Origin of the sequence: Streptomyces sp. NPDC051243 (assembly GCF_044455405.1) — a bacterium.
Lineage (GTDB): Bacteria > Actinomycetota > Actinomycetes > Streptomycetales > Streptomycetaceae > Streptomyces.
The window spans coordinates 1-55590 of record NZ_JBITES010000021.1 but is presented as its reverse complement, the minus strand read 5'-3'; the positions used below and the strand labels follow the sequence as shown (position 1 = coordinate 55590).

The following is a 55590-nucleotide window of genomic DNA, read 5'->3' as shown; positions in this document are numbered from 1 at the left end:
TCACGCCGCCGGAGACCTGGGACGGCACGATCGCGGCGCAGAAGGTGCTGTCGACGGTGGTGCGGCTGCAGCGGGAGCGGGGGCAGAAGTTCGGTGCCGTGCAGATCGTCGACATCCTGCTCGGCAAGCGCACGGGCAAGGTGATTCAGTTCGACCACGACCAGCTGTCCGTCTTCGGTATCGGCGAGGAGCTGACCGAGGGCGAATGGCGCGGCGTCATCCGGCAGTTGCTGGCGCAGGGCCTGCTCGCGGTCGAGGGGGAGTACGGCACGCTCGTGCTGACGGAGACCAGTGGTGCCGTGCTGCGGCGGGAGCGGGAGGTGCCGCTGCGCAAGGAGCCGAAGAAGCCGGTGACCGCGCGGTCGGCTGCGGGATCGGGTTCGGGTTCGGGTTCCGCAGGATCCGGGCGGGGGGAGCGCAAGGCGAAGGCCGCGGTGGCCGAGTTGCCGGAGGAACTGGTGCCCGCCTTCGAGGCGTTGCGTGCCTGGCGTGCCGAGCAGGCTCGGGAGCAGGGGGTTCCGGCATATGTGATCTTCCATGACGCGACGTTGCGGGAGATCGTCACGGTGTGGCCGGCTTCCGTGCGCGAACTCGGGGGCGTCAGCGGGGTGGGGGAGAAGAAGCTGGCGACATATGGCGAGGGGGTGCTCGAGGTGTTGCGGTCGGTACGGGGGGAGCCCGGTGCGGGGGCGGCGGCCGAGGTGGACACCGGGGCGGATCTTGGGGCGGACGACTGGCCTGAGACGGACGCCGAGCCGGAGGACTGGGCCTAGGCCGTGTCCGCAAAGTCCCGCCTGCCCCGGCGGGACTTTGCGGACACGACCTAGCGGTCGGGATGGGGGACCGAGGGTTGGAGTGGGCCCGGCGTCGAGTCCACATGACCGGCTGCGCCGGTGCTCCTGCCCCGGAATCGGCGTCAGCCCAGTGCCGTGAGGCCTGGCGCGAACGTGATCAGGAGGGGGAGCAGCGGTACCAGCGCCGCCAGTGTCGTGGTGAGGGCGCGGTGGCGGCGGCCCAGGCGGGGTGGGGGCTGGAGGAGGCGGTTGACGCGTTCGCCCAGGAGGCGATTGCTGGAGGAGCAGGAGAGAACGCCCCGGTGCTGGTTGAGCTCGATCAGGGCCAGTGCCGTCGTGAGGTGACCGCAGCGACGGGACGCGGTGTCGTCGGCGGCCAGTTCGACCAGGCGGTGTGTCTGGTCGCAGAAGTGGGCGAACAACGGGATGCGGGGGAAGCCGGTGGCAAGCGCGGTGGACAGGTGCAGCAGCCAGTCGTGGCGGGCTTGGGCGTGGCCACGCTCGTGGGTGAGTACGGCGTCGAGCTGGTGGTCGGTCAGACGGTGCAGGGCGCCCGTGGTGACGATCAGCTGGGGCGGGCTGCCGGGCATCCACCAGGCGTCCGGGTACTCGTCCTCCAGCACCAGCAGCGGGCCGCGCGCCGAGCCCAGTCCGGCGGGCAGGTCGGGTGCGCGTTCGCGCAGGTGGGCCCTGGCCTGGCCACGTCGTCGGCGCGCCTCGACGAGCTCGCGGGCCAGCATCGCGGTCGTCCAGGCGGCACCGCAGGCCAGCAGCACGCTGAGCGCGGCCGCCCAGGCGGGCGCGGACGAGAGGTCGTACGCCTCGGTCACCGACGGCGGCGCCGGCGCGAAGAGCTGGGCGCGCACCGTACCGAAGACTGCGGCGGTGCCCAGGGCCAGGGCCGTCAGGCAGCACAGCAGGACGGTGGCGACCAGGCACTGCCACACCCAGAGCGCGACCACGGGTTCTCGCTCGGGCCAGGTGGCCCGCGTCAGTGCCCGCGGGACGGGTACGGCGGCCGTCAGGGCGACGACGCTCAACAGGAGCAGGCAGACGGTCATGCCAAGGGCTCCGGATCCTGGTCAGGGAAGGTGCGGGGGCGGCTGTGCGGGGTGGTGGGCCGTGCGGACAGGGTGCGGCTTGCTTCCCACCGCCAGCCAGTATGACGGTGACCATCGCCTGAGTCAGGGGGAAAGACCCGTCGAATCCTTTGGGCGGGGCCGATCACCTGTCCGCCCCGCCCTCGCGCAACCGCCGCGAATCACCCGTCGGTGCCCGCTGGTTGAGCCGGATCTCCGGTGTCAGCCCGGCCAGGATCCGCGGTGTCAGCCTGCGCCGGGTCTGTGCAGTCAGCCTGCGCCGGGTCTGTGCAGTCGGCCGGCGTCTGCTCTGTGCAGTCAGCCTGCGCCGGCTCTGTGCAAGTCGGCCGGCGTCGGCTCCGTGCAGTCAGCCTGCGTCGGATCTGCGGGTCAGCCGCCCACAACCCGCCCCGTCACCTCCCCCAGCCCCACTCGAACCCCACCCGGCCCGGGAGCCCAGGCGGACAATGTCACGATGTCGCCGTCCTCGAGGAACGTCCGCTTGCCGTCGGGGAGTTCAAGGAGGTCCCGGCCGTTCCAGGTCAGCTCGAGCAGTGACCCGCGCTCGCGTTCCGTCGGGCCGCTCACCGTGCCGGAGCCGTACAGGTCGCCGGTGCGCAGGGAGGCGCCGTTCACGGTCATGTGGGCGAGTTGCTGGGCGGCCGTCCAGTACATGGTGGAGAAGGGAGGCTCGGAGACGACATGGCCGTTGATGGCCACCGAGATTCGCAGGTCGTAGCCGCCGGGTTCCGCTGAGGGAGCGGAGTCGTCCAGGTACGGCAGCAGGGGGTGCGTCCGCTCCGGCGGCGCCACCCGGGCCTCCTCCAGCGCGTCCAGCGGGGTGATCCAGGCCGACACCGACGTGGCGAAGGACTTGCCGAGGAACGGGCCGAGGGGGACGTACTCCCAGGCCTGGACGTCACGTGCCGACCAGTCGTTGAGCAGGCACAGGCCGAAGACATGTTCGCGGAAGTCGCCCAGTTCCACCGGCCTGCCCATCTGCGACGGGACGCCGACCACGAAGCCGACCTCGGCCTCGATGTCCAGGCGGACCGACGGGCCGAAGACCGGCGCCGGTTCGGTGGGGGCCTTGCGCTGGCCGGAGGGCCGTACGACATCGGTGCCGGAGACGACCACCGTGCCCGAGCGGCCGTGGTAACCGATCGGAAGGTGCTTCCAGTTGGGGGTGAGGGAGTCCGCGGCGTCGGGGCGGAAGATCTGGCCGACGTTCCGGGCGTGGTTCTCGGAGGCGTAGAAGTCGACGTAGTCGGCGACCTCGAAGGGGAGGTGCAGGGTCACTGACGACAGCGGATGGAGGAGGTCCTGGATGGCTTCTTGGTGCGCCGGCACCGTCACCCACGCCGTCAGGGCGCGCCGTACGTCCGACCAGGTGGTGCGGCCGGCGGCGAGCAGCGGGTTCAGGGAGTCCTGGGCGAGCAGCGGGGCGTACGGCGAGCCGAGCGCGTAGGCCGCCTTGCCCGCGTCGAGGACGTGGTCGCCGAGCCGGACGCCGACCCTGCGCGCGGAGTCCGAGCCGGGGAGGGAGAAGACGCCGTACGGAAGGTTGTGCGTGCCGAAGGGGTCGCCCTCGGGGAGATCGAAGGGGGGCATGGGGTGCTGCCTCACTCTCATCCGCTCCGTGTGCCATTGCCATGTGGTCGGGCCACACGTTACGTGTGAGTCGGCTGTCCTGGGCTTCTGGCACCCTCCAAAAAAATCTTCTGTCTGCCGGTCACAACTGCTTCCTCCGCCTCGTCAGTGCAGTGAAGACGGAAGTACTGACACAGGAGGCACGAATCATGCAGGCACGGATGACCAACCCGGCGTACGTCCTTCCCGGCGCGATGAAGGGCATCGGAACCCTCCTCCAGGCGATCGGCGAGAGCGGCCTGCCGCAGGAGCTCGTGGAGATCGTGGGGCTGCGCGCCAGCCAGATCAACGGCTGCAGCGCCTGTGTGCACGGTCACACGGTCAATCTGCGCAAGGCCGGGGCGAGTGACGAGCGGATCGATGCCGTTGCCGCCTGGCGGGAGGCGCCCTACTTCACCGACGCCGAACGGGCCGCGCTGCAGTTGACGGAGTCGGTCACTCGCCTCGCCGACCGATCCCACGAGTCGGTGCCGGACACGCTGTGGGATGAGGTGGCCGACCACTTCGCCGAGAAGGAACTGTCGGCTCTCATCCTGCTCATCGGCGTGATGAACCTGTTCAACCGCGTCAACACCACCATCAAGGAGCCCGCGGGCACCACATGGGGGTGAAATCGCAACAGGCGGCAGGCAGTTGCGGCGCGCGAACCGAACCCGAACCGGAGCAGGTGTCAACACATGTGAACACAGCAGCCGTCCGGTTCACGTCGAGTCGATGGGGCGTCCTGTCCGTATTCTCTGATCATGGCCGCACCTATCGCATATTCACTCATCGCCACTGACCTGGACGGGACGTTGCTCCGAGGCGACGACACCCTGTCGGACCGGTCCATCGACGCGCTCGCGCTGGTGGCGGCGGCCGGTGCGCAGCACCTCGTCGTGACGGGACGGCCGGCGCCCAGAGTGCGACCGCTCCTCGACGACCTGGGCAGTACGGGGCTCGCGGTGTGCGGACAGGGGGCGCAGTTGTATGACGCCGGCGCGGACCGGCTGCTGTGGTCGGTCACGCTGGACCGGGAGTTGGCGGAGACCGCGTTGGGCAAGATCGAGGCCGAGGTGGGGCAGGTGTACGCGGCCGTCGACCAGGACGGCGTCGACGGCCTCACGCTCATCGAGCCCGGCTATCTGATGCCCCACCCCACGCTGCCGGCCGTACGTGTGCAGTATCGCGACGACCTGTGGTGCGAGCCGATCAGCAAGGTGCTGCTGCGTCATCCGAGCCTCTCGGACGACGAGTTGGCGGCGACGGCGCGTTCGGTGGTCGGCTCGCTCGCCACCGTCACCATGTCGGGGCCCGGGACCGTCGAACTCCAGCCATGCGGCATCACCAAGGCGACCGGTCTCGCGCTCGCCGCCGAGCACCTCGGCCTCGGGGCGCACGAGACCATCGCCTTCGGGGACATGCCCAACGACATCCCGATGTTCGACTGGGCCGCCCGCGGGGTCGCGATGGCCAACGCGCACCCCGAACTCAAGGAGGTCGCGGACGAGATCACGTTGTCGAACGAGGACGACGGCATCGCCGTCGTCCTCGAGAGACTGTTCGCGGGTATCTTGGCCGACTTCGTCCAGTAGGGAGCGTTCGTCGGTCAAAGATGCCTTTTGTCTAGTAAGGCCCGTTTACGTTGTCGATCGAGCCGTAGCGCGCGGCCGCGTAGTTGCACGCGGCCACGATGTTCGCGACCGGGTCGAAGGGGTCGTACACCGTGCCCGGCACGTGGTAGGCGGCGAAGGTCGGGTCGATGACCTGCAGGAGGCCCTTGGACGGGGTGCCCGCGGCGGCGTTGGAGTCCCAGTTGTTGATGGCGGACGGGTTGCCGGACGACTCACGCATGATGTTGCGGTGAATGCCCTCGTAGGATCCGGGAATTCCGTTTTGGGACATGATGTCCAGGGCGTTGCGGATCCAGCCGTCGAGGTTGTTCGGGTACGACTTCACGGAGGACTGGGTGGCCTGGGCGACGGAGGACTTCTTGGCGGGCGCGGACGCCTTGTCGGCGGTCGTGCTCGCCTTCTTCGTCGCGCGGACCTTCAGGTCGAGGCCCGGGTGGATCAGCCGGGGGTTGTCGCCGACGGCCTTGCGGTTGTCCTTGTAGAGCTGCTTCCAGCCGCCCTGAACGTCGTACCGGTCCGCGATGTCGTAGAGCGTGTCGCCCTTCTTCGTGGTGTACGTGACGGACCCGACCTTCGCCGGGGCGGAGGCCTGGGCCGTCTCCGCGGCGTTCGCGGTGGACACTCCCAGGAGCGGGAGGGCGAGCGCGGCGGTGCCGGTTCCGGCGGCGACGGCGTGGCGGGTGAGCGGGTTGGTGCGGGGGCGGCGGTGCTTGCCTCGGGCCATGGCGCTGTTCCTCTCCGACGCCTGCGAGGTGAGCTGTCGGGTTCGGGCGGGGAGGTGCCCGGCCGTGCCGCCGTGTGGCGGCGCGACTTCACCCCTAGCCGCGGCCGGTGCGCCATCAAGGCGACCGGTGCGGCGACTTACCTGGGTCCCCCGCTCCTGCCGTGCGTGTGTGAGTGCGTCGGTGGATGACTCGGGCGGCGGCAGGATTCGGCGTCCGCCCGACGAGCGGGAACGTATGCGAGAGCACATGCCCGGAACAAGTGCCATGGTCGCCCGTCGTGCGGTTGACCATGGTCTGGCGTGAATGGGGTGCTTGATCCTTTGCGGTTGCCAATCTTCAACTTGCGCTTGCTGCAAGGAAGGACGCGGTGTGCCGGGTCGGGCGGGCGGTCGTCCGTGCGTGACTCAACTCACTGGCATCCACAAGAGCGGCAAATCGGGCAATGGGTCCAACTCGCGTTTAACCGGCTGTCCGTGGAGTCCGTTTCTCCCATGTCCGGTGGAAAAGTACCTCTTCGCCCTCCAGGCCGATCACCTCGGTGGAGGTGATGAAGTCCGTCCGGTCGCAGCTGATCTGCGAGCGAGTGCGCACCGTGGCGTTCCACGCCGACTCCGGGCGGTGGGTGGATCGACCAGTACGAGCGGGTGCGGGCCGACAGGGGATCCGACTCGTTGATCGTGTACGTCTCCAGCGCCTCCTCGGTGAACTCCAGACCGTCGGGGTACACGCGCGTGCCGCCGTACCGAGGGTCTACCTCCAGGCGCCACTCGCCCTTGGCCACGTCCCGTAGGACGAGCCGCTCGGGGCGCGGTTCGTCCAGCGTGACGGGGGCGTTCACGCCGAGCGGCGGCGCCTGCTCCGGGTTCCTCGAAGGTGATCGCTGCCTCGTGCAACGCACGTGCACGTACTGGAAGTTCCAGGGAACTCCCGGCCGGTTCGAGGGTGAAGCCCGCCGCCGAGTCCGGCCGGGGCCAGATCCACGGCCAGTACGCGGAGGAGACGGCGAGGCGGATGCGGTGGCCGGGCGGGAAGGCATGGCCGATGCCGCTCAGCTCGAAGTCACGTCCCCGGCGGCGCCCGGCTCCTACGGCACCGCATGGTCGCGGCCGTGGCGCGCCGACAGGTTCGGCATGCCCCGGGTGACCAGGGTCGAGGAGCCGTCCGGCGCCACGTCGCAGAGCCGGGCGACGACCTGCCCGCGCGGCACCTCCGACGTCAGCCGCAGCCGCACCTTCGGCCGCCCCGACACCCAGGTCTCCTCGCCCGCTTCGAACTCGAAGTGGCGTACACCGTAGCCGGGCGGTGCGAGTCGCTGACGCACACGCGCGGCAGGGGCTCGGACATCACGCCCGTGTCCTTGCCCTTGAGCCAGTGGTCCCACCAGCGCAGCGTCTCCTGGAGGAAGCCGATCGCCGGGCCCGGGGGCAGGCCGCGGTCGGGGTACTGATGCGACCAGGGGCCGATCAGGCCGCGCACGCGGTCGGCGGGCAGGTGCTCCACGAGTCGCGGCACCGTGTCGCGGTACGGGTCGTGCCAGCCGCCCACCGCCAGGACGGCGGCGTCGATCGCGCCGTAGTCCTCACAGACGCTGCCGTGCCGCCAGTAGCCGTCGCGGGTCTGGTGGCCAGTCAGGTGTGGATGAACGGCTCGACGGACTCCAGGCGCGCCAGCCACATGTCGCGCCCCTCGCCGGCGTACCGCGGATCGGGCGGCCGGGAGACGAAGGCGAGCATCGTCGCCGCCCAGGCGTGCATGTCTACCGCGAGGACGGAACCTCCCAGGTAGTGCACGTCGTTGTCATAGTGATCGTACGTGGAGCGGACCGTGACGATCGCCTTGAGCGGCTCGGGCGCGAGGGCCGCGATCTGGAGGGAGTGGAAGCCGCCCCAGGAGATGCCGAACATGCCGACCCTGCCGCCGCACCAGGGTTGCGCCGCCGGCCAGTTGACGAGCTCGACCCCGTCGGCCAGTTCCGTCGCCGAGTACTCGTCCGTGGGCATGCCCTCGCTGTTGCCGTGCCCGCGGATGTCCACGCGCACGGAGGCGTAGCCATGGCCGGCGTACCAGGGGTGGCGCTGGTGGTCGCGGGGCGCGGGTCCAGTCGGTCAGGCGGTACGGCGGGTATTCCAGGAGCGCCGGTACGGGCTCGTCGGTCAGCGGGCGTCACACGCGACGCGCGTACAGCAGGGTTCCGTCCGGGGCGGGATCCGGAGGTCGTCATGGGTCGTCTTGAAGGGGAAGGACGTACGGATGTGCATGAGCGGGTCCCCCGTCGTGTCGGCGCACCGGGTGCATCGTGCGGCGCAGCCAAGGTGCCGCGGCCGTCACGGCCAGCCCCGCGGCCACCGCGATCGCGCCGTTGACGCCGAAGTGGGCGGGCTTGGAGACGTCGTCGTAGAGCCTCACCGTCTGGGCCTGGATGCCGTTGGCGAGGGCGAGGAACCACAGGGACATGGTCTGGCCGGCGAAGGCGGCCGGGGCGAGCTTCGTCGTGGCCGACATGCCCGAGGTCTCCCGAAGGATGTCGCCGAGGCCGAGCAGCAGGTACGAACCCACGATCCACCAGACGGACATGAGGTGGCCGTCGGAGGAGTGGCCTGCGGTCGGCAGCACCATCAGCAGGAACGACAGGCCGCCGAGCGCCGCGCCGATCGCGATCTTGTTGGACGCGTGCGGCCGGCGGTGCCGCATACGGACCCCCAGCGCGGCGACGACGGGGGCGAGGGCGACCGCCAAGGCGCCGAGGGCGGAGGCGTACCAGCTCGCGGGCAAGTCGAAGCCGAGGATCGTCGTCTCGGCGTTCGTCGAGGCCAGCACCATCATCGTGGAGTACGCCTGGAAGAGGACGAGGTTGAAGGCCGTGGAGGCGAGGATGAGGACGACGTACGGGCGCAGCCGGCCGCGCTCCTCCGGAGTCGCCCGTGGGCTCGCGGACATCACCGCGAAGTAGGCGACCGGGGCGATCACCGAGACGAGGGTGAGCAGGTCGACGAAGCGGCCCATGGTGAGCCGGCCGGCGGTGGCGAGGAGGACGGCGAGCGCGGTGGCGGTGGCCGGACCCGAGGCGATCAGACGGATCGCCCGGCGCATGGCGTCAGGGGCGAGCGCGAACTCGGCGGCGTGCTTCCGGCCGGCCAGGTGCCGGCGGCCGACGACGTACTGGACCAGGCCGAAGGGCATGCCGATCGCGGCCGCCGAGGAGCCCCAGTGCCAGCTCCTCTGGTCGCCGAGCCGGCCGGTGATCAGCGGGCCGGCGAAGGCGCCGATGATGATCGCCACGTAGGAGAGCGCGAAGCCGGCGTTCCGGCGTTCGTCGTCCGTGCGGTAGAGCTTGCCGACCATGGTGGCGACGTTGGGCTGGGGCAGTCCCGTGCCCGCGCTGATCGGGCCGAGGCCCAGCCAGGTCGTGCCGGCGGCCGGTACCGCCATGGCGTAGTGGCCGCCGGCGATCAGGACGCCGCCCAGCGGGACCACTCGGTGCGAGCCGAGCACGCGGTCGGCGAGTCAGCCGCCGGCGATGGAGACCAGGTAGACGAGGGTGCCGTAGGAGGCGGAGACGGAGGCGGCGGAGACGGAGGCGGCCGAGACGGAGGCGGCCGTTTCCGCGGACATGGCCATTCCGCCGGACGAGACCGCGTCGGCGAAGTGCAGCACGAGGATGGCCTGCATACCGAGCAACGAGAGGCGTTCCCAGACCTCGAGGCCGGACAGCGTGAGCAGGCCTCTGGCCTGGCCGAAGAAGGCGCGTTCGTCGCGGGGCGGGGGCCCGCTGCCGGGCTCGAAGTCGACCTCGGCTCGGGACACGGGCCGCTGCTTCCCTATAGGTCGATAGATATCCGGCCTTATCAGGTGATCAAAAACATACCGGTCGTGATCCGATACCGCCCATGGTGGACGGGTGGGCGGCATCGGTGATCGAAACGTGACCGGATACGCTGACTTGAGTGATGGCAGCGACCTATCGACAAACCGTGTAACCGCCAGAAGACACCAGCAGACAGGAGACCCCTCGTGACCGTCGTCGGGCCGTTCGGGCTGAGCGTGCGGGACCAGGCTCTGGAAGCCGATGTCCAGGCCGGATTGGCGGCTGTCGAGGAGGGATTGCTCGAAGCCACCAAGAGTGAGGTCCCCTTCATCACCGAGGCCGCCCAGCATCTGGTGCGAGCGGGTGGAAAGCGATTTCGGCCGCTGCTTGTGATGCTCGCTGCCCAGTTCGGGGACCCGTATGCGCCGGGCGTCGTGCCGTCGGCGGTGGTGGTGGAGCTGACCCATCTGGCGACGCTGTACCACGACGACGTGATGGACGAGGCGGCCGTGCGGCGGGGCGTCGAGAGCGCGAACACCCGCTGGGGGAACTCGGTCGCCGTACTGACCGGGGACTTCCTGTTCGCCCGGGCCTCGCACATCCTCGCCGACCTCGGGCCCGAGGCGGTGCGGGTGCAGGCCGAGGCGTTCGAGCGGCTGGTCACCGGGCAGATCCTGGAGACGGCGGGCCCGCAGGACGGGCGGGACCCCGTTGAGCACTACCTCGATGTGCTCGGCGGGAAGACCGGGTCGCTGGTGGCGGTGTCGTGCCGGTTCGGGGCGATGATGTCGGGCGCCGACGAGACGGTGGTCGATGTGCTGACCCAGTACGGGGAGCGGTTGGGTGTCGCCTTCCAGCTGGCGGACGACGTACTGGACATCGCGAGCGACTCGCACGAGTCCGGGAAGACGCCGGGAACGGATCTCCGGGAGGGGATTCCCACGCTGCCCGTGCTGCGGTTGCGGGAGCGGGCCGAGCGGCTGGGGCTGGCGGAGGATGTCGCGCTGTGCGAGCTGCTGGACTCCGATCTGAGCGATGACGCGCGGCATGCAGAGGCGTTGACCGCGCTGCGGGCGCATCCGGCGTTGGAGCAGGCTCGGCGGGACACGGTGCGGTACGCGGAGGATGCGCGGGCTGCGTTGGCGCCGTTGCCGGACATTGATGCCAAGGCTGCGCTGATGGAGCTGTGCGACGCCGTGGTGCATCGGGCTGGGTGAGGGGTTTCGCCCCCGCGGCTTCGCCCCCGCCGCCCCTACCCGTCCCATCCTCCAGGGGCTCCGGGCTCCGTCTCTTCGACCCCGGGTGCTCCTGGGGGCTGCCGTCCCCAGCCCCGCTTCGGCCCCTGGATGGCGTTGCCCCGCAAAAAATGGACTCGCCCTCAAACGCCGGACGGGCGACCGAGAGTATGTGACGCACGACACAATGTTGGACTGAGTCCAAACTAAGATCGCCTCCGTATCAATGCCCAGAAGCTGACGCAGGGGGCGTCAGCTGCAATACGGGGAGACAACAACATCATGGGCATGAACGCGACGTTCTCGAAGCGCCGTAAGAGCCTGATCGTCACCGCTGTCGCGGTGGCCGCCGTCGGCGGTGTGGCCGCCGCGGTGATTCCCGCCTTCGCCGCCGGAGGTGACCGTGCTGACCACGCGGGCCACGCCGGAGGCGACGCGCGGGGGATCGTGAGTCAGAGCGGGATCGCCGGTGGCGGTACCGGGGGAACCGTCCTCGCCGCCAGTCTTCGCGGGGCCAACGAGGTGCCCGTCCCGGGCGGACCCGCCGTCGGGGACAAGGACGGCGCCGCCCTGCAGTTCGTGAGGGTCAAGGGCGACAAGGTGTCCGTCGCCGTCACCTGGCGCGGCACCGGCAAGCCGGCCGCCCTCCACATCCACCAGGGCGCCAAGGGCACCAACGGCGGCATCAAGGTCGACTTCGGCGGTCTGCTCGGCAAGGGCAAGGGCAAGGGCAAGAGCATGGGGCACAGCGTCACGGGCACCGTGACCGTGAAGGACGCGGCCCTCCTCAACGCCCTCAAGTCCGACCCGAGTTCGTTCTACGCCAACCTGCACACGGCCGAGTTCCCGGGCGGCGCCGTGCGGGGTCAGCTCCACAAGGTCACCGTCGCCGAGTTCGACTTCCGCGACGCGCTCGACAACTTCCAGGCATCCGTCATCAAGGGCAAGCAGATCTACGAGTGCAAGCCCGCCGACGGCGCCGGGTACGCCTTCGCCCAGCGGGATGTCAGCGCCGTACTGGGCGGTCGTATCGCGCACTCCTTCGTCGCGCCCAACTCCGGTACGCCGCAGTGGATCGCGCGGGACGGCAGTGCGGTGACCGGGTCCGTCATCTCCAGGACCCCGAACGGCGACAAGAACATCCCCGAGCTCGACCTGAAGGCCACTCAGTCCGGCAAGCACCACGGCCTGCTCGCCGACACCGCCGAGATCCTGCGGCTGAACACCGTCGGCGGCGTGGCACCGGCCGGCTCCTGCACGCCCGGCGCCATCGTCGGCGTGCCGTACCAGGCCGACTACGTGTTCATCAACGGCTGACAGCTCGGCGGCGAACGGCGGCGTCTTCCCGGCCGACCCCTACGGGTCGGGGGAGGCGCCGCCTCCATGTGTCATACCCCAGGTGTACGCCGAGTTGGCTCCGAAGGTTGACGAATCTCCTTGGCGGATTTGGTCAGATGGAAACCACGGAAATCACCACTCCTCACCGATTCGGGTGAGAATGGCGGCTCAGGGGTGGACGAGTGCGGGGTCGAGAGACTCGCGGGCGAGGAAACGAGACGGACAGCCGCCGCCGACGACGGAGGTAAGGCACACATGGCACCGTACGCATCCGACGACAGTACGACCGCCGGGGAGGGCGACGACCTGCGCGCGGCGCGACGGCGCAAGGCCGCGCGGTACGTCGTCCCGGTCACGGTCGTGGGAGTCGCGGCGGCGACCATCGGGCTGGTCCCGGCGATCGCCGACTCCGGCGACCCCGACCTGCCGGAGATCACCGCGCAGCAACTCATAGAGAAGATCGCCCAGTCGGACGTACAGCAGTTGTCCGGCACCTTCAAGATCACCACCGATCTGGGTCTGCCCGACCTCGGTGGCCTGGAGTCGAGCCTGACCTCCGGCGCCATGGGGTCGGGGTCGGGTGAGGGATCCTCCGCCGACCCCACGGCCAAGCTCACCGAGCTCGCGTCCGGCACCCACACGCTGCGGGTCGCCGCCGACGGCCCGGACCGGCAGAAGCTCTCCCTGCTGGAGGACGCCGCCGAGTACAGCCTCATCCACAACGGCAAGGACGTCTGGGGCTACGACAGCAAGTCGAACGAGGTGTTCCACGGCACCGCCGAGGAGGCCGAGGGCGAGAAGGGCGAGGGCAGGACCGAAGAGGTACCGGCCACTCCCAAGGACCTCACCGAGGAAGCCCTCAAGGCGGTCGACGACACCACGTCCGTCACCGTCGACGGCACCGCGCAGGTCGCGGGCCGGGACGCGTACCGGCTGCTCATCAAGCCGAAGCAGTCCGGGACCACGGTCGGTGCGATCACCGTCGCCGTGGACGCCGAGACCGGTATGCCGCTGAAGTTCACGCTGACCCCGTCGAGCGGCGGCGCGGCCGTGATCGACGCGGGCTTCACCCAGGTCAGCTTCGCCAAGCCGGCCGCCTCCACCTTCGACTTCACCCCGCCCAAGGGTGCGAAGGTCACCGAGGAGGGTGAGCTGGACGGCGCGGCCCCGGAGCACGGCGGCGCGAAGTCCGAGGACCAGCTCCGCAAGGAGTTCGAGAAGGAGTTCGAGAAGGGGGTCGGCGGTTCGAAGGGCGAGGGCGCGCCGGGCAAGGCGCCCGAGGGCGGCCCCGAGGTCATCGGCGAGGGCTGGAACTCCGTGGCCGTCTTCGACACCGGCGGCGAGGGCGTTCCCTCCGGCGCCGAGGTCGGCGGCGACATGGGCGGCTTCCTGGACTCGCTGGGCGACAAGGTCACCGGCAAGTTCGGCTCGGGCACGGTCTTCAAGACCCGCCTGATCAACGCCCTGATCACGGACGACGGCAAGGTCTACGTGGGCGCGGTCGACAAGGACGCGCTCGTGAAGGCGGCCGAGTCGGCGAAGTGACCCGGCACCGACCGCCGTACCCGCACCACTAGCCGAGGAGCCTGAGGAGCCTATGGAGGAACCGTCCGCCGCGGACACCGACGAGGTCGATCACGCGGACCAGGTCGACCAGCCCGATCAGGTCGACCCGGTCGACGACGTCGGCACGGTGATCGCCACCCGCGCGCTCACCAAGCGCTACCGCGGCGGGCAGCTCGCCGTGGACGGTCTCGATCTGACCGTCCCGGCGGGCAGCGTCTTCGGCTTCCTCGGACCGAACGGCTCGGGCAAGACCACCACCATCCGCATGCTGATGGGCCTGATCGAGCCCACCTCCGGCACCGCGCGCGTGCTCGGGCAGCCCATGCCCCGGGCCGCGCGCGCCGTACTGCCGCACGTCGGCGCGCTCATCGAGGGGCCCGCCCTGTACGGCTTCCTCTCCGGCCGCGACAACCTCCTCCGTTACGACGCCGCCGACCCGACCGCCGATCCGCGCACCCGGCGCGCCCGCGTCGCGGCCGCGCTGGACCGGGTGGGCCTAGCGGCCGCCGCCGGCAAGAAGGCCAAGGCGTACTCGCTCGGCATGAAGCAGCGGCTGGGGCTGGCGGCCGCGCTGCTGCAGCCGCGCAGGCTCCTCGTGCTCGACGAGCCGACCAACGGCCTCGACCCGCAGGGCATGCGCGAGATCCGTTCGCTGATCCGGGAGTTGGCGTCCGACGGCACGACGGTCTTCCTCTCCTCCCATCTCCTCGACGAGATCGAGCAGGTCTGCACCCACGCGGCGGTGATGGCGCAGGGACGGCTGATCACCCAGGGCGCGGTGGCGGAGCTGGCGGCGGGGATGCGCGGCCGGCTGGTCGTGACCACGCCGGACACCTCGGACGCGGCCCGGGTGCTGAAGGAACAGGGCGCCGCAGACGTCGTCATCACCGAGGACCGGGTGACCGCCGAACCTCCGGACCGTGATCTCGCCGACGTCAACGCGGCGTTGGTGACCGCAGGGGTCCGGGTCCGAGGCTTCGGTGTCGAACGGGCCTCACTGGAGGACGCGTTCGTGGCGCTCACGGGGGAGGGATTCGATGTCGCGGGCTGAGTTCGTCCAGCGGGATGGTGAGGTGATCCAGCGGGATGGTGAGGTGATCCAGCGGGATGGTGAGGTGATCCAGCGGGATGGTGAGGTGATCCAGCGGGATGGCGGGATCGCGGGCGCCCGAAAGGTCAGTCCGTTGTGGACCTTCGGTCTCCTCCGCAGCGAACTGATCACCACCTTCCGCCGCTGGCGCACGCTCGCACTGCTCGGCGTCCTGGCCGCGGTGCCGATTCTTGTCGGGATCGCCGTGAAGATCGAGACCGGCGACGGTTCGTCCATGGGAGGCGGTGGCCCGCAGGGCGGTGGCGGGGGCGGCCCGGCGTTCATCTCCCAGATCACCAACAACGGCCTGTTCCTGGTCTTCACCGCCCTGGCCGCGACACTGCCGTTCTTCCTGCCGATGGCGATCGGCGTCATCGCGGGCGACGCGATAGCGGGCGAGGCGAACGCGGGCACCCTCCGCTACCTCCTCGTAGCCCCCGCCGGCCGCACCCGCCTGCTGCTCACCAAGTACGCCACCACCATGGCCTTCTGCCTGGTGGCGACCCTCGTGGTCGCGATCTCGGCGCTCACGGTCGGGGCGCTGCTCTTCCCGCTCGGCGACCTGACGACCATCTCCGGCACCCGGATCAGCTTCGCGGAGGGACTGGGCAGAGCCCTGTTGATCGCCCTGGTCGTCGCCGCGTCACTCATCGGCGTGGCGGCGCTCGGCCTGTTCGTGTCGACGCTGACCAACAGCGGCATCGCGGCGATGGCGACGACGGTCGGCCTGCTGATCACGGTCCAGATCCTCGACCAGATACCCCAACTCCACGCGATACAGCCGTACTTCTTCTCCCACTACTGGCTGTCCTTCGCCGATCTCATGCGCGAACCCGTGTACTGGGACGAACTGGTCAAGAACCTCGGCATCCAGGCCCTGTACGCGGCGGTGTTCGGTTCGGCGGCTTGGGCGCGGTTCACGGCGAAGGACGTCACTGCGTAGGAACTGCTCGGTCCGGAGGAGCTGCTCGGCCCGGAGGAGCTGCTCGGCCCGGAGGAGCTGCTCGGTCCGGAGGAGCTGCTCGGCCCGTGGGCGTCGCTTGGCCCGTGGGCGTCGCTTGGCCCGTGGGGGTCGCTTGGCCCGTGGGGGTCACTCTGCCCCGAGAAGTTGTCCGACTCGTGGGTGCTATTCGGTTTCGTACGGGAAGCGGGCGAGCGGCGCCTCGCGTGCGAAGAAGGTCTTCGCACGGGCAAGGGCCTCCGTGTCGCTGAGCACGTCGCCCGGCTTGCTGCCGTTGCCGAGCAGGACCCCACCGAAGCGCATCCCCAGATACGCGGCGGAGTTGCTGAGCGTGCCGACCAGCGGGTCGGCGACCTCCTGCTCCTCGTGCGCGAGCGCGGTGACACCCCACAGGGTGCGCCCCGACATGGTTGCCTTGAAGTCGACTCCGGGAGTGCGCAGCCACCCCGACCAGTAGTCGAGGTAGCGCTTGACGTGCGCGGACACCGAGTACCAGTACAGCGGGGAGGCGATCACGACGTCCGTCGCGGAGAGCGTCGCGTCGAGCAGCAGCGCCACGTTCCCCTCCGTCGGGCGTATGTGGTCGCTGTCGTGCCGCAGGTCCTCGAAGTCCGGCAGCGGATGCGCGGCCAGGTCGATCCACTGCTGCTCGACTTCCTCGGGCAACTGCTCGGCGGCTGTGCGGGCCAGTAGTTCGGTGTTGCCGTCAGGTCGGCTGCTGCCGAGGACGAACAGGAAGCGGCGGGTCATGGGTCCCCCAAACGGTCGGCCACAACGGTGGTGCGGTCGGTCGGCGTACGGCTGTTGCTCGGACGTGCAGCTGATTGCTTTCGTGCGCTGATCGCCCGCGCGGCTGCATGCTCATGCTCGCGCATTAACCGCTCCACGCATTATATGCGCACGCATGCACCTGTCCAGGGTCCCATATGCCTCTCGGCCACCGCAGCCACTCTGAGCAGTAGCGACTCCGCTCCGCGCGCCGCCACGAACTGGAGCCCGACCGGGCAGCCGGCAGGGTCGAATCCCGCGGGGATGCTGATCGCCGGATGCCCGCTCAGGTTGAACGCCCAGGTCAGCGCGGTGGAGTAGCGGTCGCCGGGGCCTTCGTGGCCGTGGGGCGAGGTGGGGGCGGTAGGCGTCAGCAGCAGTTGCGCGTCCGTGAACAGGTCGTCCAGGCGCCTGTCGTTCGCCGCCCGGATGCGGTGGGCGGGGGCGAGGTCGGCGCCGGGCGTGCGGAGCGCGAGCCACGCGGGGGCCGGGTCATCGAGGTGGAGGGCTGGGGCTGGGGCGGGGTTCGGGTGCGGGAGCCGCAGCGCGCCGGCTTCGGCGAGTCGTACGGCTGCGGAGTGGGCGACGGCGACGATGGCCGGGTCGGGGGAGTCGAAGCCGAGATCGGGGGACCATACGGCGGTCGGGGGGTCGAACCCGGCGGGCGGTGCGGCGTGCTCGTCCGGCCCGTCGGCCTGCGCTGTCCCCGGGTGCGCCCGCGACATCACAGCCCAGTACGCCGCCACATCCGCCACGCACCGGGCCAGCACCCCCGGCGCCATGAGCCCGGTACGGTCGGCCGACGGCAGCCGCCCGTTGGTCACCTTCAGCCCGACGATTCCGCACCACGCCGCCGGGATCCGCACCGACCCGGCCCCGTCGTTCCCGGTCGCGAGAGGGACCAGCCCCGCCGCCACCGCCGCCGCGGAACCGGCGGAGGAGCCGCCCGGCGTACGGTCGTACCGCCAGGGGTTGACGGTACGGCCGTAGCGGCCAAGCCCCCATGTCTGCCACGGAGTTCCCCGCCCCGGAACGGATGTCGCGCCCACCGCCACGCACCCCGCCGCGAGCAGCGGGCCGGCGGTGCGCAGCCCGCGCCGTCCCTTGACGCCGATCGGCACACCGGCCAGCGGCAGCCGCTCACCCGCGCCTACTCGCGCGTCCACCTCACCGGCGCGTTCAAGTGCCTCCTCGCCCCACACCTCGATGAAGGCGCACAGCACGGGATCGGTACGCCGGATCCGCTCGAGGGCCGCCGCGACGACGTCGACGGCGCGGAGAGTACGCAAGCGCACGGCGGAGGCGATCTGCTCGGCGGAGAGGGCGGCAGAGGTGGGGACGGGGGTTCGGCCCGGGTCGGGGTCAGGGCCGGCGGGGTCGGGGTCGGGTCGGCGTTCTGGGCGGTCGTGGCGTGCGGTCGTCATGGGGTGATTCTCCGCGAATGTGCCCGCGTAAGGGCCTCGCAAGGTTCCACGGAGTCACCGCCACGCGTCACCTCCCCGCGCCTCAGCGAGACTGCCCAGCCGACTTGCCTCCCCCCGCCTCAGCGAGACTGCCCAGCCGACTTGCCTCGCCCCGCCTCAGCGAGACTGCCCAGCCGACTTGCCTCGCCCCGCCTCAGCGAGACCGTCCCGTCAGCCGTGCCAGCGCGTCCGCCTCCCGTGGCGGCTTCCCGGTCAGGTCGCCCAGCCGCCACGCAGGCACCCAGGGCACCCGGTACACATCGATGACCGACTCGATCACCTTGACGCGCTCGGCGAGTGGCCGCGGAAGTCGCCCCGGCGCATCCGCGACCAGGACCACGGCATTCAGATCGAGACCGTGGGGAGCCTCCCCGCGCCGGAAGACCTCGAGGGCGTTCAGGGCGGCGGCCAGCCCGTTCGCATGGGTGCGGGCGACGAGCAGCACCGACGGCGGGTCGGCAGGCCCTGGCCAGACACGGCCGCAGTCGTGGCCGCCGTAGACCGTCGCGAGCGTGGAGACACCCGCCCCACCGTGTGTGCCGACCCAGGAGAAGCGCCGGGGCGTGTCGGCGGTGGGAGGGGGCGTGGGATCGTCCGGCAGGGCCACAGGCCCACGGATCCAGATTTCCGGCCCGAGTTCCGGTCGCCCCTGTTGCACGTGCATGTCAGTCCGCATGCCCGCACTCCTCCCTCGTCACGCCACGATCTTCGCGTCAGGCATGAGAACGCTGTGACGTGGCACAAGCTCCTGGAACGAGTCTGTGACGCCACGGTGACGTCCGCGCCGCCCGCGGCCGGAGAGACTCGACAGAACGTGTATGAAGTACAGGCCGGGTCCGCGGTGCGGGTCCTGCCTGTACGACCGGATCGTGACGCCGGGGAAGCCGGGCGGACGGCGACAGGGGCCACCATGGAACCGGAACCCGCCGTCCGCGAGCTCCCCGACGCATGCGAGTGAGGGAAGCGATGTCTCGACTCAGCCGCGCGAAGAAGCGGGAACAGAAGCGCGCCGCGGCCTCGGCGGCCCCCCTGGCCGCGCCGATCGACGTCCGCGTCCCCGCCGGCGGTCCGGGCGCGAGCGACGCCTCGATCGGCGGCGTACCCGTCACCGCTGCCCCCGGCGAGGAGATCCAGCACGTTGTCCTGACCCACCTCCAGCGCATCGCCCTCGCCTCCGGCCACCCCGTGCAGGCCATGGTCCACGACGAGCGCATCGGTTACGTCGTCCCGCTGCGGGTGGACGCGGACGGCTCCAGCCGGTTCACGGCGGATCCCGTACGCATGTCGCCGCCGGGAGAACAGGCACGGCCAGGAGATGTCGTACGACATCCCGCGGGGTCGCCGGCGTCGTCCATGCCGCCCGCGTCACCCGTTCAGTCGACGTCGGACGTTCAGTCTGGTCCCCCCGTTCCGGATGCGACGCCGTATCGGGACAGGCCCACGCATGTCCTACGACCCCTGCCGGACCCGTCGCAAGACGCCCCGCCCACGTTCCGGATGCGCACCCTGCCCGGGCCGGTGCAGGACGCCGTGCCCGGCACGGTCGCGCCGCCGCTGGGGGAGTTCGGCCCACCCCCGCCCATGGACGCGAGGCCGCTGCCGACGGGCGTATCGCAGGCCGGCGTACCGCAAGCCCATGTGCCGCAGGCCGAAGCACCGCAGACTCGCGTGCCGCAGGCCGAAGCACCGCAGACTCGCGTGCCGCAGGCCGAAACACCGCAGACCCACGTGCCGCAGGCCGAAACACCGCAGACCCACGTGCCGCAGGCCGAAGCACCCCAGGCCGGCATGCCGAATCCCGGCGGCCCGATCCCAGGCGTGCCCAGGGGCGGCCAGGCGCCGGACCAGGTGCGTGAACCCACCCCCCTCCCCGCCAGTGACTCCACCCCCGTCCGTGACTCCATCCCCGTCCGTAACTCCACCCCCGGCCGCGACTCCATCCTCCTCTCGGATCCCGACCCCGATCCCACGCCGCCACCCCGAGGCTTCGACGCGGTGGCCGAAGCCGTTCTCGGGGAGGGGCGACCCGCGCCCACCGCCGACGCCTCCCCCTTCGCCGGGCAAGTGGCCCGGATCCACGAGGCCGTGGAGGAGGGGCGGACGACGGAGGCGGCGGAGCTCGCGGAGCGGGCCGTGGCGGAGGCGTCCGCGGTGCTGGGCCCGGCGCATGCCGAGGTGCTGTGGATGCGTGAACTCGCCGCCTACATCGCCTATTTGACGGGCGAGCCGGTGCAGGCCTTCCGTCTCTCCCTCGAGGTGTCCCAGGCGCACCACCGCGCCGGGCACGCGGAGGCGGCGTACAGCAGTCTCCACGGTGCGGCCACGGCCTGGCGGGCCGTACGCGACCCGGCGCTGGGGCTCGACCTGGGCCGGGAGCTGATCGGCCTGTGGACCGAGCAGCTCTCGACCGAGGGCGGTCCGGCCGCCGAGGAGGCCGAGGAGCTGGAGGCGGCCCGGGCCCGCATGGACCGCCTCGCCACTCGCGCCGCCAAGTCGACCGAATCACCCGGCAGTTGAGTCACCGGAGCTGCGGATCAGGGGATCAACGGGTCACTCCGACAGCTCCCACACCGCGTACGCCACGGCGTCGCTGTTCCGGTCGAGGGCGGTGTCGTTGATGTTGGACGTGGTGTCGCAGGACGAGTGGTAGCAGCGGTCGAAGGACTGTCCCGACGTGCCGCCCCACTTGGCCACCTGTGCCGCCGTCTTGGTGCGGCTCGCCCCCGTGAACAGCCCGCCCACCGGCACACCCGCGCTCTTGAACGGAGCATGGTCGGAGCGGCCGTCGCCCTCCGTCTCGATCTCGGTCGGGACGCCGAGGCCGGCGTAGTAGTCCTTGAAGGTCTTCTCGATCGCGGGGTCGTCGTCGTAGACGAAGTAGCCGGGGTTGGGTGAGCCGATCATGTCGAAGTTCAGATAGCCGCTGATCTTCGCGCGGTTGGCGGCGGAGAGGTTGTTGACGTAGTAGCGGGAGCCGACGAGCCCCAGCTCCTCCGCACCCCACCAGGCGAACCTCAGGTGCTTGGTGGGCTGGTAGCCGGCCCGCGCCACGGCGAGCGCGGTCTCCAGGACGGCCGCCGAGCCGGAGCCGTTGTCGTTGATTCCGGGGCCGGAGGAGACGCTGTCGAGGTGCGAGCCGGCCATGACGACCTGGTTGGCGTCGCCGCCGGGCCAGTCGGCGATGAGGTTGTAGCCGGTACGCCCGGAGGACGTGAACTGCTGGATGGTCGTCGTGTACCCGGCGGCGTCCAGTTTGGCTTTCACATAGTTGAGCGAGGCCTTGTAGCCGGGGCGTCCGTGCGCGCGGTTGCCGCCGTTGGCGGTGGCTATGGACTGCAGCTGGGTGAGGTGGGCCTTGACGTTGGTCACGGGTATGTCGGGTGCGGCGGCGGCCTCGACATCGGCCGTGGAAACCGCGCCGGCCATGGACCCGCTGGTCAGCAGCGTGGCGGTGGCGACTGCTGCCGCCGCCGACGCCCGCCAGGAGACGGAGAGCTTCATGTGGGGGGCTCCGAATTCCAGGGGGATCTCCGTGGGGTTGCCACAGGGGACCCACAGTGAATGGGGTGCCTGGATGGTCGGGGCGTACCTGACTCTCCGTCAAGAGCCTTATTGAGACTGGGAGTTCGGATAGGGAAAACCCTGCATTCCGCGTTCGTTCCTCACTGCACGCAGAACTCGTTCCCCTCCGGATCCGCCATCACCACCCACTCCCCGCCCGGCTCCTTCACGTGCCGCAGCACACTCGCCCCCAGCCCCTCCAGTCGCCCGACCTCGGCCGCACGCTCCCCGGCCGCCGCGTGCAGATCCAGATGGAGCCGGTTCTTCACGCTCTTCGCCTCGGGCACCCGCTGGAACAGCAGCCGCCGCCCGAGCCCGGTCCCGCTGTCCTTGTCATACGGGTCGTCCGGATGCCGTACGGCCACCAGGTCCCGGAAGGCGAGGCGGGCGTGGAACTCGACGACGGCCTCGCGCGGCAGCGCGCCGAGCTCCAGCAGCCGCTCGATGAGGGCGTTGTTGTCCTCGACCTCGTAGTGCAGCGCGGCGGCCCAGAAGTCGGCCTGCGACTGCGGGTTGGCGCAGTCGATGACGAGCTTCCAGTGGAGGGGGGTGGGGGCGGTTCCGGGGGTCTCTGTCGGCGGTGTCATGCGACCACTCATAGTGGGAGCGGGTGCGGGGTCGCAATGGGAATCGCCGGTCGGCACTTTTCAGGGCCGGTCCAGGCGGATTCGGCCCGTCTGGGGGTGCCCCCTCTGGGGGAGTTTGAGGATGAGGCCCCTTCAGGGCCGAGTGGGCCCCGGGGGCGGCAGGCGCCAGATCACGCGTCCACTGCGGCGGACGTCGGCTTATCAACCCTCGGCACGCTCAACTGGTCCACCCGGCTGCGCCTGGCGGAGCGCCACGCGTCCGCCGTCAGCAACGTCAACGCCAGCCACACCAGCGCGAACCCGGCCCACCTCTCGGCCGGCATCGCCTCGTGGAAGTACAGGACACCGAGCAGGAACTGGAACACCGGCGCCAGGTACTGCAGCAGCCCCAGCGTCGACAGCGGCACGCGTATCGCGGCCGCGCCGAAGCAGACGAGCGGCAGGGCGGTGACGACACCCGTGGCCGCGAGCAGCGCCACGTGCCCCGGTCCCTCCGACGTGAACGTCGACTCCCCACGCGCCGACAGCCACACCAGATACCCGAGGGCGGGCAGGAACTGGATCGCGGTCTCGGCGGCCAGCGACTCGACGCCGCCGAGGTTGACCTTCTTCTTCACCAGCCCGTAGGTGGCGAAGGAGAAGGCGAGGACGAGGGAGATCCACGGCGGCCGCCCGTACCCGACGGTCAGTACGACCACGGCCGCGAAGCCGACGCCGACAGCCGCCCACTGCACCGGCCGGAGCCGCTCCTGCAGCAGCAGCACGCCCATCGCGATGGTGACGAGCGGATTGATGAAATACCCCAGCGAGGCCTCCACCACATGGCCCGTGTTCACGGCCCAGATGTAGACGCCCCAGTTGACGGTGATCACCCCCGCGGCCACGGCGACGAGCGCCAGCCGCCGAGGCTGCCGTATGAGCTCACCCGCCCAGGCCCAGCGCCGTACGACGATCAGGGCGACGGCCACGAAGACGAGGGACCAGGTCATCCGGTGGGCGAGGATCTCGACCGCCCCGGCGGGCTTGAGCAGGGGCCAGAAGAGGGGGACCAGCCCCCACATCCCGTACGCCGCGAAGCCGTTCAGCAGTCCTACGCGCCGCTCACCCTGCGACTTCCCGCTCACGGCCCCTCCTTCGCGCACTCACCCGGCCGCGCGAACGCGACGGCCTGCACGAAGGTAACGCCGAAAGCCCCCGTGTGTCATGCCCGTATCGCTATACGGTCATGACACACGGGGGTGCGGCTTTCGATGCGCGCCTCGGTCGCGCCGCGGCTCGGTTTTGACGGCGGCCACGATCGCGCCGGGGTTCAGTTGTTGACGGCGGTCTCGGTCGCGCCGGGTTCCGTTCTTGATGGCGGTCTCGGTGCGCCGGGTTCGGTTCCTGACGGTGGCCGCGATCCGCCGGGCCGGGGGTTCGGTTCCTGAAGGCGGCCTCGACCCCGTCGGGGGGTCAGTTCTTGACCGCGGCCGCGATCGCGTCGGCGAGGGGCGTGGTCGGGCGGCCGGCCAGGCGGGAGAGATCCCCGCTGTCGACGACCAGCTCGCCCTTCTCGACGGAGGCGTCCACCCCGGCGAGGGTCGCGGCGAGCGGCTCGGGCAGCCCGGCGCCGGTCAGGATGCCGGTGAAGGCCTCGACGGAGACCGGGTTGTTGGCGATCTCCTTGCCGGTCTGCCGGCTCAGCTCGGCGGCGTACTCGGCGAAGCTCCAGGCGACGTCGCCGCCCAGCTCGTACGTCTTGTTCTCGTGCCCCTCGCCGGTCAGCACGGCGACGGCGGCGGCCGCGTAGTCGGCGCGGGAGGCGGAGGAGACGCGGCCCTCGCCGGCGGCGTGGGTGACCGCGTTGTACTGCAGGACCGGGGCGAGGTTCTCGGTGTAGTTCTCGTGGTACCAGCCGTTGCGCAGCAGCACGTAGGGCAGACCCGACTCAAGGAGCGCCTTCTCGGTGCCCCGGTGGTCGTCGGCGAGGGCGGCCGTGAGGCCGCCGAGGGTGCTGGTGTAGGCGAGCAGCGCGACGCCGGCAGCCTTGGCGGCGTCGATGACGACCTTGTGCTGGCCGACGCGGTCGTTGCCGACCTCGCTGCCGGATATGAGCAGCACCTTGTCGCCGGCCGCGAACAGCCCGTCGAAGGTCTCGGGTGCGCTGTAGTCGGCGACGGCGATCTTCACGCCGCGCTGGGCGAGGTCGGCGGCCTTCTCGGGGGTGCGGACGACGGCGGTGACCTGGTCGGCCGGAACCTTCTCCAGGAGCTGTTCCACGACGTGGCGGCCCAGGTGTCCGGTGGCTCCGGTGACGACGATGCTCATGATCAGAACTCCTTGTGGGGTGCGGTGGCACTAACCCTAGGAGATGCGCTAACTCGTGGAAAGTACCCACTTTGAAGTAAGGTACTGGTATGGCAGTAAGTGCATTGGTGCCCGCGACACCCGCGGCGGACGCGGCGCCCACCAAATCCCCGGCGACCGCGGCGGTCGCGACATCCGCCGCGACCGGCAAGTACGGCACCGGTGAGGAGATGTGCCCGTACCGCCTGGTCCTGGAGCATCTCACCAGCCGCTGGGGTGTTCTGGTCCTGATCGAGCTCCTGGAGCGCCCGTACCGCTTCAGTGAACTGCGCCGCGCGATCAGCCGGTGGGGCGGCCGAGGAGTCAGCGAGAAGATGCTGACCCAGACCCTCCAGACCCTGGAGCGTGACGGCCTCGTCCACCGCGACGCCAAGCCGGTGATCCCGCCGAGAGTCGACTACTCCCTGACCGAGCTGGGTCGCGAGGCGGCGGAACAGGTGCGCGGGCTGGCGCTGTGGACCGAGGCGCGGATGGCGGAGGTACAGAAGGCGCGGGAGATGTACGACGCGCGGAAGAATGGCTCTGAGCAGGGATGACGTAGGAGCCTCACTCCTTTTCGAGGGCATGTCGGCGGCATGTCGGCGGCGCCTGGGGGCACACATATGTCAGGGCGTTGGTCGACATGCGAGAAACGTCCTTCCATGCGCCCCCTCTCCGCCTCCCTCGCCGCCCTGAGTCGCCGGGCACGCTGGGTGCGGAGTGCAACGCCCACCGCGCACCCGCCCACGATCCGCCCTTCGGTGCGCGGCCACCGGATCCAGGGGGATTACTTGACATGGCCACACAGATTCCGCCCGCGCGGGACAGCAGGATCGGTTCTGCGGTAGCGGCGGGTCTCGGCCTGATGCGTGCCTTCTTCGCCCGCGGCACCCGCCGCCGACGCCAGGAGGAGATCCTGCTGGACCTGCTCCGGCAGCTCACGCTGATGACCGAGGAGATTCACCGGGCGAACCTGATTCAGCAGTACCGGCTGACCGTGGACCAGATGGACCGAACGATCGACGACCCTTCGCTGGCCGATGCGTCGAGCACGCTGACGGGTCTGTCCGAGGCCAAGCGCCGCCAGATGCTCTTCTCGAACCGGCAGTTCGGCTCACTCCTCCTCGCCCATCGCGTCGGGGTGCTCGACTGGGACGAACTCCTGGGACACCTCCGCGTACTGTGCCGCAACCCCGTCTTCGCCGAGTACTGGGACCGCACGGCCGAACATCGGCGGAGCATTCCGGCGGACTCGGTCGAGGCGCGGGTCGGCGCGGCAGTCGACGTCATCATGGAGGAGTTGGCCGACGATCCGGAGGAGTGGTGGATAGTGGGACCGTCCGCCTCCGGCTGAGGCGCTGTCCCGAGGGGCTGACAGGGTGCCGGACGTCGGTCTCCAGCGGGGCGCGGCGCACATGGCAAGCCGGGGCGGCGCCCGGGGGCCCGGAGGGCGTGCGGAAGGCGCCCGAACGGCGTGCGGTCAGGCGTCGGGAATGTCGCGCTTGGCGCGGACCAGGGTCTCCCGGCTGATCACCACGATCCGTTCGTAGTCGGCACACGCGGCGTCAGCGGGGAGGAGGGGCTCGAGCGCCGCTGTGGCCTCGGTACCGATGATCGCGAACCTGCCATCGCTCAGCTCGAAGACATCCGGGCAGGTCTCCGAGGTCTGGCTGCCCCTGAGCCTCGGTGGATCCCCGAGACGACGGGCGATGTGGACGGCAGGCAATTCGCGGGGCACCTGGAGCCTCTTCTGCAAGCGGAGACAGTCCGGAAACTGTACAGCGATCTTGACCGCGCGGCCTGCGCATCGACACACGTCAGGCCCGGGAATTGCCTCCATTGGCAGGGCGAAATGGACGGCAGCCCATGGGCACGCATCCATGCGCCCCCTTTCCGCCTCGCGTGCTGACTTGTGCGGCTGGGCAGGGTTGGAGCGTGGTGGTTTCGGGCGCCGTACGCCGGCTCAGTCCGGGGGTCACTATGTCTTTGGCCAAGGCCCTTGACCAAGGCCCCTTGGCTAAGGCCTTGGCCAAGGGAAACGGGGGTGCGTCGGGTCTGGGAGCCGGGCAGCATGGCGGGGTGGCTGATCTGCTGTGGGATGACGTGAGCTGTTTCTTCGAACCGGACTCGATGGGGTCGCTGCCGGACGTGCGTGTCCCTGGTGTCTCAGTGGAGGACTGGCAGGCGGTCCTCGATCTTGTGGCGGAGAAGGGCTGGAAGTGCCGGTACTCCGAAGGAGAGGTGGTGCTGCCGGTGCCCCGGGCGCAGCAGGTGGTCGCCCGTCCGGCGGATGCAGAGTGCCCGAACCTGCGGGTCTGGCCGACCGCGGATGTGTTGGCGATCTTTCGTTTCTCTGCCGGCGACGAAATCGACTTCGACGTTGACCTGCGGGAGTTGCAAGGCCAGGAGCGACTCGACGTCTTCTGCGGCTTCCTGCGGGAGATCGGGCGACGGTTGGGTAAACCGGTGCTGATGTATCCGGAGGGTGGCCACGGCCATCCGGTGCTCGGCTTCGATGTCGAGGACGATCGAGTCGTTCTCCTCGCAGAGCCGCTGGTCAGGTGACTGAGGCCGACTCGTCGAGCACGACCGGGTTCCGCGCTTGGCCCGGACTCTCGCGTAGAACTCGCGGAGCTTTGGTTCGGTGCTGGACAGGTCGCAGGCCGACTGACTTCTCCGGGCCTGGGTGCCGGCTCGCTCACCCAGGCCCGCACACGTCAACCTGATTCAGCCGACGACGGTCCAGGTGTCCCCACCCGCCAGCAGCGCCGCCAGATCCCCCTTGCCGTTCTGCTCGATCGCCGAGTCCAGCTGGTCGGCCATCTGGGTGTCGTACACCGGACGGTCCACCGAGCGGAACACGCCGATCGGGGTGTGATGCAGGGTGTCCGGGTCGGCCAGGCGGGACAGGGCGAAGGCCGCGGTCGGGGACGCGGAGTGGGCGTCGTGGACCAGGATCTGCGACTCGTTGTCCGGCGTCACGGTGACGACCTTCAGGTCACCCGTCTGTGCGTCGCGTACGACGCCGCGCGACCCGCCCGCACCGAAGCGGATCGGCTGTCCGTGTTCGAGGCGGATCACCGCCTCCTCCGCCTGCTGCTTGTCCTTGAGGACCTCGAACGCGCCGTCGTTGAAGATGTTGCAGTTCTGGTAGATCTCGATCAGCGCGGTGCCCTTGTGGGCGGCCGCCTCGCGCAGGACCTGGGTGAGGTGCTTGCGGTCGGAGTCCACCGTGCGCGCCACGAAGGACGCCTCCGCGCCGATGGCCAGGGACACCGGGTTGAAGGGCGCGTCCAGTGAGCCCATCGGCGTCGACTTGGTGATCTTGCCGACCTCGGAGGTCGGCGAGTACTGGCCCTTCGTCAGACCGTAGATCCGGTTGTTGAACAGCAGGATCTTCAGGTTCACATTGCGCCGCAGGGCGTGGATCAGGTGGTTGCCGCCGATCGACAGCGCGTCACCGTCGCCCGTGACCACCCATACCGACAGGTCCCGGCGCGACGAGGCCAGGCCCGTCGCGATCGCGGGCGCGCGGCCGTGGATGGAGTGCATCCCGTAGGTGTTCATGTAGTACGGGAAGCGCGACGAACAGCCGATGCCCGAGACGAAGACGATGTTCTCCTTGGCCAGTCCCAGCTCCGGCATGAAGCCCTGGACCGCGGCGAGGATCGCGTAGTCACCGCAACCGGGGCACCAGCGCACTTCCTGATCGGACTTGAAGTCCTTCATGGACTGGCGGGCCTCGGCCTTGGGGACGAGCGAGAGCGCCTCGATCGTGCCCGTGCCTTCCGCGGACGTCTCAGGCATCGATGGCCTCCTTGAGAGCCTTGGCGAGCTGTTCCGCCTTGAACGGCATGCCGTTGACCTGGTTGTACGAGTGGGCGTCCACCAGGTACTTCGCGCGGACCAGAGTGGCGAGCTGGCCGAGGTTCATCTCGGGGATCACCACCTTCTCGTAGCGCCCGAGTACCACGCCCAGGTTGCTCGGGAACGGGTTCAGGTGGCGCAGATGCGCCTGTGCGATCGACTCACCGGCGTTGCGCAGCCGGCGCACCGCGGCCGTGATCGGGCCGTACGTCGACCCCCAGCCCAGCACCAGCGTCTTCGCCTCGTGCGGGTCGTCGACCTCCAGGTCGGGCACCTCGATGCCGTCGATCTTGGCCTGGCGGGTGCGGACCATGAAGTCGTGGTTGGCCGGGGCGTACGAGATGTTGCCCGTGCCGTCCTCCTTCTCGATGCCGCCGATCCGGTGCTCAAGGCCGGGCGTGCCCGGGATCGCCCACGGCCGCGCGAGGGTCTGCGGGTCCCGCTTGTACGGCCAGAAGACCTCGGTGCCGTCCTCCAGGGTGTGGTTCGGCCCCTGCGCGAACTGCGTGGTCAGGTCCGGCAGCTCGTCCAGCTCCGGGATGCGCCAGGGCTCCGAGCCGTTGGCCAGGTAGCCGTCGGAGAGCAGCATCACGGGTGTGCGGTACGTCAGCGCGATCCGTGCCGCCTCCAGGGCCGCGTCGAAACAGTCGGCCGGGGTGCGCGGGGCGATGATCGGCACCGGCGCCTCGCCGTTGCGGCCGAACATCGCCTGCAGCAGGTCCGCCTGCTCGGTCTTGGTCGGCAGACCGGTCGAGGGCCCGCCGCGCTGGATGTCGATCACCAGCAGCGGCAGCTCCAGGGACACCGCGAGGCCGATGGTCTCGGACTTCAACGCCACGCCCGGCCCGGACGTCGTGGTCACCGCGAGTGAGCCGCCGAAGGCCGCGCCCAGCGCCGCGCCGATCCCGGCGATCTCGTCCTCGGCCTGGAAGGTCCGTACGCCGAAGTTCTTGTGCTTGCTCAGCTCGTGCAGGATGTCGGAGGCCGGGGTGATCGGGTACGAGCCCAGGAACAGCGGCAGGTCCGCCTGGCGAGACGCCGCGACCAGCCCGTAGGACAGCGCGAGGTTCCCCGAGATGTTGCGGTAGGTGCCGACCGGGAAGGCCTTCGACGCCGGGGCCACCTCGTAGGAGACGGCGAAGTCCTCCGTCGTCTCGCCGAAGTTCCAGCCCGCGCGGAAGGCGGCGATGTTGGCGGCCGCGATGTCGGGCTTCTTGGCGAACTTCGACTTCAGGAACTTCTCGGTGCCCTCGGTCGGACGGTGGTACATCCAGCTCAGCAGGCCCAGCGCGAACATGTTCTTGCTGCGCTCGGCCTCCTTGCGGGTGAGGTCGAACTCCTTCAGGGCCTCGACGGTCAGCGTCGTCAGCGGCACCGGATGGAGGCTGTAACCGTCGAGCGAGCCGTCCTCCAGGGGGCTGCTGTCGTAGCCCACCTTCTGCATCGCCCGTCTGGTGAACTCGTCCGTGTTGACGATGATCTCCGCGCCTCGGGGAAGGTCGCCGATGTTCGCCTTCAGCGCCGCCGGATTCATCGCGACCAGCACGTTCGGCGCGTCGCCCGGCGTCAGGATGTCGTGGTCGGCGAAGTGCAGTTGGAAGGAGGACACGCCCGGCAGGGTGCCGGCGGGGGCGCGGATCTCCGCCGGGAAGTTCGGCAGCGTCGACAGGTCGTTGCCGAAGGACGCCGTTTCCGAGGTGAAGCGGTCGCCAGTGAGCTGCATACCGTCGCCCGAGTCTCCCGCGAAACGAATGATCACCCGGTCCAGCCGGCGGACGTCCTTCGTCCCTGCCGGTTTGCGCTGCTCTCCCACGACGGCTTCGTCGGCCTGCTCCGCTGGGCTACTGACCTGGCTGGTCACTGAACTGGACCTCCTTCGAGGCGGCTGTGTGGGCATGGCCTTCCCGCAAGCCTTCCCAGGATCAACCCTACGTCCGCAAAGGTCGCCCTCCCGGGGCCATTCGCATGACGGACATGATTTTGAGACGCTTCGCCACCCTGACTTGTCATGATTTACACGCCCCCCGGCGCTTGCTTACAAGACGCTCCCCGCACGTTCCCTGGTTCTAGGCCCCGACGGAGCCCCGCTATCTGACACGGTGTCAGACCGTCAGGAGTTCAGATAGGTGAGGACCGCCAGAACACGGCGGTGGTCCCCGTCGCTCTGGGACAGCCCGAGCTTGAGGAAGATGTTGCTGACGTGCTTCTCGACGGCGCCGTCGCTCACCACCAGCTGCCGGGCGATCGCGGAGTTGGTCCGCCCCTCGGCCATGAGCCCTAGGACCTCCCGCTCCCGCGGAGTGAGCCCGGCGAGCACGTCCTGCTTACGGCTGCGGCCCAGCAGCTGAGCGACGACCTCCGGGTCGAGGGCAGTCCCCCCTTGCGCCACCCGCACGACCGCGTCCACGAACTCCCGAACCTCCGCCACGCGGTCCTTCAGCAGATAGCCGACTCCGCGGCTGGAACCGGCCAGCAGTTCGGTGGCGTACCGCTCCTCCACGTACTGCGACAGGACGAGTACCCCAAGTCCGGGGTGTGCCTTCCGCAGCTGTACGGCCGCCCGCACCCCTTCGTCCGTATGCGTGGGCGGCATCCGTACGTCCGCGACCACCACGTCCGGCAGCTCGCCCTGTCCCTCCAGCTCGGTGATGGTCTTGATCAGCGCCTCGCCGTCACCGACGCCCGCCACGACCTCGTGCCCACGGTCGGTCAACAGCCGGGTCAGTCCCTCCCTGAGCAGCACCGAGTCCTCGGCGATGACCACCCGCACCCTGTCCTCCACGATCCTCGGCCCCCCGTGCCTCGGCGATCGGCCGAGCGTGTCCCGGCCCTGTCGTCCCTCGCGATCTCAGTATCCCGCGATCGGCTCTTCGTTTCCGGGCCTGTGGATAACCCGCTCGGTCCAGTTCAGGTCGCGCGGGCGCCGGGGAGGCGCGCCGGGGCGCATGCTGAGGGAGCGCTTGCGGACATCGGGGCAGATGCTGAGGGAGCGCTCGCCGACAACGGGGCACGTGTTCGGGGAGTGCTTGCTGACAAACGGAAGGCCGGCCCCGAATGAACCGGAGCCGGACTCCTACCGCAGTGGGCCGAACGGCACACCCGCCCACAGGGTCACCGACCTTCACCGTCCCGTCGACCGGGAGGACGGGATCACGGCGATCTCCCTGCCGAAGTCGGCCCCGCCGACGCTGAAGGAGCTCGTCGACGAGGTGCGGCGCTGGACCGCCGCCCTGCGGCTCGGGCTTGCTGGCGATCACGACCTCGACGTTCGTCCCCGAGCTACACGGTCCGCCAGGGAAGCTCCGCCGTAACCCGGGTCGGCCCGCCGACCGGCGAATCCACCACCAGAATCCCGTCCACCGCGTCCAGCCGCTCCGCCAGCCCGGCCAGCCCCGACCCCCCGGAGACATCGGCGCCACCGACCCCGTTGTCCACGACCTGCAGCATCAGCCGGTTCTCCACGCGCCACACATCCACGGCCGCCCAGGTGGCCCGCGAGTGCTTGCTGATGTTCTGCAGCAGCTCCGACACCGTGAAGTACGCGATCCCCTCGATCGCCGGCACCGGCCGCTCCTCCAGGTCGACCTGTACCTCCACCGGCACCGTGCACCGCGAGGCCACCGCCGACAGGGCCGCGTCAAGGCCCCGGTCCGTCAGCACCGCCGGATGTATGCCGCGCGCCAGGTCCCGCAGCTCCTGAAGGGCCGTCTTCACCTCGCCGTGCGCCTCGTCCACCATCCGGGCCGCGGCCTGCGGGTCCTCCGTGAGCTTCTCCTTCGCCAGGCCCAGGTCCATGGCCAGGGCCACCAGGCGGGCCTGGGCGCCGTCGTGCAGGTCGCGCTCGATGCGCCGCAGGTCGGCAGCGGCCGTATCGACCACGACACCACGGTCCGACTCCAGCTCCACCACGCGCGTGGCCAGCCGCGACGGACCGAGCAGGCCGTGCACCATCACCCGGTCGACCATCGTCAGCGCCCGGACGATCCAGGGAGTCGCGAGGGTGAAGAGAAGGCCCACCAGGGCGGTCACCGTGATCTCGAAGGGGTTGTCCAGGTAGATGCGGTGGGTCTCGTCGCCGTAGAGCTGAAGGCCGTCCTGGCCCGCCCACACCGGGAACACCCAGAACCACAGCGGATAGGTGAGCAGCGCCCAGCCGTACGCCCATACGTTCACGGCGACGACGAAGGAGAACACCGCCCACGGGAAGTGCAGCAGCGCGTACAGCAGGGTCCGCCACGACGTCCCGCTCTTCAGCACCGCGCCCATCCAGGCCACGAAGCCGCGCCGTCGCATCCGCAGCGGCTCAGGCTCGGCCACGTTCAGGTCGAGCAGGACACGCGCGCGTGCCCGCTCCAGGGCGCCGAAGCCCCGGCAGCCGGCGAGGGCCGCCGCCAGCACCGGTATGCCGAGGAACGTCACCAGCAGGCCCATGCCCAGCGACACCATCGTGATGGCGTACACGAACAGCAGGATGCTGATCGGCAGGCTCAGCAGCACATACCCGAACTCGCGCCAGCTGCGCGCCTCGAACGGCGCCCGCAGTCCGGCCGGCAGCCGGTGCCGTCGCTCGCTCCCGTGCTCGGCAAAGCCGCTCGCGGGGCCGCGCTCGGGGAAGCCGAGCCCGTGCCCGTAGCCCTGTCCGTACTCCGTGGCCATCGGCGTCGTCCGTTCTCCTCGTCCCGTCAGCCCCGGTCGCCGGGGCTGTGCCGTCGTACCTCCACCCTGCTCGACCGCAGGTCGGCGGACCATGGAGGCCGTCGGCCTCTTGAACGGGGGGTTTTCCCTACCCCTGCCCGGGGGTGCGGTCCCGCCAGGGCAGCTCCGCCGTCACCGTCGTGGGACCACCCTGCGGCGACTCGACGACGAACAGGCCGTCCACCGCGTCCAGCCGGTCGGCGAGCCCGCGCATGCCCGTGCCGCCGTCGAGGCTCGCGCCGCCGCGCCCGTCGTCCCACACCTGGATGAGCAGCCGGTCGTCCGACCGCCACACATCGACCGACGCCGACTTCGCCCAGCTGTGCTTGCTGATGTTCTGCAGCAGCTCGGAGACGGTGAAGTAGGCGATGCCCTCGATGGCCGCGGCCGGTCTGGACAGCAGGTCGACCGACACCTTCACCGGCACCGTGCAGCGCGAGGCGACCGCCGACAGGGCGGCGTCCAGACCGCGGTCGGTGAGGACGGCCGGATGGATGCCGCGCGCCAGATCGCGCAGTTCCTGCAGCGCGAGCTTGACCTCGCCGTGCGCCTCCTCGACCATCGCCGCCGCCGAGTCGGGGTCCTCGAGGAGCTTCTCCTTGGCCAGACCCAGGCCCATGGCGAGGTTGACCAGACGGGCCTGCGCGCCGTCGTGCAGGTCGCGCTCGATACGCCGCAGATCGGCGGCCGCCGTATCCACGACGACCCCCCGGTCCGACTCCAGCTCGGCGATACGGCGCTCCAGCTCGTCGGAGGGCGACAGCAGGCCGCGCACCATCGCCCGGTCCGCGTTGGCCAGACCCCGCGCGATGAAGGGCAGCACCGGCCACAGCACGAACAGCGAGGTCAGCGTGATGGTGAAGGTGAGGATGCCCCAGGGCAACCGGATGAAGTCGTACAGGACCGTCCGCCAGCCCACCGGGTCCTTCAGCGCCAGCCACAGCTGCGGGAAGAAGCCGTTCCTGCTGCCGCCGCGCAACGGCAGCGGACTCGGTTCGTCCACCCGCACCCCGAGCAGCGCACGCGCGCGTGCCCGCTCCAGCTTGCCCAACTGCCGCGCGCCCATCAGCCCGGCCGCGAGCAGCGGGAACCCGATCACCGTCACGGTCAGCCAGGCACCGGTGAACAGCACCGTGACGACGTAGACGAAGCCGAGCACCGACACCGGAAGGTTCGCCAGGAGGTGCGCGATCTCCTTCCACGTGGTCCGGTCGTAGGCGAAACGGGCGGGTGGCAGCGGCGGCTGGTCGCTGTCGGGCCGCCCGGCGGCCTTCCGCGATGGGCTGGGGCGCTCGGTCATATGGGCTAGCGTGCCGCGCGGTACGCCGTCGCGCCATGAGGCGGACCCGCGTGATCTCCGGGGGAAAACCCCACCCTCGCGACCCGGCCCCGTGGCGGCCCGCGCGCCGCCGTCGCATCTCGACGAGATCTCAAGGCGTGACGGGCTGCTTACGGTGTCTTTAGCAGGGCCTAGACTCCCGTGCGTACAGATCGTCGAACAGTGGTGTTCACGAGATCACATTTCGCAGGACACTGGTCCCAGGGCCTGTTTCCTGGGGCATCGGTCACGAGGTCAGGGAGCGAGGGACGGACGTGTCGGAACAGACCGTCGTCGTCGCGGCGGATGCGCACTACGTCGTCGTCTCGGCGGACTACTTCCAGTCCTACTCGGTCGTCGGACTGCTAGCCGTCATCGGCGTGCTGTTCGTCGCCGTCGCCTTCGGGGCGGGCCGACTGCTGCGCCCCGTGGTCCCCACGCCCGAGAAGCTGCTGACGTACGAGTGCGGCGTCGACCCCGTCGGCGAGGGCTGGGCCCACACCCAGGTCCGCTACTACGTGTACGCCTTCCTGTACGTGATCTTCGCCATCGACTCGATCTTCCTGTTCCCCTGGGCGACGGTCTTCGCCGACCCCGGTTACGGCGCGACCACGCTCGTCGAGATGTTCGTCTTCCTCGGCTTCCTGGCCGTGGGCCTGCTCTACGCATACAAGAAGGGCGTTCTGGCATGGACGTGACGCCAGACACCAACGGGCAGCCCGTTCTGCTCCCCGAGCCGAAGCGGCTGGGCGCGCTGGCCCGCCTCGCGCCCGAGCCCATGAAGGTGATCCTCAACTGGGGCCGCCGTTACTCCCTCTGGGTCTTCAACTTCGGCCTCGCCTGCTGCGCGATCGAGTTCATCGCCGCGTCGATGGCCCGCCACGACTTCATCCGCCTCGGCGTGATCCCCTTCGCGCCCGGGCCGCGACAGGCCGACCTGATGGTCGTCTCCGGCACGGTGACGGACAAGATGGCCCCGGCCGTGAAACGCCTGTACGAACAGATGCCCGAGCCGAAGTACGTCATCTCCTTCGGCGCCTGCTCGAACTGCGGCGGCCCCTACTGGGACTCCTACTCCGTCACCAAGGGCGTCGACCAGATCATCCCGGTGGACGTGTACGTCCCCGGCTGCCCGCCACGCCCCGAGGCGTTGCTCCAGGGGATCCTGAAGCTCCAGGAGAAGATCGCGCGGGAGTCGCTGGGGGAGCGGTACGCGGGTGCGGCGGGGCGGCCGTCGACGGCGGCTCTGCAGAGTGGGCTGGTGCGGGGGCCTGGGGGCGTGGGCGCCGGTGGCGGTGCCGGTAGCACCGGTGCTGGTGGTGCTGGTGGTGCTGGTGGTAGCGGTGCTGCTGGTGGTGAGGGCTATGGCGGCGCAGGTAACGGTGCTGCCGGGGCCGATGGCGTTGCTGGTACTGCCGGCACGGAGGAGGCGCCCCGATGACCACGATCGGCTGGCTGCCCGCCCCCGTCGAGGACCTCTTCGGCCCGGAGGCCACGGCCGAGGAGTCGTACGAGGTCCTGACGGTCGACGTGCCCCCGACATCCTGGCTCACGGCGCTGGAGACGGCCCGCGACGAGCTGGGCTGCACTTACTTCGACTGGCTGAGCGCGGTCGACGAACCGGGCACCGGTTTCCGCGTCGCGGCCCACGTCGCGGCTCTGTCCCCGGTACGGCGCCTGCTGGTCCGTACGACGGTCCCGCACGAGGCGCCGACGCTGCCCTCAGGGGTGGGCGTCTACGCGGGCGCGGCCTGGCACGAACGTGAGACGCACGAGATGTTCGGCGTACGGTTCACCGACCACCCGGGCTTGGACCACTTGCTCCTCCCTGAGAACTTCGAGGGCCACCCCCTGCGCAAGGACTTCGTCCTGGCGGCCCGTGTCGCCAAGGCCTGGCCCGGCGCCAAGGAACCCGGCGAGTCCGAACACGGCGGCCCGAAGCGCCGCCAGATGCTCCCGCCCGGCGTCCCCGACCCGAACGAATGGGGACCCCTGAAGGGCCAGCTCCCCCCTGCCCCGGCCCGCCCGGCCAGGGGTGCGGGACGCGCGGCGGGGGAGCGCCCGGCGCGGGCTGCGGGGGAGCGGCCGGTGCGGCGTACCCGTACGGCGGCGGAGGGTTCGGCGAGCCAGGCCGGTGCGTCGGCCGGAGCCCCGGAGGCGGGTGCGGTGCCACGTCGCGCTCGTTCGGCGGCGGAGGGTTCGGCGAGCCAGGCTGCGGAGTCCGAGGCTGGGGCATCGACGGCTGCGGCACCGGCGGCGGGTGCGGCCCGGCGGACGCGTACGGCGGCCGAGGGTTCGGTCAGCCAGAGCGCTGCTGCCGGTGCCGAGCCGGCGACGGAGGCAGGCCCGTCTTCCGCGGGTACCGGGACGACGCCGACGGCATCCGGCACGCCGGCTTCGCCACGTCGCCCGCGGAGTGCCGGCGAGGGCTCGGCGAGCCAGCGGGGCGAGGCGCCGACGGACACGACGACCGGGGGAGCGGACGAGCGCGGAGAGGGGGACGGCCGGGGTACGGCGGCGCCCAGCACCTCACCGACCGCGCCCGGCACCTCGTCGGTCCGGCGTTCCCGCAGCGCGAGCGAGGGCTCGGCGTCACAGCGCCCTGGAACGGACACCACCCCGACCGGCCCTCGCCGATCGCGCAGCGCCTCGGAGGGCTCGGCGAGCCAGAGGGCGGTTGACGCGTCTGCCGAGGCCGCGTCCGATGAGGCCGCCTCCGGCAAAGCTTCCGACGAGGCCACCTCCGGCAAAGCTTCCGACGAGGCCGGCTCCGATTCGGCGGCGACCGATGCATCTGCGTCTCCGAGGACCCCCACGGCCCCCCGCAGCCCGGATGCCCCGTGGCACCACGCCCGCCCGGCCTTCGACGAACCGGAACCCGACCGCCAGGCCCAACCCGACCCGCACCCCGGGTCGGCACCCGAACAGAACGACCCCGGCGAGGCGACCACCGCCGAGCCCTCCCCCGGGAGGGACCGGGCGGCGGACCCCGACCAGTCCCCGGAACCAGCCGACGACCCCACCGATCCCTCAGGAGGCCCGCGGTGAACGACGCGCTCGACGTCACCCTGCGACTCCTGATCGTTTTCGTCGTCTTCCTCACCTTCCCCCTGATCATCGGCCAGACCGAGCACAAGGTGATGGCCCACATGCAGGGCCGCCTCGGCCCGATGTACGCCGGCGGCTTCCACGGCTGGGCCCAGCTCGTCGCCGACGGCGTGAAGTTCGCGCAGAAGGAGGACGTCGTCCCGGCAGGCGCGGACCGACGTATCTTCCAGCTCGCTCCCGCCGTGGCCCTCCTGCCGTACCTGCTCGTCCTCCTCGCCATCCCCATCGGCCCGGGCGAGGGCGCGGTCGGCGAGGTCATCGACGCCGGCATCTTCTTCGTCCTGGCGGTCATGGGCGTAGGCGTACTCGGCTCGCTCATGGCCGGCTGGGCCTCCGCCAACAAGTTCTCCCTCCTCGGCGGCCTGCGCACCGCCGCCCAGCTCCTCGCCTACGAACTCCCGATGCTGCTGACCGCCGCCTCCGTCGCGATGGCGGCCGGCACCGTCTCCCTCCCCGGCATCCTGGACGCCTTCGAGTGGTGGTGGCTGCCCTGGCAGATCGTCGGCGCGATCGTCTTCTTCGTCGCCGGACTTGCCGAACTCCAGCGCCCGCCGTTCGACATGCCCGTCGCCGACTCGGAGATCATCTTCGGTGCCTACACCGAGTACACCGGTCTCCGCTTCGCCCTCTTCCTCCTCGCCGAGTACGCCGGAATCGTCGTTCTGTGCGGCCTGACCACCGTCCTCTTCCTGGGCGGCTGGCACGGCCCCTGGGGCGCCGACGGTCTTGGCTGGGTCTGGACCCTGCTGAAGACGGCCGTCCTCGCCTTCATCGTGATCTGGCTCCGCGTCACCTACCCCCGGCTGCGCGAGGACCAGCTCCAGAAGCTCTCCTGGACCCTCCTCGTCCCTCTCTCCCTCGCCCAGATCGCCCTCACCGGCGTCGTCAAGGTGGTGATCCAGTAACCATGGCCATTCCTGGAAGTGGCCTGGCCAAGGGCCTGGCCGTCACCCTCCGCACGATGACGAAGAAGTCCGTCACCGCGCAGTACCCGGACGCCCAGCCCGATCTCCCGCCCCGCACCCGCGGCGTGATCGGCCTGTTCGAGGAGAACTGCACGGTCTGCATGCTCTGCGCCCGCGAGTGCCCGGACTGGTGCATCTACATCGACTCCCACAAGGAGACGGTCCCGGCGGCGACGCCCGGCGGTCGCGAACGCAGCCGCAACGTCCTCGACCGCTTCGCCATCGACTTCTCCCTGTGCATGTACTGCGGTATCTGCATCGAGGTCTGTCCTTTCGACGCCCTGTTCTGGTCCCCGGAGTTCGAGTACGCCGAGACCGACATCCGCGACCTCACCCACGAACGCGACAAGCTCCGCGAGTGGATGTGGACCGTCCCGGCCCCGCCCGCCCTGGACCCCGGTGCGGAGGAGCCGAAGGAGATCGCCGCCGCCCGCAAGACCGCCGAGAAGCTGGCGGCCCAGCAACAGGCCCCGGCTGCCCAGCAGCAGACCGCAACCGCCGAGCCCGCCGCCCCGCCCGCCGCCTCCGGCACGAGCGAGCCGCACGCGGAGGAGCAGGCCCGCGCCGCCGAGCAGCCGACCCGGCCGGCCGGCGAGTCCAAGCAGCAGACGGACCAGCCGAAGCAGGAGGGCCCGGAATGATCCTCACCGCAACCGCCGGCCTTCTGGTGGCGCCTGCGACCACCACTGCCGCCGACGCAACCCACGGCTTCCTCTCCCCGACCGGAGTCGAGATCGCCTTCCTCCTGGTCGGCCTGGTCACCTTCGGCGCCGCGCTGGTCACCGTCACCACCCGGCAGCTGGTGCACGCCGCCCTGTGGCTGGTGGTCACGCTCGGCGGTCTCGCCGTCGAGTTCCTCCTGCTCACCGCCGAGTTCATCGCCTGGGTGCAGGTCCTCATCTACGTCGGTTCCGTCGTCGTCCTCCTTCTGTTCGGTCTGATGCTCACCAAGGCCCCCATCGGCCGCTCCCCGGACGCCGACTCCGGCAACCGCTGGGCGGCCCTCACCGTGGCCGTCGCCAGCGCGGCCACGCTGATCTGGGTGGTCGTCGACGCCTTCCGCACGACCTGGATCGACCTCGACGGCCCCGCCGCCGGCTCCACCAGGGCCACCGGCGAGAGCCTCTTCCAGAACTGGGTCCTGCCCTTCGAAGGCCTCTCCGTCCTCCTGCTCGCCGCCCTGGTCGGCGCGATCGTCCTGTCCCGCAAGGCGAAGGAAACCGCCGAACAGCCCGGCGCGGTCGTCTCCGCTCCGACTCCCGCCGACCGGCCCGGCACCAGCGCCGCCGCCACCGAGCCCGGCGCCCCGAGCGAGAAGGAGACGCGCTGATGCACCTCGCCTATCCCGCCGTACTCTCCGCCCTCCTCTTCTGCACCGGCCTGTACGGCGTCCTCGCCCGCCGCAACGCGATCCTGGTCCTGATGTCGGTCGAGCTGATGCTCAACGCCGTCAACCTCAACCTGGTCGCCTTCGACGTCTGGCTCAGCAAGGCAGCCGAGGAGACCCTGCACTCCGGCCAGGCCCTGACCCTGTTCACCATCACCATCGCCGCCGCCGAGATCGGCATCGGCCTGGCGATCGTCCTCGCCGTCCACCGCAACCGCGGCACCTCGGACATCGACAAGCTCCGCGACACCGCCGAGAGCCACGACAGCGACGGCCCCGACCACGACGCCCTCACGACCGGGCAGGCCGAGAAGGCTGAGGCCACCGCGTGACCACGACCACCCTCGCCGCACTCGTCCCCCTCCTTCCGTTCCTGGGCGCCGCGGCCGGCCTGCTCCTGGGCCGCACGGCCCCCGGCTTCGTCCGCCCGCTGGCCGTCCTGCCGACACTCGTGTCCCTGGTGCTCGCCGCGGTGGTCGCCGTGCGCCAGGGCGGCGACCAGGCGATCAACGCCGCCACCGAACTCACGCCCACCGGCTCGGTCCCGATCGAACTCGCCCTGCACATCGACGGCTTCGCGGCTCTCGTCGCCGTACTCGTCGGCGTCGTCGCCACCTGCGTGCAGATCTACTCGACGGGCTATCTCCGTGAGGACCCGCGCTACCCCTCGTACGCCGCGCTCGTCTCCCTGTTCACCTCCGCGATGCTGCTCGTCGTCTACTCCGGCGACCTGATGGTGCTGCTGGTCGGCTGGGAGGTCATGGGCATCTGCTCGTACTTCCTGGTCGGCCACTACTGGGAGACCCCGGAGGCCCGCGCCGCCTCCATCAAGGCCTTCCTCGTGACCAAGCTCGGTGACGTGCCCTTCCTCATCGGCCTGTTCGCCCTGGCCGGCGACGCCGGGTCCTTCCGCATCACGAAGGTCCTCGGCACCGTCGCGAGCGGCGGACTCGACCACCCGACGCTGATCGCGCTGCTGCTCCTCGCGGGCGTGGCGGGCAAGTCGGCGCAGTTCCCGCTGCACACCTGGCTCCCCGACGCGATGGCAGGCCCGACGCCGGTCTCCGCGCTGATCCACGCCGCGACGATGGTCGCCGCCGGTGTCTACTTCATCGCCCGTCTCCTCCCGGTCTTCGAGGCATCCCAGGCCGCGATGATCGTCCTGGCCCTGATGGCCGCCGTCACGATGATCGGCTCCGGTCTCGCCGCACTCGCCCAGGACGACATCAAGCGCGTCCTGGCCTACTCGACGATCGGCCAGCTCGGCTACATGACCGGCGCCCTCGCCGTAGCCGACCGCGGTGCCGCCGTCTTCCACCTCCTCTCCCACGGCGCCTTCAAGGCACTGCTGTTCCTCGCGGCCGGCGTGATCATCCACGCCGCCGGCACCAACTCCCTGGCCGCCATGTCCCGCATGAGCCACCTGCGCGACCGCGTCCCGGACGCCTTCTGGACGATGACCGTGGCGCTCCTCGCGCTCGCCGCGATCCCGCCGTTCAGCGGCTTCTTCTCCAAGGAGTCCGTCCTCGGGGCCGCCGAGCACGTCGCCACGGGCCACACCGAGCACGCCCCCGGCGCCGCGGGCTGGACCGTCCTCATCGCCGGCGTCGTCACCGCCCTGCTCACCGCCGCGTACGCGACGCGCCTGTGGCTGCTGGCCTTCCGCGGCAGGGGCGCCGAGGCCCCCGACCACGGCAGGCAGCCGCTCACGATGACCGTGGTGCTGTGGGTGCTGGCCGTGCCGTCCCTCGCCGTCGGCGCGCTCGCGTACCGCGCGCTCCCGGACTGGTTCGACGGCCGCGACCTCGCCCCGACCCTCGCCACATCCGTCCTCGGCACGGGGGTGGCCCTGATCGGCGGCATCGTCACCTACGCGGCCTGGCGGCACACGACCTCGCTTACGGCCCGTGTCCCGCTGGGTGCGGTCGCGGCCCACCCCGAGGGCGACGCCGCCCAGGTCGAGGCGGAGGCCATCGCCAGTCACGCGCCCGTGTACGGGGGAGTGGCCTACGCACCGGACCCGGCTGACCCCGGCCGACTCCTGCTCGGCCCGCTGCACCGCCACGCGGCCGTCGGCTTCCACTTGGACGCGGTCTACCGGGCGCTGTTCGTCCGCCCTGTCCAGGGCGGCGCGAGCCTCGTCCGGTTCCTCGACCGCGAGGTCGTCGACACCTACGTAAGTGGCGCGGGCGCCCTACCCCGCTGGCTCGGCATCGCCGTACGGCGTGCCCAGACCGGCAATGTGCAGACCTATGTGAGCGCGCTGCTCGCCGGCACCGTCGTCCTCGCGGTCGCCGCCGTCCTCGTCGCTACGGGAGCGTGAGCAGGCGTGATCGATATCAACGAGTCCGTGATGCAGTTCCTTCTGGCGTTCGTCGTCATCGGCCCGCTTCTCGGCGCGGCCGCTGCTCTCCTGCCCGCCCCGCCCGGACTGAAGGGGAAGTCGCCCGAGCAGGCCGTGCTCCGGCACGGCGTCACCGTCACCGGCGCGGTCCTCATCGCCGCGGTCGTCCTCGCGCTCGGCTTCGACCACGACCAGCCGTCGAAGATGCAGGCCAGCACGGACATTAGCTGGATCCCCGCGCTCGACGTACGCATCCACCTCGGCATCGACGGCATCTCCCTCCCCCTTCTGGTCCTGACCGCGCTGCTGACCTTCCTGTGCGCGCTCTACTCGTACTTCAAGATGCCGTCGGGCCCGTCCCCGAAGGCCTTCGTCGCACTGCTGCTCGTCCTCGAGTCCGGCACCCTCGCCACCTTCGCCGTCCTCGACCTGCTGCTGTTCTTCCTCGCCTTCGAGATGGTCCTGATCCCGATGTACTTCCTCATCGCCCGCTGGGGCGGTGAGGGCCGGGCCGAGGCCGCCTGGAAATTCATCCTCTACACACTGCTCGGCTCCGTGGTCATGCTGCTCGGCCTGCTCCTGATCGGAATCAAGGCGGGCACATTCGACATGGTGGCACTCGCCACTGACAACGGCCGGTCGCTGACCGCATCCGTGCAGGTCATCGCCGTATTGGCGATCGGGATCGGGCTCGCGGTCAAGACACCGATGTGGCCGCTGCACAGCTGGCTTCCCGACGCGCACACCGCCGCGCCGACCGTGGGCTCGGTCCTGCTGGCCGGCGTCCTGCTGAAGATGGGCACGTACGGGTTCGTCCGAATCCTGCTGCCGATCACCCCCGACGGATTCGCCGACTTCGCGCCGTACCTCGCCGCCTTCGCCGTCGTCGGGATCATCTACGGATCCCTGGCCTGCCTCGCCCTCGCCAAACGGGGCGCGAAGGGCGACCTCAAGCGCCTCATCGCCTACTCCTCCGTCGGCCACATGGGCTTCGTCCTGCTCGGCATCGCCACGATGACCCCGACCGGCGTGAACGGCGCCCTCTTCGCCAACATCGCCCACGGCCTCATCACCGGCCTTCTCTTCTTCCTGGTCGGCGCGCTGAAGGACCGTACGGGCACGACCGACCTCGACGCCCTCGCCGAGCAGACCGGCGCCGCGCTGTACGGCAAGGCCCCGCGCTTCGGTGGCCTGCTCGCCTTCGGGGCCGTCGCCTCGCTCGGGCTGCCGGGCCTCGCCGGGTTCTGGGGCGAGATGCTCGCGCTGTTCGGCGCCTTCGAGCCCGCCGCCGAACTCAGCCGCCCCGCCTTCCTCACCTTCATGGCGATCGGCGCGTTCGGCACCCTGCTCACGGCCGCGTACCTGCTCGTCGTGGTCCGTCGCGTCTGCATGGGCGCCGTACCGCAGGACGCCCCCAAGCTCGCCGATGTCCAGAGTTATGAGTTCGCGGCCTGGGCCCCGCTCGTCGTCCTCACCGTCGTCGCCGGACTGTGGCCGAAGACCCTCCTCGGCCTGACCGACCCGGCCGTGCAGCAGCTCCTCGCAGGAGGCACCCGATGAGCTCCCTGGCCCAGCCCCTGGCCGAGTCGGTGGTCCAGTCGGTCGACTGGCTCGCCATCGCGCCCCCCACCATCGCGGCGGTCGTCGGACTCGTGGTCCTCGTCGCCGACCTGTTCGTCGCGGAGAACAAGAAGGCGCTGCTCGGCTGGACCTCCGTGGTCGGCCTGGCCGCCTCCGCGCTCCTGCTGCTGCCCCTCCTGGACGGCGACCGCTCCACCTTCTGCCTCACCGGTGACCCCGGCGTCTGCAGCTACACGGCGGACCGCTTCACCCTCGTCATCCAGCTCCTGGTTCTCGGTGGCGCCCTTCTCGCGGCCCTCCTCTCGGTCACCGCCCTCAAGGATGCCAACAAGGGACTCCCCGAAGGGGAGTTCTGGTTCCTGCTGCTCTCCTCCGCCGCCGGAGCCGCCCTCCTGCCGGCCTCCCGGGACCTGGCGACCCTCATCGTCGCCCTCGAAGTCGCCTCTCTGCCCGCATTCGCCCTGGTCGGCCTCCGCCACGGCGACCGCAAGTCCTCCGAAGCGGCCCTTAAGTTCTTCCTGTCGTCGGTCACCGCGACCGCGGTCAGCCTCATGGGCATCAGCTTCGTGTACGCCTCCACGGGCACCCTCTACCTGACCCAGATCGCCGAGCGGATCCAGAACGTCGACGGGCAGCTCGAGATCCTCGCCCAGACCGGAGTCGTCCTCACCCTGGTCGGCTTCGCCTTCAAGACGGCCGCCGTGCCCTTCCACTTCTGGGTGCCGGACACCTATGTCGGAGCGCCCCTGCCGGTCGCCGCTTATCTGTCGGTCGTCGGCAAGGCGGTCGGCTTCACCGGGCTGATCCTCGTCACGGTCATCGCCCTCCCGTCCTACGCCGAGGTCTGGGGCCCCGCCCTCGCGGCGCTCGCCGCCCTCACCATGACCGTCGGCAACGTCGGTGCCCTGCGCCAGCAGGCCACGCGCGCGTACAGCGCGGTACGCCTGCTCGCCTGGTCCTCCGTCGGTCAGGCCGGCTACCTCCTGGTGCCGATCGCCGCCGCCGCGTACTCCAAGGACGCCGAGCGGTCCATCGGCTCCACCGTCGCCTACGCCCTCATGTACGGCGCCGTGAACCTCGGCGCCTTCGCGGTGGCCGCGCTCGTCGGACGTACGAAGACCCTCAACCGCATCAGCGACTACCGCGGCCTGTACCAGCGCAACCCCCTGTCCGCACTGGTCCTGGCCTTCTTCCTGCTCTGCCTCGCCGGACTCCCGCCGGGCATCATCGGCCTGTTCGCCAAGGTCACCGTCTTCTCCGCCGCCGTCGACGCGGGCCTCGGCTGGCTCGCCGTGATCATGGCCGTCAACGTCGTGATCGCGCTGTACTACTACCTCCAGTGGACGGCCGTGCTGTTCCGCGCCCCCGAGGGAGAGCCCGTCAGGCATCTCGCCCCCGCACCCGTTACGGCCACGCTGGCCCTCACCGGTGTCGTCGCCATCGCCCTCTCCGGCGCGCCTCAGCTGATCCTGCGCTTCGCCGACATCGGGCTCTTCTGAGCCTGGCGCACTACGCCGGCGTTCTGGGCCCTGGCGCACACGGCGGAGTGCGGGGCCCTCGCGCATCGCGCCTGTGTCCTGGGCTCCGGCGCATTACGCCTGCGCCCTGAGCCCTGGCGCGTTCCCCACGCGCGCGTGCGGAACCCAGGCCGCCGCGCGCGTGCCGGCGCCTTCACCCGGACGGCCCACGCCCGTCGCTGTACCCACCAGGGAACCCGTGGCCCTCGCCTGGCGTTGACCAGTACGGAAGGGTCCACTGGACGTGACACGACGACACCAGTGGCATCGGAGATCGACCAGCAAAGGGTTCCCCTGCCGCACCACTTGGAGGGCGTACCGTGCACCGCCGGCACAACGGGCTCAGGACCGCAGTACTCCTCGGGGGACTGTCCGCACTCATCATCGTCATCGGCAGCTTCTTCGGCCGCATGGGGCTCGTCGTCGCGGTCCTGATCGCGCTGGGCACGAACGCGTACGCGTACTGGAACAGCGACAAGCTGGCGCTACGCGCGATGCGCGCCCGCCCGGTCAGCGAGTTCGAGGCCCCGGGGCTCTACCGCATGGTCCGCGAGCTCTCCACTCAGGCCCGCCAGCCCATGCCCCGCCTCTACATCTCGCCGACGGAGGCGCCGAACGCGTTCGCGACGGGCCGCAACCCGCGCAACGCCGCCGTGTGCTGCACCGAAGGCATCCTGCGCATCCTCGACGAGCGTGAGCTGCGCGGCGTCATCGGCCACGAGCTGAGCCACGTCTACAACCGTGACATCCTGATCTCATCGGTCGCCGGCGCCCTCGCCTCGGTGATCATGTTCCTGGTCAACTTCGCCTGGCTGATCCCGATCGGCCGCTCCGATGACGACGACGGCCCCGGCATCCTCGGCCTCCTGCTGATCATGATCTTGGGCCCGCTCGCCGCCACGCTCATCCAGTTGGCCATCAGCCGCTCCAGGGAGTACGAGGCCGACGCGTCCGGATCCCAGCTCACCGGCGATCCGCTCGCTCTCGCCAGCGCCCTGCGCAAGCTCGAACTCGGCACCAAACAGCTCCCGCTGCCCCCCGAGCCCCGCATCGAGACCGCCAGCCACATGATGATCGCGAACCCCTTCCGTCCGGGTCAGGGGTTCTCCAGAATGTTCTCCACCCACCCGCCGATGGCGGACCGTATCGCCCGGCTCGAAAAGATGGCAGGCCCCCCACAGTGAAGACCATCCTCAACGTCATCTGGCTCGTTCTGAGCGGCTTCTGGCTGTTCCTCGGCTATCTGCTCGCGGGCCTCCTGCTCTGCATCACGATCATCGGCATCCCGTTCGGCATCGCGGCCTTCCGCATCGGCGTCTACGCCCTGTGGCCCTTCGGGTACACCACGGTCGAGCGCCGCGACGCCGGAGCCCCCTCCTGCATAGGCAACGTTCTGTGGCTGGTCCTCGCGGGCTGGTGGCTGGCCATCGGCCACATCGTCACGGGCCTCGCCCTCTGCATCACGATCATCGGTATCCCGTTCGGCATCGCCAACTTCAAGCTGATCCCGGTGTCGCTGTTCCCGCTGGGCCGCGAAATCGTGCCGACGGACCAGCCGTTCTCGTCGCGCTGGTAACGCCTGGTACTGCTGTGGTGCGGTAGAGCTGCGGGACCGGGGCTGCGTCGGCCACCCGGTTTCCACAACTCGGTGGTTGTCCACAGGCCGGACCGATTGTCAGTGGCGGCTTGCATCATGAACGCATGACCGAGAACGAGCAGTTGCTGACGAGGGTGGGGGACAAGGCCCGCAAGACCCGCCCGTGGGGCTGGCCTTCACTCCCGGAGCCCGTGGACGCGGCCACCCTGGCACGGGCCGAGGCCGCCCTCGGCTTCCGTCTGCCCCCGCTGCTCGCCGACCTCTACCTGAACATAGGAGACGGCGGATTCGGGCCGGAATACGGCCTGTTGCCCCTGCTCGACAGCGCTCCCGCCGGCGAGCCCGCCGCCGTCACGCAGTACCTCGCCAACCGCGAGAGCGGCCGCAAGGACCCCGACTGGCCCTGGCCCGAAGGCATCCTTCCGATATCCCACTGGGGCTGCGCTATGTACGCCTGCGTGGACTGCCACAGCCCCCAGACCACCGTCCTGCTCTTCGAACCGAACGCCGAGGACGCCGACCACGCGTGGTACGTGGACGCCCCGAGCCTCACCGACTGGCTGCGCACCTGGGTCGACGGCACGGGCTGGTACGAGGAGATGAACGAGGAGCTGGAAATGGCGCCTTGGGCCGACTTCCACATACGGACGGCGTCGACTCGGGCGTCCTGAGGACGCGAAGGGCTGGTGGTGCCGACCGGCCCGGCCGGCACAACCGACCCACGCCGGGGAGTCACTCAGCGGACGCACATCAGTGAGTCACACCTGCGGACGCACATCAGTGAGTCACACCCGCGGACGCACACCAGCGAGTCACACCCGCAGACTCACCGCGGACGCACGCCCCTACGCCGCCCTACCGCGCCCGCCACCCGACCGCTCCACCACCCACCGCCGCACCCCATAGGCGACCACTCCCACCGCCAGCACCCCCGCACCGGCGGCGACCGACACCCCCGGAAGGGAGAACGCCAGCACCACGCACCCGAGCAGCCCCACCGCCGGCACGATCCGCGCGGTCGGCTTCGAGTCGAGCGTCCAGGCCGAGGCGTTGGCCACCGCGTAGTACGCCAGCACACCGAAGGAGGAGAACCCGATCGCGCCCCGCACATCGACCGTGGCGGCCAGGACCGCCACCACCGCGCCCACGGCCAGCTCGGCCCGGTGCGGCACCTGGAAACGTGGATGCACGGCTGCCAGGGCACTGGGCAGATGCCGGTCGCGGGCCATGGCCAGCGTCGTCCGCGAGACGCCCAGGATCAGAGCGAGCAGCGAGCCGAGGGCGGCGACAGCCGCGCCCACTCGCACCACGGGGGCCAGCCCGGGTACCCCGGCCGCCCGGACCGCGTCGGCCAGCGGTGCGCCCGCGTCCCCGAGACCCTCCGACCCCAGCACGGAAAGGACAGCCATCGCCACACACGCGTACACCACCAGCGCGATGCCCAGGGCCAGCGGAATCGCCCGGGGGATGGTGCGCGCCGGGTCCCGCACCTCCTCGCCGAGCGTCGCGATCCGCGCGTACCCGGCGAACGCGAAGAACAGCAGCCCCGCCGCCTGCAGCACCCCGTCCAGGCCGCCCGAGGCCCCGATGTCCAGGCGCCCGGCATCGGACTCCCCGGACCCCAGACAGACGACCACCACACAAGCGAGGACAGCCAGGACCACCGCAACGATCGCCCGCGTCAGCCAGGCGGACTTCTGGACGCCGCCGTAGTTCACCGCGGTGAGCGCCACCACGGCCGCCACCGCCACCGCGTGCGCCTGCCCCGGCCAGACGTACGCGCCCACGGTGAGCGCCATCGCCGCACAGGAGGCCGTCTTGCCGACGACGAAGGACCAGCCGGCGAGGTATCCCCAGAACTCTCCGAGCCGCTCCCGGCCGTACACATACGTGCCCCCCGAGGCCGGATACAGAGCGGCCAGCCGTGCCGACGACGTGGCGTTGCAGTAGGCGACCACGGCCGTGACCGCGAGCCCGAGCAGCAGCCCGGATCCGGCCGCGCGCGCGGCGGGCGCCAGGGCGGCGAAGATCCCGGCCCCGACCATCGAGCCGAGCCCGATGACCACGGCGTCCCCGACCCCCAGGGTGCGCCGCAGCTCGGAAGCAGAACTGGAGCCTGTCATGGCCCGAACCCTACTGATCAGTGCAACCGAGGAGCGCCGCAGTGACGTCTTCTGTATCAACAGGGCACGAACAGGCGCGCCACGAGCCGGACTCAGTGAAGAGCGGCACGCGGCGCGCAGTGCACACGCACATGGCGCCCGCACAACCTGTCCGCACAGAAGTCACACGGTTCGGACAGTGAGAGCACAGCGCGGAAGGGCAGGTTCAGGTCATGACCATCATCAGCTGGATCATCCTGGGGCTGTTGGCCGGGGCCATCGCGAAGTTCCTGCTGCCGGGTCGAGACCCGGGCGGCTTCATCGGCACGACGATCATCGGTATCGCGGGCGCGTTCATCGGTGGCTGGATCTCGGCCCGCTGGCTGGACCACCCGATCACCAAGGACTTCTACGACGGCGCCACCTGGGCCGCCGCGATCGGCGGCTCACTCGTGCTCCTGATCGCCTACCGCATCCTGTTCGGCCACTCACGCAACTGAGCGAGGAGCACACCCCGGACCGCGGCCAGCAGGCGAGAAGGGTGGGCGCCGACGGGCGCCCACCCTTCCTCGTACCTCCTGCGACCTGAGTCAGTGGCTCACCGGTAGTTCACGAACTGCAGCGCGAAGTCGAATTCCTTGCCCTTCAGCAGGGCGATCACGGCCTGCAGGTCGTCACGGCTCTTCGAGCTGACCCGCAGCTCGTCGCCCTGCACCTGAGCCTTGACGCCCTTCGGGCCCTCGTCGCGAATGATCTTCGCCACCTTCTTCGCGTTCTCCTGGGAGATGCCCTCCTGGATCGACGCGAAGATCTTGTACTCCTTGCCCGAGAGCTGGGGCTCGCCCGCGTCCAGGGCCTTCAGTGAGATCCCGCGCTTGATCAGCTTGGACTGGAAGACGTCGAGGACTGCGTTCACCCGGTCCTCGGAGTTCGCCTCCATCAGGATCTTCTCACCGGACCACGAGATCGAGGCACCCACGCCCTTGAAGTCGTAGCGCTGCGAGATCTCCTTGGCGGCCTGGTTGAGGGCGTTGTCGACCTCCTGCCGCTCGACCTTCGAGACGATGTCGAAACTGGAGTCGGCCATGTCCTGTGGCTCCTTGTATCGGGGTGCGTGTGAGGTGCGTATCGGCGGGCGTGGGGGTGGCCGCCGAGTCCGGGGCAGGCCCCGGACCGCATCCGGACAAGCCTAGCCACCCGTCGTCCCCCGGGAGGCGATCAATCGGGTGGCGAAGCACCCCTCCGCATCGGGTATTGTTTACGTCGTTGCCAGGGAGCACCGCCGAAAAGCGGTTCGAGAGGCAGCAAACCCGGCGGTGTGCCCGAGCGGCCAAAGGGAGCAGACTGTAAATCTGCCGGCTCAGCCTTCCCAGGTTCGAATCCTGGCGCCGCCACGCTGAGCGAAACCCCCTCCGATCTGCGGAAACGTAGACCGGAGGGGGTTTCCGCGTTCCAGGGTCATGGCCGGGGCACACTGGCCCCATGGCCACGCGTCGCAGAAGCTGCCCCGAGTGCCGTCGTGAGATCGCCGTAGTCGCCGGTAGGTTCGCGCGGCATGATCCGCCCGGCGCGCGGGAGAACGGGGAACTGCTGTCGTGCCCCGGATCACGGCGGCAGGCGCACCTCGGGGCGGCGCAGCCCGCCCTCGACGGGTACGTCGTGCCCGATTTCCCTGGGCAGCTTCCGCTGTTCTGAGGCTTCGAACGCCTGGGTTTCGAACGCCCGGGTTTCGAACGTCCGGTTTCCGCCAGCCCGGGTTCCGGCCGCCCACAGTCCCCTCTCCGAGCGCCCACTCCCTACGCGCCCGCTCGCACATCCATCCGTGTCACCAGCCCGTCCCCGTCGAACCGATACACATGCTCGACCGTCTCCTCCGCCCACCGCTCGCCCGACGCGTCGCGCACCCCCGGCCGGACGGTCGCCACCACCGCCTCGGCGTCCGCATCACGGTGCAGACCCTCCAGCCGTACGAGGGGATGCCCGGAGGCGAACTGCCGCGCCCAGTAGGCGCGTACCGCCTCGCGGCCGTGCAGTCGGACTCCGCCCGCAACGTTCGGCCAGTCCACGTCGGGCGCGAGGCACCGCTGCATGAAGGACTCCCGCTCGTCCGTCGAGAAGACCTCGTACATGCGCCGCAACAGCGCCTCTTGCGCCTCAGGCACCCCGGCGTCGCCCAACTTCAGTTCCCCGCCACCGACTTCACCGCCACCGACACGGGAGCCGACCCGCTGACCAGTTCGAGCGTCAGGCCGGCCGTCGCCGGCGTGTCGAGCAACTCCGCGAGTGCGGCGGCCACGTCGTCGCGCGGGATGGGGCCGCGGCCGGTGCTGGCCTCGAGGCGTACCTGGCCGGTTCCGGCGTCGTTCGTCAGCATGCCGGGACGCAGGATCGTCCAGTCCAGAGCGTCCAGGCCGCGGACGTACTCGTCGGCCTCGCCCTTGGCGCGCAGGTAGACGTCGAAGATCTCGCTGCCTTCGTGGTTCGGGTCCGCGCCCATCGACGACACGATCAGGAAGCGCCGCACGCCGGCCCGGACCGCCGCGTCCGCGAAGAGGACCGCCGCCCCCTTGTCCACGGTGTCCTTACGGGCCGACCCACTGCCGGGGCCCGCGCCGGCCGCGAAGACCGCCGCGTCGGCGCCCCGCAGCCGTTCCGCGACCTCCTCGACCGAGGCCGACTCCAGGTCCAGCAGGAGGGGTTCGGCGCCGGACTCCCGCAGATCGTCGCCCTGTTCGGCCTTCCGGATGATCCCCACGACCTCGTCCCCACGCGCGGCCAGCAGCTTCTCCAGCCGCAGCGCGATCTGACCATGACCACCAGCGATGACAATGCGCATGTTTCCGACCGTACGCCCGGACGGCCGCATCCGCCGCACGACTTCAGCCACGCCTCACATGCCCAGGCGCACGCCCCACGCCGAGGGGCGCGCAGCCACGTTCGCGGGGCGCACGCCCGTCCCCGGACGCCGGGCCCACCGGGCGCACGCCTTCCCGGACGCCCGGGCGCACGCCCACTGCCGGACGCCGGACACACGCCCATCGCCGGACGCCGGACACACGCCCATCGCCGGACGCCGGGCGCACCCCGCCCCTGCTGGAAGCACAACCACCGAAGCTCCCCGAAGCACCTCCACGCGCCCCCCGAGAGAGCCCCCCTGCACGCACACCCCGAGGGAGAACACCCCCTGCACCGCACACCCCGCAGGAGAACACCTCCTGCACCGCACACCCCGCAGGAGAACACCTCCTGCACGCACACTCGGCACGAGAGCACCCTGGCCGGGCCACTTCCGCCCCCAGCCCTCAGGACAGCTCCCCCCGCCCCTGCCGAGGCAAGCCCAACTCCGCGGCCACAGCCGAGTTGCAGTACTCCCGCACCGCGCTCGTCCGTGCCACCACGCGCCCCCGATGCACCACGATGCGGCTGTACGCGAGTGACAGCGCCCCCGCCAGCCGGTCCCCGCGCACCGCCAGCAGCTCGGCCGGGAAGCCCGCCTCGACCCGCACCTCCGGCAGGCCCAGCACCGCACGCGCGGACGCGCTCACAGCGTCGTAGGAGTCCTCGGGGCGCAGCCCGTGGCGCGAGGAGAGCAGATAGGCGGCCTCCAACGGGTCGCCGCGTCCCACCGGATTCGCCACGTCCCTCAGGGCGCCGCTCCCGGCCGCGACCCGTACGCCGGCGGAGCGCAGCAGTCGTACGGGCGCCGTGGCCCGCCTTTCCACGCCCCCGCAGCCACCCTGCGGCAGGCACACCACGGTCACCCCGGCCGCCGCGAGCTGGTCCGCGGTGCGCGAGGCCACCTGCGCGGGCAGGCGTCCCAGGGCGCCGCACGGCCCGAGGGTCACGCCGGGGCGCAGCCCGCCGGCCATCGCGGCGAGGCGGGCCAGACGGGCCGGGTCGGTGGCGTCGGTGTGCAGGTCGACGGGGCAGCCGTGCTCCGAGGCGACCTCCAGGACCGCCTCCACGTAACCCGTCGGATCGGGGTCCAGGTCGGGGCAGCCGCCGACCACCGACGCGCCCATCTTCAACGCGTCCCGCAGCATGGCCAGCCCTTCGGCGCCGGCCACGCCGGTCAGCAGCCGCGGCATCGCCACCGTCGTCAACTCGGTGAGCCCGCGCAGTGAGCGCCGTGCCTGCAGTACGGCGGCCAGCGCGCCCAGCCCCTGGACGTCGCCCACGCGCACATGCGCCCGTAGCGCGGTCGCCCCGTGCCCGAGCTGGAGCAGCGCGGCCTCGGTGGCCCGGCGCTGGACGTCCTGGGGGTCGTACGAGACAGGCCCGCCCTCGTCGGCGGAGAGGGCCGTGTCGCCGTGGGCGTGCGGTTCGGCGGGGGCCGGCAGCAGCAGATAGCCGCTGAGGTCCACGCGTGCGCCGCACGCGCGCGTGCCGTCCCCCGCCAGGCTCCCGGCCGTGCCGACCGCCTCGATGCGTCCGCCGACCAGCCGTACGTCCACGGTCCGGCCGTCGGTGAGCCGCGCTCCGCACAGCAGCAGTGCGGCCGGGTCGGCCGGTCCGGACGAGCCCGACGAGGACGAGGAGTGGGGCGGCTGGGGCTGACTGTCGGGCATCGCGTTCCAGAGGCTCGGGGCTGCGCGTCGGGGCTACGGGGACGGTGCCGGAGAACTGCGCCGGGCACGCAAGATCACGCAGAGTGAGACGAGCCTAGGCGGGCGATCCGGCCCTGGCGCGCAGGAGCGCAATAGTCGTACCGGTGTGGCCCACCGAACCGGAGGCACCGCCGCGGTGGCTCCGGTGGTGGCGCAGTGGCCTCCGAGGCGTCTGTGCGGTCAGCCGATCGGCCGCAGGGAGGGGCCGCGAAACGGATTTGGGTGAACGGCAGCCGAGCGTGTAATGTCTTCATCGCTCGCCCCAATAGCTCAGTCGGCAGAGCGTCTCCATGGTAAGGAGAAGGTCTACGGTTCGATTCCGTATTGGGGCTCTGGTGTGAAGGGTTCCCGCCGCGAGGCGGGGTCCGATCACATCACAGCGGTGTAGCTCAGTCGGTAGAGCAAGCGGCTCATAATCGCTGTGTCACCGGTTCAAGTCCGGTCACCGCTACTGACAGTAGCCGATTGCGGGGTCGGTCCTTCGATCGGCTACTCTTTCTTGCGTTAAATCAATCCATCCGTTCGTCAAGGAGCACTCACGTGGCTGCCACCGACGTCCGCCCGAAGATCACGCTGGCCTGCGTGGAGTGCAAGGAGCGGAACTACATCACCAAGAAGAACCGGCGTAACAACCCGGACCGTCTTGAGATGAAGAAGCACTGCCCGCGTTGCAACGCGCACACCGCGCACCGCGAGACGCGATAAATCAGGCTCGTACGCGAGGCCGCCCCCATGAACGGGGGCGGCCTCGCGTCGTTTCCGCCCCGGTTACCGGCCGGTTCCGGCCGACCCCGGGTGAATCAGCCAGGCCAACCAGCAGGTCAGCCGCAGTAGACAGTAGGAGGTGCCGAGCCATGGCGCTCGACCAGTCCTTCGTGGGGCGGAGCTACCCGCCCACCGACCCCTACGAGGTGGGCCGGGAGAAGATCCGGGAGTTCGCGCAGGCGGTGGGGGACACCAACCCGGCGTACACGGACCCGGAGGCCGCCAAGGCGTTCGGCCACTCGGATGTGATCGCCCCGCCGACCTTTGTGTTCGCGATCACCTTCAAGGCCGCGGCGCAGGTCACGACCGACCCCCAGCTCGGGCTGGACTACAGCCGCGTGGTGCACGGCGACCAGAAGTTCGCCTACACCCGCCCGGTGCGCGCCGGCGACCGGCTGACGGTCACCTCGACCATCGAGGCCATCAAGTCCATGGCGGGCAACGAGATCCTGGACATCCGCGGCGAGGTCCACGACGAGGCGGGGGAGCACGTCGTGACCGCCTGGACGAAGCTCGTCGCCCGTGGGGCGGACGCCGCAGAAGGAGAGGCCTGAGAGCGATGACAGCGAAGATCGCGTACGGCGACATCGAGGTCGGCACCGAACTGCCCGCCCAAACCTTCCCCGTGACTCGCGCCACGCTCGTCCAGTACGCGGGCGCCTCCGGTGACTTCAACCCGATCCACTGGAACGAGAAGTTCGCCAAGGAGGTCGGCCTGCCGGACGTCATCGCGCACGGCATGTTCACCATGGCCGAGGCGATCCGTGTGGTCACCGACTGGACCGGCGATCCGGGCGCGGTCGTCGAGTACGGCGTCCGCTTCACCAAGCCCGTCGTCGTCCCGAACGACGACCAGGGCGCCACGATCGAGGTCAGCGGCAAGGTCGCGGCCAAGCTCGACGACAACCGGGTCCGCGTCGACCTGACCGTGAAGAGCGCCGGGCAGAAGGTGCTCGGGATGTCGCGGGCGGTCGTACAACTGGCGTGAACGGCACGCGCGCGTGTCGCGAGGTAAGGGGCGCCCTCCATGGCGGGGCGCCCCTTGCACCTTCTCTCCCTGTTGGCTTGCCTAGTTACCTACGGGCCCGCGGTCGCGTACGGCGGGAAGGGGACGGGTCGGGGGGTGTCCGCCCGCAGTGGCCGGCGTCAAGAAACGGCACCTCCTGCCCGACCTCAG

General features: G+C 70.4%; 51 protein-coding genes, 3 tRNA genes, 2 pseudogenes and 1 riboswitch (1 of these 57 only partly in view). Of the genes and pseudogenes, 33 read left to right on the top strand and 23 right to left on the bottom strand.

From position 1 onward, the window contains the following. Nucleotides 1-773 carry the final stretch of a DNA helicase RecQ gene (gene recQ, locus ACIBAG_RS39900; RefSeq protein ID WP_399112521.1) on the top strand. Its footprint begins 1252 nt before the window's first position, so the window shows 773 of its 2025 coding nt (coding positions 1253-2025); the start codon falls outside the window, past its left edge; it ends in the stop codon at nucleotides 771-773. A 143-nt stretch (nucleotides 774-916) separates the two neighbouring features. Here the strand turns inward: recQ and ACIBAG_RS39895 are convergent, their stop codons facing one another. Together ACIBAG_RS39895 and fahA are read right to left on the bottom strand one after the other, a co-directional pair. Next, nucleotides 917-1855, bottom strand: coding sequence for a M56 family metallopeptidase (locus ACIBAG_RS39895; RefSeq protein WP_399112302.1), 939 nt, complete (start codon nucleotides 1853-1855; stop codon nucleotides 917-919). 408 nt (nucleotides 1856-2263) lie between these two features. Beyond that, nucleotides 2264-3484: a fumarylacetoacetase gene (gene fahA / locus ACIBAG_RS39890; RefSeq protein WP_399112301.1), complete on the bottom strand. Its 1221-nt coding sequence runs from the start codon at nucleotides 3482-3484 to the stop codon at nucleotides 2264-2266. A gap of 188 nt (nucleotides 3485-3672) precedes the next feature. On the opposite strand from fahA, the gene ACIBAG_RS39885 reads away from it, so the two are divergent. Continuing rightward, entirely contained in the window at nucleotides 3673-4134 is a 462-nt protein-coding gene (locus ACIBAG_RS39885) for a carboxymuconolactone decarboxylase family protein (RefSeq protein ID WP_399112299.1), read from the top strand. Between the two features lie 132 nt (nucleotides 4135-4266). Further along, on the top strand, nucleotides 4267-5097 hold the full coding sequence (locus ACIBAG_RS39880) for an HAD family hydrolase (protein WP_399112297.1): 831 nt from the start codon (nucleotides 4267-4269) through the stop codon (nucleotides 5095-5097). Between the two features lie 31 nt (nucleotides 5098-5128). Here ACIBAG_RS39880 and ACIBAG_RS39875 read toward each other — a convergent pair whose 3' ends face one another. The 3 genes and pseudogenes from ACIBAG_RS39875 to ACIBAG_RS39865 all read right to left on the bottom strand — a co-directional run. Beyond that, nucleotides 5129-5860, bottom strand: a complete 732-nt coding sequence (locus ACIBAG_RS39875; RefSeq protein ID WP_399112295.1) for a LysM peptidoglycan-binding domain-containing protein — start codon at nucleotides 5858-5860, stop codon at nucleotides 5129-5131. Nucleotides 5861-5865: 5 nt separating this feature from the next. Beyond that, nucleotides 5866-6051: riboswitch (cyclic di-AMP (ydaO/yuaA leader) on the bottom strand. Between the two features lie 269 nt (nucleotides 6052-6320). Continuing rightward, nucleotides 6321-8119: pseudogene (locus tag ACIBAG_RS39870) on the bottom strand (CocE/NonD family hydrolase). A gap of 25 nt (nucleotides 8120-8144) precedes the next feature. Further along, a pseudogene (locus ACIBAG_RS39865) lies at nucleotides 8145-9530 on the bottom strand (peptide MFS transporter); the annotation flags it as partial. 342 nt (nucleotides 9531-9872) lie between these two features. Between ACIBAG_RS39865 and ACIBAG_RS39860 the strand changes: the two are divergent. The 5 genes from ACIBAG_RS39860 (at nucleotide 9873) to ACIBAG_RS39840 (ending at nucleotide 15838) form a co-directional block, all read left to right on the top strand. Further along, nucleotides 9873-10883 (top strand): polyprenyl synthetase family protein, encoded by a 1011-nt coding sequence (locus ACIBAG_RS39860; RefSeq protein WP_399112293.1) that lies wholly within the window; start codon nucleotides 9873-9875, stop codon nucleotides 10881-10883. A gap of 306 nt (nucleotides 10884-11189) precedes the next feature. After that, a complete protein-coding gene (locus tag ACIBAG_RS39855) occupies nucleotides 11190-12218 on the top strand; it encodes a CHRD domain-containing protein (protein ID WP_399112292.1) in 1029 nt (342 codons plus the stop codon). 276 nt (nucleotides 12219-12494) lie between these two features. After that, nucleotides 12495-13784, top strand: coding sequence for an outer membrane lipoprotein carrier protein LolA (locus ACIBAG_RS39850; RefSeq protein WP_399112291.1), 1290 nt, complete (start codon nucleotides 12495-12497; stop codon nucleotides 13782-13784). Between the two features lie 52 nt (nucleotides 13785-13836). Beyond that, nucleotides 13837-14856: an ABC transporter ATP-binding protein gene (locus ACIBAG_RS39845; protein ID WP_399112289.1), complete on the top strand. Its 1020-nt coding sequence runs from the start codon at nucleotides 13837-13839 to the stop codon at nucleotides 14854-14856. After that, nucleotides 14843-15838, top strand: coding sequence for an ABC transporter permease (locus tag ACIBAG_RS39840; RefSeq protein ID WP_399112287.1), 996 nt, complete (start codon nucleotides 14843-14845; stop codon nucleotides 15836-15838). The genes ACIBAG_RS39845 and ACIBAG_RS39840 overlap by 14 nt, the downstream gene beginning before the upstream one ends. Nucleotides 15839-16021: 183 nt before the next feature. On the opposite strand, the gene ACIBAG_RS39835 is transcribed toward ACIBAG_RS39840, so the two are convergent. The 3 genes from ACIBAG_RS39835 to ACIBAG_RS39825 all read right to left on the bottom strand — a co-directional run bounded on the left by ACIBAG_RS39835 (nucleotide 16022) and on the right by ACIBAG_RS39825 (nucleotide 18763). After that, on the bottom strand, nucleotides 16022-16606 hold the full coding sequence (locus ACIBAG_RS39835) for a flavodoxin family protein (protein ID WP_399112286.1): 585 nt from the start codon (nucleotides 16604-16606) through the stop codon (nucleotides 16022-16024). A gap of 140 nt (nucleotides 16607-16746) precedes the next feature. After that, nucleotides 16747-18048, bottom strand: a complete 1302-nt coding sequence (locus ACIBAG_RS39830) for an amidase (RefSeq protein ID WP_399112285.1) — start codon at nucleotides 18046-18048, stop codon at nucleotides 16747-16749. A 193-nt stretch (nucleotides 18049-18241) separates the two neighbouring features. Continuing rightward, nucleotides 18242-18763, bottom strand: coding sequence for a DUF6668 family protein (locus ACIBAG_RS39825; RefSeq protein WP_399112283.1), 522 nt, complete (start codon nucleotides 18761-18763; stop codon nucleotides 18242-18244). A 290-nt stretch (nucleotides 18764-19053) separates the two neighbouring features. On the opposite strand from ACIBAG_RS39825, the gene ACIBAG_RS39820 reads away from it, so the two are divergent. Continuing rightward, the gene (locus ACIBAG_RS39820) at nucleotides 19054-20604 is read left to right on the top strand and encodes a tetratricopeptide repeat protein (RefSeq protein ID WP_399112281.1); all 1551 of its coding nucleotides are present in this window, start codon (nucleotides 19054-19056) and stop codon (nucleotides 20602-20604) included. 33 nt (nucleotides 20605-20637) lie between these two features. On the opposite strand, the gene ACIBAG_RS39815 is transcribed toward ACIBAG_RS39820, so the two are convergent. The 4 genes from ACIBAG_RS39815 to ACIBAG_RS39800 all read right to left on the bottom strand — a co-directional run bounded on the left by ACIBAG_RS39815 (nucleotide 20638) and on the right by ACIBAG_RS39800 (nucleotide 24542). After that, entirely contained in the window at nucleotides 20638-21588 is a 951-nt protein-coding gene (locus ACIBAG_RS39815; RefSeq protein ID WP_399112280.1) for a M28 family metallopeptidase, read from the bottom strand. Between the two features lie 161 nt (nucleotides 21589-21749). Then, entirely contained in the window at nucleotides 21750-22235 is a 486-nt protein-coding gene (locus ACIBAG_RS39810; protein ID WP_399112279.1) for a VOC family protein, read from the bottom strand. A gap of 170 nt (nucleotides 22236-22405) precedes the next feature. Beyond that, complete coding sequence (gene rarD / locus ACIBAG_RS39805) at nucleotides 22406-23296, bottom strand: EamA family transporter RarD (protein ID WP_399112520.1); 891 nt, start codon at nucleotides 23294-23296, stop codon at nucleotides 22406-22408. A gap of 391 nt (nucleotides 23297-23687) precedes the next feature. After that, nucleotides 23688-24542, bottom strand: coding sequence for an SDR family oxidoreductase (locus tag ACIBAG_RS39800; RefSeq protein WP_399112278.1), 855 nt, complete (start codon nucleotides 24540-24542; stop codon nucleotides 23688-23690). 209 nt (nucleotides 24543-24751) lie between these two features. Between ACIBAG_RS39800 and ACIBAG_RS39795 the strand changes: the two genes are divergently transcribed. Next, nucleotides 24752-25117, top strand: a complete 366-nt coding sequence (locus ACIBAG_RS39795; protein ID WP_399112519.1) for a winged helix-turn-helix transcriptional regulator — start codon at nucleotides 24752-24754, stop codon at nucleotides 25115-25117. 239 nt (nucleotides 25118-25356) lie between these two features. After that, a complete protein-coding gene (locus ACIBAG_RS39790; protein WP_399112276.1) occupies nucleotides 25357-25914 on the top strand; it encodes a DUF6082 family protein in 558 nt (185 codons plus the stop codon). Between the two features lie 126 nt (nucleotides 25915-26040). Here the strand turns inward: ACIBAG_RS39790 and ACIBAG_RS39785 are convergent, their stop codons facing one another. Next, complete coding sequence (locus tag ACIBAG_RS39785; protein ID WP_399112274.1) at nucleotides 26041-26316, bottom strand: hypothetical protein; 276 nt, start codon at nucleotides 26314-26316, stop codon at nucleotides 26041-26043. Nucleotides 26317-26639: 323 nt separating this feature from the next. Here ACIBAG_RS39785 and ACIBAG_RS39780 point away from each other — a divergent pair, with 323 nt between their 5' ends. Next, nucleotides 26640-27125, top strand: coding sequence for a hypothetical protein (locus ACIBAG_RS39780; RefSeq protein WP_399112273.1), 486 nt, complete (start codon nucleotides 26640-26642; stop codon nucleotides 27123-27125). A gap of 162 nt (nucleotides 27126-27287) precedes the next feature. On the opposite strand, the gene ACIBAG_RS39775 is transcribed toward ACIBAG_RS39780, so the two are convergent. The 5 genes from ACIBAG_RS39775 to ACIBAG_RS39755 form a co-directional block, all read right to left on the bottom strand. Next, on the bottom strand, nucleotides 27288-28367 hold the full coding sequence (locus tag ACIBAG_RS39775) for a 2-oxoacid:ferredoxin oxidoreductase subunit beta (RefSeq protein ID WP_399112271.1): 1080 nt from the start codon (nucleotides 28365-28367) through the stop codon (nucleotides 27288-27290). Beyond that, nucleotides 28360-30288, bottom strand: a complete 1929-nt coding sequence (locus ACIBAG_RS39770) for a 2-oxoacid:acceptor oxidoreductase subunit alpha (protein ID WP_399112269.1) — start codon at nucleotides 30286-30288, stop codon at nucleotides 28360-28362. The genes ACIBAG_RS39775 and ACIBAG_RS39770 overlap by 8 nt, the downstream gene beginning before the upstream one ends. Before the next feature lie 249 nt (nucleotides 30289-30537). Continuing rightward, entirely contained in the window at nucleotides 30538-31197 is a 660-nt protein-coding gene (locus ACIBAG_RS39765; protein WP_399112518.1) for a LuxR C-terminal-related transcriptional regulator, read from the bottom strand. Between the two features lie 509 nt (nucleotides 31198-31706). Beyond that, nucleotides 31707-33083: a sensor histidine kinase gene (locus ACIBAG_RS39760; protein ID WP_399112267.1), complete on the bottom strand. Its 1377-nt coding sequence runs from the start codon at nucleotides 33081-33083 to the stop codon at nucleotides 31707-31709. 127 nt (nucleotides 33084-33210) lie between these two features. Next, nucleotides 33211-34422 (bottom strand): sensor histidine kinase, encoded by a 1212-nt coding sequence (locus ACIBAG_RS39755; RefSeq protein ID WP_399112265.1) that lies wholly within the window; start codon nucleotides 34420-34422, stop codon nucleotides 33211-33213. A gap of 293 nt (nucleotides 34423-34715) precedes the next feature. On the opposite strand from ACIBAG_RS39755, the gene ACIBAG_RS39750 reads away from it, so the two are divergent. From ACIBAG_RS39750 to ACIBAG_RS39690, 13 genes are all read left to right on the top strand, one after another. Further along, a complete protein-coding gene (locus ACIBAG_RS39750) occupies nucleotides 34716-35138 on the top strand; it encodes an NADH-quinone oxidoreductase subunit A (RefSeq protein ID WP_031477938.1) in 423 nt (140 codons plus the stop codon). Next, on the top strand, nucleotides 35129-35881 hold the full coding sequence (locus ACIBAG_RS39745; RefSeq protein ID WP_399112263.1) for an NADH-quinone oxidoreductase subunit B: 753 nt from the start codon (nucleotides 35129-35131) through the stop codon (nucleotides 35879-35881). The genes ACIBAG_RS39750 and ACIBAG_RS39745 overlap by 10 nt, the downstream gene beginning before the upstream one ends. Further along, entirely contained in the window at nucleotides 35878-37488 is a 1611-nt protein-coding gene (locus tag ACIBAG_RS39740) for an NADH-quinone oxidoreductase subunit C (RefSeq protein WP_399112261.1), read from the top strand. Before ACIBAG_RS39745 ends, ACIBAG_RS39740 begins: the two co-directional genes overlap by 4 nt. Beyond that, nucleotides 37485-38453: a complex I subunit 1 family protein gene (locus ACIBAG_RS39735; protein ID WP_031477932.1), complete on the top strand. Its 969-nt coding sequence runs from the start codon at nucleotides 37485-37487 to the stop codon at nucleotides 38451-38453. Before ACIBAG_RS39740 ends, ACIBAG_RS39735 begins: the two co-directional genes overlap by 4 nt. 2 nt (nucleotides 38454-38455) lie before the next feature. Beyond that, a complete protein-coding gene (locus ACIBAG_RS39730; protein ID WP_399112259.1) occupies nucleotides 38456-39154 on the top strand; it encodes a NuoI/complex I 23 kDa subunit family protein in 699 nt (232 codons plus the stop codon). Then, the gene (locus ACIBAG_RS39725) at nucleotides 39151-39843 is read left to right on the top strand and encodes an NADH-quinone oxidoreductase subunit J (RefSeq protein ID WP_399112258.1); all 693 of its coding nucleotides are present in this window, start codon (nucleotides 39151-39153) and stop codon (nucleotides 39841-39843) included. The genes ACIBAG_RS39730 and ACIBAG_RS39725 overlap by 4 nt, the downstream gene beginning before the upstream one ends. After that, complete coding sequence (gene nuoK, locus ACIBAG_RS39720; RefSeq protein WP_399112256.1) at nucleotides 39843-40232, top strand: NADH-quinone oxidoreductase subunit NuoK; 390 nt, start codon at nucleotides 39843-39845, stop codon at nucleotides 40230-40232. The genes ACIBAG_RS39725 and nuoK overlap by 1 nt, the downstream gene beginning before the upstream one ends. Continuing rightward, nucleotides 40229-42223 (top strand): NADH-quinone oxidoreductase subunit L, encoded by a 1995-nt coding sequence (locus ACIBAG_RS39715; RefSeq protein WP_399112254.1) that lies wholly within the window; start codon nucleotides 40229-40231, stop codon nucleotides 42221-42223. The genes nuoK and ACIBAG_RS39715 overlap by 4 nt, the downstream gene beginning before the upstream one ends. Nucleotides 42224-42229: 6 nt before the next feature. Next, nucleotides 42230-43804, top strand: coding sequence for a NuoM family protein (locus ACIBAG_RS39710; protein ID WP_399112253.1), 1575 nt, complete (start codon nucleotides 42230-42232; stop codon nucleotides 43802-43804). Continuing rightward, nucleotides 43801-45324, top strand: coding sequence for an NADH-quinone oxidoreductase subunit N (locus ACIBAG_RS39705; RefSeq protein WP_399112252.1), 1524 nt, complete (start codon nucleotides 43801-43803; stop codon nucleotides 45322-45324). Before ACIBAG_RS39710 ends, ACIBAG_RS39705 begins: the two co-directional genes overlap by 4 nt. Nucleotides 45325-45662: 338 nt before the next feature. Beyond that, nucleotides 45663-46526 carry a zinc metalloprotease HtpX gene (htpX, locus tag ACIBAG_RS39700; RefSeq protein ID WP_031477920.1) on the top strand — a complete coding sequence of 288 codons (864 nt, stop codon included), beginning with the start codon at nucleotides 45663-45665 and terminating at the stop codon, nucleotides 46524-46526. Further along, on the top strand, nucleotides 46523-46918 hold the full coding sequence (locus ACIBAG_RS39695; protein ID WP_399112250.1) for a YccF domain-containing protein: 396 nt from the start codon (nucleotides 46523-46525) through the stop codon (nucleotides 46916-46918). The genes htpX and ACIBAG_RS39695 overlap by 4 nt, the downstream gene beginning before the upstream one ends. Before the next feature lie 125 nt (nucleotides 46919-47043). Next, nucleotides 47044-47610: an SMI1/KNR4 family protein gene (locus ACIBAG_RS39690; protein WP_399112248.1), complete on the top strand. Its 567-nt coding sequence runs from the start codon at nucleotides 47044-47046 to the stop codon at nucleotides 47608-47610. Nucleotides 47611-47784: 174 nt separating this feature from the next. On the opposite strand, the gene ACIBAG_RS39685 is transcribed toward ACIBAG_RS39690, so the two are convergent. Continuing rightward, nucleotides 47785-49062, bottom strand: coding sequence for an APC family permease (locus ACIBAG_RS39685; RefSeq protein WP_399112246.1), 1278 nt, complete (start codon nucleotides 49060-49062; stop codon nucleotides 47785-47787). A 212-nt stretch (nucleotides 49063-49274) separates the two neighbouring features. Between ACIBAG_RS39685 and ACIBAG_RS39680 the strand changes: the two genes are divergently transcribed. Further along, the gene (locus ACIBAG_RS39680; RefSeq protein ID WP_399112245.1) at nucleotides 49275-49541 is read left to right on the top strand and encodes a GlsB/YeaQ/YmgE family stress response membrane protein; all 267 of its coding nucleotides are present in this window, start codon (nucleotides 49275-49277) and stop codon (nucleotides 49539-49541) included. Between the two features lie 98 nt (nucleotides 49542-49639). Here ACIBAG_RS39680 and ACIBAG_RS39675 read toward each other — a convergent pair whose 3' ends face one another. Continuing rightward, entirely contained in the window at nucleotides 49640-50128 is a 489-nt protein-coding gene (locus tag ACIBAG_RS39675; RefSeq protein WP_399112243.1) for a YajQ family cyclic di-GMP-binding protein, read from the bottom strand. Nucleotides 50129-50353: 225 nt separating this feature from the next. Here ACIBAG_RS39675 and ACIBAG_RS39670 point away from each other — a divergent pair. Both ACIBAG_RS39670 and ACIBAG_RS39665 read left to right on the top strand, forming a co-directional pair. Beyond that, a tRNA-Tyr gene (locus ACIBAG_RS39670) sits at nucleotides 50354-50435 on the top strand. Between the two features lie 88 nt (nucleotides 50436-50523). After that, on the top strand, nucleotides 50524-50736 hold the full coding sequence (locus tag ACIBAG_RS39665) for a hypothetical protein (protein WP_399112242.1): 213 nt from the start codon (nucleotides 50524-50526) through the stop codon (nucleotides 50734-50736). A gap of 101 nt (nucleotides 50737-50837) precedes the next feature. On the opposite strand, the gene ACIBAG_RS39660 is transcribed toward ACIBAG_RS39665, so the two are convergent. The 3 genes from ACIBAG_RS39660 to ACIBAG_RS39650 form a co-directional block, all read right to left on the bottom strand. Next, complete coding sequence (locus ACIBAG_RS39660; RefSeq protein WP_399112241.1) at nucleotides 50838-51203, bottom strand: nuclear transport factor 2 family protein; 366 nt, start codon at nucleotides 51201-51203, stop codon at nucleotides 50838-50840. A 17-nt stretch (nucleotides 51204-51220) separates the two neighbouring features. Next, the gene (locus ACIBAG_RS39655; protein WP_399112239.1) at nucleotides 51221-51877 is read right to left on the bottom strand and encodes an SDR family oxidoreductase; all 657 of its coding nucleotides are present in this window, start codon (nucleotides 51875-51877) and stop codon (nucleotides 51221-51223) included. Nucleotides 51878-52343: 466 nt separating this feature from the next. After that, nucleotides 52344-53609, bottom strand: coding sequence for an amidohydrolase family protein (locus ACIBAG_RS39650; RefSeq protein ID WP_399112238.1), 1266 nt, complete (start codon nucleotides 53607-53609; stop codon nucleotides 52344-52346). Between the two features lie 298 nt (nucleotides 53610-53907). Between ACIBAG_RS39650 and ACIBAG_RS39645 the strand changes: the two genes are divergently transcribed. From ACIBAG_RS39645 to ACIBAG_RS39625, 5 genes are all read left to right on the top strand, one after another. Further along, a tRNA-Thr gene (locus ACIBAG_RS39645) sits at nucleotides 53908-53980 on the top strand. A 46-nt stretch (nucleotides 53981-54026) separates the two neighbouring features. Further along, a tRNA-Met gene (locus tag ACIBAG_RS39640) sits at nucleotides 54027-54099 on the top strand. Nucleotides 54100-54188: 89 nt separating this feature from the next. Beyond that, nucleotides 54189-54353, top strand: coding sequence for a 50S ribosomal protein L33 (gene rpmG, locus ACIBAG_RS39635; protein WP_003948671.1), 165 nt, complete (start codon nucleotides 54189-54191; stop codon nucleotides 54351-54353). Between the two features lie 149 nt (nucleotides 54354-54502). After that, entirely contained in the window at nucleotides 54503-54967 is a 465-nt protein-coding gene (locus ACIBAG_RS39630) for a MaoC family dehydratase N-terminal domain-containing protein (protein ID WP_399112237.1), read from the top strand. 5 nt (nucleotides 54968-54972) lie between these two features. Beyond that, the gene (locus ACIBAG_RS39625; protein WP_399112235.1) at nucleotides 54973-55401 is read left to right on the top strand and encodes a MaoC family dehydratase; all 429 of its coding nucleotides are present in this window, start codon (nucleotides 54973-54975) and stop codon (nucleotides 55399-55401) included. The last annotated feature ends 189 nt before the right edge of the window (nucleotides 55402-55590 follow it).

Coding starts and splice junctions, on each gene's coding strand:
- ACIBAG_RS39725 (WP_399112258.1), top strand. CDS start 39,151: ATGATCCTCACCGCAACCGCCGGCCTTCTGGTGGCGCCTGCGACCACC.
- ACIBAG_RS39855 (WP_399112292.1), top strand. CDS start 11,190: ATGAACGCGACGTTCTCGAAGCGCCGTAAGAGCCTGATCGTCACCGCT.
- fahA (WP_399112301.1), bottom strand. CDS start 3,484: ATGCCCCCCTTCGATCTCCCCGAGGGCGACCCCTTCGGCACGCACAAC.
- ACIBAG_RS39835 (WP_399112286.1), bottom strand. CDS start 16,606: ATGACCCGCCGCTTCCTGTTCGTCCTCGGCAGCAGCCGACCTGACGGC.
- nuoK (WP_399112256.1), top strand. CDS start 39,843: ATGCACCTCGCCTATCCCGCCGTACTCTCCGCCCTCCTCTTCTGCACC.
- ACIBAG_RS39885 (WP_399112299.1), top strand. CDS start 3,673: ATGCAGGCACGGATGACCAACCCGGCGTACGTCCTTCCCGGCGCGATG.
- ACIBAG_RS39895 (WP_399112302.1), bottom strand. CDS start 1,855: ATGACCGTCTGCCTGCTCCTGTTGAGCGTCGTCGCCCTGACGGCCGCC.
- ACIBAG_RS39825 (WP_399112283.1), bottom strand. CDS start 18,763: ATGCGGACTGACATGCACGTGCAACAGGGGCGACCGGAACTCGGGCCG.
- ACIBAG_RS39730 (WP_399112259.1), top strand. CDS start 38,456: ATGGCCATTCCTGGAAGTGGCCTGGCCAAGGGCCTGGCCGTCACCCTC.
- ACIBAG_RS39790 (WP_399112276.1), top strand. CDS start 25,357: ATGGCCACACAGATTCCGCCCGCGCGGGACAGCAGGATCGGTTCTGCG.
- ACIBAG_RS39800 (WP_399112278.1), bottom strand. CDS start 24,542: ATGAGCATCGTCGTCACCGGAGCCACCGGACACCTGGGCCGCCACGTC.
- ACIBAG_RS39705 (WP_399112252.1), top strand. CDS start 43,801: ATGAGCTCCCTGGCCCAGCCCCTGGCCGAGTCGGTGGTCCAGTCGGTC.
- ACIBAG_RS39875 (WP_399112295.1), bottom strand. CDS start 5,860: ATGGCCCGAGGCAAGCACCGCCGCCCCCGCACCAACCCGCTCACCCGC.
- ACIBAG_RS39810 (WP_399112279.1), bottom strand. CDS start 22,235: ATGACACCGCCGACAGAGACCCCCGGAACCGCCCCCACCCCCCTCCAC.
- ACIBAG_RS39755 (WP_399112265.1), bottom strand. CDS start 34,422: ATGACCGAGCGCCCCAGCCCATCGCGGAAGGCCGCCGGGCGGCCCGAC.
- ACIBAG_RS39740 (WP_399112261.1), top strand. CDS start 35,878: ATGACCACGATCGGCTGGCTGCCCGCCCCCGTCGAGGACCTCTTCGGC.
- ACIBAG_RS39830 (WP_399112285.1), bottom strand. CDS start 18,048: ATGACGACCGCACGCCACGACCGCCCAGAACGCCGACCCGACCCCGAC.
- ACIBAG_RS39625 (WP_399112235.1), top strand. CDS start 54,973: ATGACAGCGAAGATCGCGTACGGCGACATCGAGGTCGGCACCGAACTG.
- ACIBAG_RS39630 (WP_399112237.1), top strand. CDS start 54,503: ATGGCGCTCGACCAGTCCTTCGTGGGGCGGAGCTACCCGCCCACCGAC.
- ACIBAG_RS39685 (WP_399112246.1), bottom strand. CDS start 49,062: ATGACAGGCTCCAGTTCTGCTTCCGAGCTGCGGCGCACCCTGGGGGTC.
- ACIBAG_RS39655 (WP_399112239.1), bottom strand. CDS start 51,877: ATGCGCATTGTCATCGCTGGTGGTCATGGTCAGATCGCGCTGCGGCTG.
- rarD (WP_399112520.1), bottom strand. CDS start 23,296: ATGTGGGGGCTGGTCCCCCTCTTCTGGCCCCTGCTCAAGCCCGCCGGG.
- ACIBAG_RS39690 (WP_399112248.1), top strand. CDS start 47,044: ATGACCGAGAACGAGCAGTTGCTGACGAGGGTGGGGGACAAGGCCCGC.
- ACIBAG_RS39650 (WP_399112238.1), bottom strand. CDS start 53,609: ATGCCCGACAGTCAGCCCCAGCCGCCCCACTCCTCGTCCTCGTCGGGC.
- ACIBAG_RS39820 (WP_399112281.1), top strand. CDS start 19,054: ATGTCTCGACTCAGCCGCGCGAAGAAGCGGGAACAGAAGCGCGCCGCG.
- ACIBAG_RS39850 (WP_399112291.1), top strand. CDS start 12,495: ATGGCACCGTACGCATCCGACGACAGTACGACCGCCGGGGAGGGCGAC.
- ACIBAG_RS39775 (WP_399112271.1), bottom strand. CDS start 28,367: ATGCCTGAGACGTCCGCGGAAGGCACGGGCACGATCGAGGCGCTCTCG.
- ACIBAG_RS39760 (WP_399112267.1), bottom strand. CDS start 33,083: ATGGCCACGGAGTACGGACAGGGCTACGGGCACGGGCTCGGCTTCCCC.
- ACIBAG_RS39680 (WP_399112245.1), top strand. CDS start 49,275: ATGACCATCATCAGCTGGATCATCCTGGGGCTGTTGGCCGGGGCCATC.
- ACIBAG_RS39745 (WP_399112263.1), top strand. CDS start 35,129: ATGGACGTGACGCCAGACACCAACGGGCAGCCCGTTCTGCTCCCCGAG.
- ACIBAG_RS39845 (WP_399112289.1), top strand. CDS start 13,837: ATGGAGGAACCGTCCGCCGCGGACACCGACGAGGTCGATCACGCGGAC.
- ACIBAG_RS39795 (WP_399112519.1), top strand. CDS start 24,752: ATGTGCCCGTACCGCCTGGTCCTGGAGCATCTCACCAGCCGCTGGGGT.
- ACIBAG_RS39665 (WP_399112242.1), top strand. CDS start 50,524: ATGGCCACGCGTCGCAGAAGCTGCCCCGAGTGCCGTCGTGAGATCGCC.
- ACIBAG_RS39675 (WP_399112243.1), bottom strand. CDS start 50,128: ATGGCCGACTCCAGTTTCGACATCGTCTCGAAGGTCGAGCGGCAGGAG.
- ACIBAG_RS39880 (WP_399112297.1), top strand. CDS start 4,267: ATGGCCGCACCTATCGCATATTCACTCATCGCCACTGACCTGGACGGG.
- ACIBAG_RS39815 (WP_399112280.1), bottom strand. CDS start 21,588: ATGAAGCTCTCCGTCTCCTGGCGGGCGTCGGCGGCGGCAGCAGTCGCC.
- ACIBAG_RS39840 (WP_399112287.1), top strand. CDS start 14,843: ATGTCGCGGGCTGAGTTCGTCCAGCGGGATGGTGAGGTGATCCAGCGG.